This is a genomic window from Actinoplanes sp. TBRC 11911 (assembly GCF_012933445.1).
Taxonomy (GTDB): domain Bacteria; phylum Actinomycetota; class Actinomycetes; order Mycobacteriales; family Micromonosporaceae; genus Actinoplanes.
Genome location: NZ_JABBNC010000021.1, coordinates 115,343 through 159,747, shown reverse-complemented (window position 1 = coordinate 159,747; position 44,405 = coordinate 115,343). Strand labels below are relative to the sequence as shown.

The window sequence follows — 44,405 nt, the reverse complement described above, 5'->3', positions numbered from 1 at the left end:
GTGGTCGTTGTCCGGCATGACTTCCGCCGACCGTGTGTGCTTGCGTTCGAGGTAAGCAGGGAAGCTTTGGAACGCGTCCGATGGGATGCCGCGAGCGCCGGCGAGGTCGTTGCGGCAGCGGCGTCGAAGGTCTTGATGAGACCGGAGGGCGTGTACGACGATCTTGGATCGGTCGATGACTGGCTCGATGAGATGTCGATCGACTTGACCGCCACGGCAAGAGACGCGCTGGCGGACATGGTCGCCAGCCAAGGCATGACGGAGGACAGATCTCCGGCTGGTTTCGCTGTCGTGGACGTGGAGACTAGCGGCCTGTCGCCGGAATTCGACCGGGTTGTCGAGATCGCGGTTGTGGGAACGGATCGTGCGGGCAACGTGGTCGACGAGTGGACGACGTTGGTGAACCCCGACGGGCCTGTCGGGAAGACGAGCATTCATCGCATCACCGCTGCGGATGTGGCCGACGCACCTCGTTTTGCAGACATCGTCGGAGAGCTGACTCGGCGCCTGGCAGGGCGGGTGATCGAAGGTCACAACGTGCAGTTCGACCTGCGTTTCCTGCACGCCGAATATGCGCGAGCGCAGCTGAGGTTGCCGCGACTCGTAACGCTGTGCACGTACCAGGAAAGCTATTCTTATCTTCCTGGCCTGGATCGGCGGCGATTGCCGGATTGCTGCCACGCCGCGGGCGTGGTGCTCGACGATGCGCACGCGGCGCTGGAGGACGCGCGCGCTGCTGCCGGGTTGTTGCGGGTATATCTCGGTTCGGGGACCGGACTGGCGAACTCGCATCGGCAATTGCCAGAAGAAGCGGCACGAATCGGATGGCCACAGATTCCAAGCTCTGGTGCGGCAATCAAGGTCCGTCCACCCGCAACCCCGCCGCCCGTACCGGCACCGGCAGGCGCACTCGCCGCACTGCTGGAAGACCTGGCAATCGACAACTTGCTGGACGACGGGGCACCGCGGTCCGCTGTCGGATACGTCGAGATCCTCGCCGAAGCGCTGGAGGACGGGATCCTCACCGAAGACGAGGCAGCCGCGCTCGCTGACCATGCGCGATTCGCCGGGCTCACCCGCGCTGACGTGGACGCAGCGCACGGAGAGTTCGTCCTGATGCTGGCGCGCAAGGCGGTCGCCGATGGCCGAGTGTCGGCTGAAGAGCGACGCGAGCTGAACAACGTCGCGGAGCTACTCGCGGTACCGGACAAGGTGGTGAAGCGTCTGCTCGACGAGGCGGACTCGGAATGGGTTGCGCACCTGAGCCGAGACTGCCGCCCATTGCCGGACGAGTGGGCATTCGGTGAGCCATTGCGTGTTGGTCAGAAGGTGGCGTTCACCGGCGGTGAACCGGTACGCCGGGCGCGGCTGGAGATCGCGGCTCAAGCCGCTGGGCTGCGGGTCATGAACAACGTCTCGGGAGTGACGGCGATGCTCGTGACCCCGGAGGCTCGGCCGGATTCGAGAAAGGGCGAGGCGGCGCTCAAGCACGGAACGCGGATCGTGCGACCTGGCGTGTTCGAGCGGATGATCGTTTACGTCCAGCCGGCACCGGAACGATCGAACGGGCATCGAGTCGCCGAAGCCGTCACTCCGGGGAAAGCCGGCCTTGAGGCGCCGGGTGTTCCCGCGTCACCCTCTGTCATCCGCGCTTGGGCAAGGGAGAACGGGTACGTGGTCGGGCCACGGGGACGGCTGCCCCAAGATGTGCAAGCGGCTTTCCTGATCGCTACGGAAAGCGGGATCTGACCCGGTCATCGCGGCGGGGCGCTGCTTATCATCGCCTGTTTCATCAATATCGCGGCGTGCTCTGCGCTCGAGAACGTGCCTTGACCCGCCGGGCCTCATTCGTGCTCGGAAAGCACCTTCTCGGCCGCCGCGGGATCGCGCGCCACCCGCACCAGCGCCGACATGAGCCGCGCCACCTGGCTCGGGTTAGTCAGGGCGCCGAGGTCACTCGCCGTTGACGGGAGGTGCAACAGCTTCGCGCCGTCGATGGCCTTGCTGTCCGCGAACGGGGCGATGTCGGGCCACACCGCCTGGACCTCGCGCAGGAAGATGTCTGCTCCCGTCGGGCCGATGCCGGGGAAGTCGGTCAGCAAACCCCGCAGGCCGGAGACGTCGCCCTCCGCTGAACCGTGCAGCCGGCGCAGGTCGCCGCGCCAGCGGTCCTGGCATAGCTGGGCGGCGTCGCCGAGCAAGGTCGCCGTGTGCTCGTAGCGGCGGTAGTGACCGCGACGGAGCGCGTCCACGCGGTCCGGCCATCTCGCCGAGAGCATCGCTCGGGGCGTGCGGTAGCCGGCCGCGAACAACTCCCGGGCGGCCGCCACCGCCAGCACGGCGGTGACGCGGGCGCTCAGCAACGTCGTCAGCACGAGCAGCTGATAGAGCGGTCCCGGCTTGTCCGCGAGCTTGATCCCAGCTTCGTCGGCGAGGGTACGGCCCTGCTGCTGGAGCAAAACCGCGACGCGGTTATCGGTCAACGGACTTACGCTTGAGCGTTCTGGGCATATCCTCACGGGCCGGCATCGCATCCTCCTTCGAAAGCCGCATCGGAGCAGTTCCGAAACCTCACTGTGCCCGCGATACGCCCTGGTCAAACGGCTTCGCCGACGCTCATGAACCGAGCAAGTGGTTTTCGAGTGAAGACCAAGTGGAGCCCTATTCCATTATCCGCCGTGTTCACCTTCGCTGTTGAGAGATCATTCATCGCCTTCAGAATGGATGAGCGGAAAGAACTCGCTCTACTGTCGCTGGCATGAAATCGCGACACCAGAACCCAAATCATGACTGAGAAAAACCTGTCCGGCAAAATCGCGCTGGTGACCGGCGGCAGCCGGGGACTTGGTGCCGCGGCCGCACGCCGCCTGGCAAGCGCGGGCGCCGACGTGGCGATCGCCTACGAGAAGGCGGCCGGCAAGGCGGCCGCGGTCGTGGCGCAACTCGGGGCGAAGGCAATGGCCATCCAGGCGGACCAGGGCAGCCCGGAGGACGTGACGAACCTGGTCGCCTCGGTCGTCGAGCGGTTCGGCCGCATCGACATCCTGGTCAACAGCGCGGGGATCTTCCTGGGTGGCGGCCCGATGGGCTCGCTCACCCGCGCGGACACCGAACGCTTGTGGGGGGTGAACGTGCACGGCGTCGTCAACACCACCGTCCAGGCCGTGGCGCACATGCCCGAAGGCGGTCGCGTCATCAGCATCGCGACGGTCACCGGAAAACGCGCCTACGCCGCGGGTTTCGGTGACTACAGCGCGACAAAGGCGGCCTTGAGCCTGTACGGACGGTCCTGGGCGCACGAACTCGCTCCGCGCAAAATCACGGTCAACACGGTGGTGTCCGCGTTCGCCGAGACCGACATGGGCATCCCGCAGGACAGCGCACTCGGCCGCACCCTGCTCGCCCGGACGCCGTTTCACCGCTACGCGAAGCCTGAGGAAGTGGCCGCGGCGATCGGCTTCCTGGCGGGTCCGGACGCGTCGTACATCACCGGCGCGGACATCGATGTCGATGGCGGGTGGAACGCGTAGAAAAATAGTGCGAGACGAGATCTAGAGACCTCTCGTGGCGCCGGCGACCGGGATCGCAGCGCGGCGCGGACATTGCTGCGCATCGCCAAGCGGGTCGCGTCACACCGTCGACCCGACCGGAAGCGCCATCGAAGCCATGCAACGCCCCTGCAATGCCATCATGTGGGATCCGCGTCCGTTGTACGGGATTGGCGACCACATGGTGGCAGCGCGTCCACAACGTGAGAATCACATCCACAGTGGAGCGACTTTTCGCCGCTTTCCTCCCCGTTTAGTCGGCCGCCTTCCCTACCGCTTCGTAGACCTTGGATACTTAGGGTTCGCATGTGGGCGTAACTCTCCAAGGTCTCGACCAAATCCAGAATGTGGCCGGGATCCATCCGCGGGCGCGCCCGACTGGACGTCAGCGCGGCGCGGCGCCGCTCAGCGTCCGGGCCGAGTTGACCAGGCCCAGGAGGCTGAACGCCTGCGGGGTGTTCCCCAATTGCCGAGCAGACACCGGGTCGTACTCCTCGGACAACAAACCCACGTCGTTGCGCAGGTGCAGGAGCCGCTCGAACAGCTCCGTCGCCTCGTGCTTGCGGCCGATGCCGTGCAACGCCTCGACCAGCCAGAACGAGCAGATCAGGAAGACACCCTCGGCGCCGGGCAGGCCGTCGTCCGCGCGATACCGTAGCAGGAAACCGTCCTGCGTCAACTCCCGCTGAATCGCCTCGACCGTGCCGATCACCCGCGGATCCTCGTACGGCAGAAAACCCACCCGCGGCATCAACAGCACCGCCGCGTCGAGCGCCGTCGAACCGTACGACTGGGTGAAGGTGTTGCGGTCGGTGTCGAAGCCCTTCTCGCACACCTCGGCATGGATCTCGTCGCGGATCGAGCGCCAGCGGTCGGCCGGACCGGGCAGGCCGTGCCGTTCCGCCCCGCGCACCGCCCGGTCGAAGCCGACCCACGCCATGAACTTCGAGTGCACGAAATGCCGGCGTGAACCGCGCACCTCCCAGATGCCGTTGTCCGGCTCCCGCCAGGTGTGCTCGAGCTGGTCGAGCAGCGCGAGCTGGAAATCCCACCCGGCGTCGGTGGCGGCGATCCCCGCTTCCCGGCTCAGGTGCAGGCTGTCCAGCACCTCGCCCCACACGTCAAGCTGGAACTGGCCGGCTGCCGCGTTACCGGCGCGCACCGGCGTGGAGCCCTCGTAGCCGGAGAGCCAGTCGAGCGAATACTCCGGAATGCGCCGGGTGCCGTCCAGGCCGTACATGATCTGCAGGTCCGCCGGGTCGCCGGCCACCGCGCGCAGTAACCATTCGCGCCACGCCTTGGCCTCGGTCTCGAAGCCGGTGCCCAGCAGCGCCTGCAACGCGTACGTGGAGTCGCGCAGCCAGCAATAGCGGTAGTCCCAGTTGCGGGGGCCGCCGAGCTGCTCCGGCAAGGACGTGGTCGCGGCCGCCAGGATGCCGCCCGTCGGGGCGTACGTGAGAGTTTTGAGGGTGAGCAAGGCACGCCGGACCGCGCCGGAATAGAGGCCCTTGTAGTCGCAACGGTCGATCCAGTGCCGCCAGACGCGGCCCGTCGTTTCCAGCGCGTGCTGCGGGTCGATCGGTTCCGGGCGGGGCAGGTGGGACTGCTGGTAGCTCAGCACGAACGAGACGCTCTGGCCCTTGCTGACCGTGAACTCAGCGGTCCGCGGATTTTCCCCATGCACCCGTACGCCGGTACGAAGCCACACCGCGTCCGGACCGGCAATAGCGACGAGTTCCCCGTGGCGGCGGAACACCCAGGGGCGGATCCGACCGTAGTCGAACCGGAGCAGGAGCTGCATCGTCATCGGCACGGATCCGGAGAGGCCCTCGACGATCCGGACCACGTCGGCGGTCTGGTCGCGGGGCGGCATGAGGTCGACGACGCGTACCGAACCGGACGGGGTCTCCCACTCGGTCTCCAGGATCATGGTGTCGTCGCGGTAGCGGCGGCGGGTGGCCACGCCGCCGGAGGCGGGGGCGATGCGCCAGTGCCCCGCCGACTCGTCGTGCAGCAGCGCCGCGAAGCAGGCGGGCGAGTCGAAGCGCGGCAGGCACAGCCAGTCGATCGACCCGTCCCGCCCGACGAGCGCGGCCGTGTGCAGGTCACCGATGACGGCGTAGTCCTCGATGCGTCCGGGCATAACCCCAGCTCATACCCCTGCGGAAAGGGGCCCACACGCCCCGTGCGGCAAAGCACAACCCCGGGTTGGATTTCCCCGTACGGGGTAGCCAGCGCTCGTGGCTGCCGAGTGGGGCGTCGACACCGCCTTCGGGCTGCCGGGAGACGGCATCATGGAGGGGCTTCGCCGGCACTCTGACCAGGTGAAATTCATCCTCGTGCACCATGAGGAGGCGGCGGCGTTCATGGCCACGGCGAGGGGGTCGCGCATCTGACCTTCCCCAACGATGTGCAGGTGGCGCTGGCCGGCCAGGACCCGTACACGTCGGTGGCGCCGGTGCGGCCGCCGAAGACCGCGCCGATCTACCTGGCCCCGGCCGCCCGCCCCCGCGACGCCGACCTGCGGAAGGCCGCCGACGTGCTGAACGCGGGCAGCAAAGTCGCCATTCTGGCCAGCGTCGGGGCGCGGGGCCGGGATGACAGTGGAGCAAGTGGCCGATGTGCTGGGTGCGCCAGTGGTCAAGTTTGCCGAGGCGTGGTTGCGTGGGCAGCCCGGTAAGGCGGCGATCGCGACGACACTGTTCAAGGACAAGATTCAGCAGATGAAGAGCTGAGCGGGGTTGGTGCGATGAGTGGCCGGCGGCCGCGACGGGTGCTGCGGGTCGCGTTCCAGGTGCCCCGGGTTATGTTCCGGCTGCGGCTCGGGTGGGTCTTCGGCGGGCGGCTGGTGCTGGTGGAGCACGTCGGGCGCCGGTCGGGACGGGTCTACCGCACGCCGCTCGAGGTGATCGACCGGGACCGGGCCGGGGTGCTGACGGTCGCGTCGGCGTTCGGTGGGCGGGCCGACTGGTACCGGAACCTAGTTGCGCGGCCCGAGACGCGCATCGCTTTCGGGGGCCGCGCGATCCCGGCGACCGCCGAGCCGATGTCGGCGGCGGAGGGGTCGGCGGCGATGCTGGCGTACGCGCGGCGCCACCGGTGGCTGGCCCGGCGGGTCCTCGCGGTGATGGGCCATCGCGTCGACGGGACCGACGCCGGCTTTCTCGAGGCGGGCCGCCAGTTGCGATTCGTGCGGCTGATTCCCAACGTGTGAGCCACCCGACGTTGCTCTTTGGGCGGCCGCAATCCGGGTAAGCGGCCCCGGCATGAACGGACGATGGGCCGAGATCCTCGGCGCCGGGCTGGACCCCAGCGAGCGGGAGCTGGTCGCCGCGGCGGCGGGGCTTGTCCCGCTGCTGGCCGGGAACGCCGCGCGAGCCGACACCGAGCGACGAATTCCCGCCGAGAACCTGGACGGGCTTCGTACCGCGGGGTTGCTCCGCGTCACCGTGCCGCAGGCCTTCGGCGGCCACGGTGCGGGACTGCGGGCGCTGGTGGCGGTGTGTGCCGAGCTGGGACGCGGGTGCGCCTCGACGGCTTGGGTGACGTCCCTGTACGGAGGCGGCGGCTGGCTGACCTCGATGCTCGCCGACACCGTCCGGGAGCAGGTCTGGGCCGACTCTCCGGACGTGCCGGTCTGCGGGGCGATCGGCGTGCCGCAACCGGCGCGGCGGGTGCCCGGTGGCTATCGGCTGGACGGCCGCTGGGGCTGGATCTCGGGGATCCGGCACGCCGGGTGGGTCGGGCTCGATGTGCTGGCCGAACCCGCGGCGCGGGGCTTGGCGTTCGTGCCGGTGGACGCCGTGCGGGTCGAGGACACCTGGGACATGGCCGGCATGCGCGCAACCGCCAGCGACACCGCGGTCGCCGAGGACCTGTTCGTCCCCGACGACCGCATGCTGTGGTTCGCCGCCGCGGCCGCGGGAGCGTATCGCCGCGACGAGGTGGGGACGCGGCTCGCGTTTCCGGTCAGTGTGATGGTGCCGCTGATCGCCCCGATTCTGGGGCTCGGCATCGGCTTGTACGACCACGTCGCCGGCATCCTCGGCGCCGGGCGGCCGGTGACGTCCGGGTCCCGGATGCACGCGCTCGCCCGGGACACGCCGGGCGTGCAGGCGAACGTGGTCGACGCGGCGGTGCTGATCGAGGATGCGCTGCTCCGCGTGGCCTGGCTGGCGGGCGAGCTGGATCGGGCGGCCGCCGCCGGGGTGATCCTGCCGGAGCCGAACGCGGTCCGGACACGGGTGGACCTCGCCGTCGCGGCCCGGTCGGTCCGGCGCGCCGCGGACAAGTTGCTCGACGTCAGCGGGGCCAGCCGGTTCGCGTCGACGGATCCGGCGCAGCGCATGTGGCGTGATCTCGGCACGGCGACGCGCCATCCCGCCTTCGTCGCCGAGGTCAACCGCGAGCGTTACGGCCAGCTGCTGGTTGGCGGCTGACCTCGGGCAGGGAAGGCCGTCACCTTCCCCACCCGTCGGGTCATTTCACCGCAATGGTCACCCGGTCGTAGCGGGTCAACGGGAACCGCCCGTTGTCGGTGCCCTGCAGAATCACCGAGATGGTCTGGCCGGGCTTGGCGTCCGCCGGTACCGTCACCGCGCCGCCGGCCGAGACCGCGACCGCACCCGGATACGTCCCCTCTTCCGGGTAGGCCCACCACGACGTGGACACCCGGTCACGGTCCGGATCGGACACGTGCGCTTTCAGCCGGACGACCGATCCGGCACGCGCGCGCACCTGGTCGCCCTGCTCGATGCGTACGGCCGGGGCGTGGTTGCCGTCGCGCGACAGCGTCCAGCGCATGCGGTTGGCGAAATCGTTCTGGGCCGCCGCCGCCCACCGCAGCGTCGTGTAGTTCGACACCGAAGCACCCGACGGATCCTTTTCCGTAGGCACCATCGTCCAGAGGTTCGGCGAGGTGGTGGTCTGCGTCGCGCGTCCGCCCCAGCCGCCGAGCAACGGGTTCTCCGGTGCCTGGATTCCGGTGTCGAGAAGCATGTTGAACGCGACGTTGTCACCCTCGGACAGGAAATCGTACGGGCCGAGCGGCTTGCACCAGCCACCCGGCGCCTTTGCCGGGTCACCGAAGATGTCGAGCTGGTCGCCCGGCATCGATTGCCCGTCCAGCCACGAGCGGTACAACGATCCGTACGGGCCGGTCTGGATGTTCTGCTTGATCCACGCCCCGGTGAAATAGACGCGGTCGGCGGGCAGGCCACGCGTGTTGCCCTGGCCCGCGTTGCAGTTGTAGCCCCACGTCGCGTAGCCGGCCGACATCTGCTCGACCCGGACCTGCGGCCAGTTGACCGAAATGTAGTCCTGATAGGTCTCGTCCTGGAAACCGCTCGCCAGAATCACCGCCTTGCGCGACACCGACGCCTGAATCGAGCGCCACTTGGACGTGCCCGCGTAACGCTCCTCAATAGACTTCAGCGCGCGGGCAATGGTGCTGGTGCCGCCCCACGCCTGCAGATAGAGCGGCCGCGAGTCGTGGTCGAGCAGCAGATCGCGGATGAGGTTCGATCCGTCGCTGTCGTGCGACATCTCCCCCTCGAAGTCGATGTTGCCGACCTTGACCCGCGACTCCAAAACGGCCGGCGACGGATAGGCCGGATCGTTGGCGTGCAAATTCTTATAGACCTTCGCGTACGCCGGGAGCACCTGATCCTGAATCGTGCGCGTCCCGGTCCAGCGCCACGACGTCTGCGGCGTCTTGTATTCGCGGCCGGGCAGGAAGAACTCGGTGCCCTTGCCGTCCCCGGCCCAATGGAACCGGCCGCTCGCGTAGACGATTCCTTCGGTGTCCACGTCGTTGGTGTAGAGCAGATAGCGGATCAGCGACGCGAGGTCGTCCTGTTCCATGTCGGTGGTGATGACGGTCCGGGGCTTGTCGGCGGAGCGGGAATGAGCGGAAGCGGGGACGGAGACGGCGGAGACCGCGGCTATCGCGGCGACCGCGCCGGCCAGCAAACGGGGGAACATCCAACCTCCATGTCAGATGGCCTACTAAAAGTTACCGAAAAGCGCGTCCTGCACGATCCGCTGCGCGGCCATCGCGTCCTGCCGTTCCTGCGCCTCGGCGAGCGCCGCCGTGTCGAGCCGATCCAGCGCGCGGTAAATGCGCTTGAGGATCTGAATCGACGTACGGGCGGCGTCGACGCTGTCCTCGCGGAACGGGAACTGGTCGAGCTGCCACACCCCCTCCCAGTTGTTCTTGCGCAGCGTGTGGAAGAACTCGAAGATCTCGGTGAGGTGCACGGTGCCGACGACCAGGTCGTCGTCCCAGCCGCGCAGGTTGTCGTTGACGTCCATGCCGAACAGCCGGCCGTGGTCGATGATCAGCTGGGCGGCGTCGGCGGGTGACTCGCCACCGTAGAGGCTGTGCCCGAAGTCGAGCAGTACGCCCACGTTGTCCAGGCCGATCTGCTCGATGCCGAGCAGGGTGCGCGCGGCCGAGTCCCAGGTCATCTTCACGCGGGGTTCGCGCGGCTTGTACTCGATGGCGAACTTGAGGTCCGGGTGCGCGCCGGCCAGCTCCCGCATCCCGTCGACGGCGAGTTTCCACAGCGTGCGGTGGTCGACCTGGAACGGGTAGTCCCAGCCGTCCTGGCCGGGCCAGATCTTCACGTAGTCGGCGCCCAGCTCGCGCACGATCCCGGCCGCCTCGTGCATCAGGTCCAGCGCGGCCTTGCGTACACCCGGGTCGGGGTTGGTGAACGCGCCCCGGCCGAACTTGCGCAGGTAGATCTCGGGGGTGATGCCGATGGCGGAGAGTCCCTGTGCGGCAAGGGCATCCTTGACCTCGCTGAGCGAGACGCCCGGCGTGAACGGATAGTTGAGGTCTACCACGGACAGGTCGCCCACCTCGCCGGCCAGCGCGATGGCGTCGAGCGTGGTGCGGGCGGGACCGTAGCCGTCGGTGGCGTACCGGTCGACGTAGGTGGCGAAGTGCCAGAGGCCGGCGCCGAAGCGCGGGTATTCGGTCATCAGAGGCTCCCAGAGCGGTCGGAGGAACGGGACCGGGCCACCGCGTCGCGCCACGCGTCGCGCGCGGCGCGGCCGTCGGAGGGCCCGGGGAGGAAGTCGTCGTAGTCGAGCGGCGGCGGCTCGATTCCCAGCGCGAGGAATCCGGCGCCGAGGGCGGACAGGTTGGTGGTCCGCGCGCGGCGGACCGGGATGCCGGTCAGGTCGGCCTGGATCCGCATGAGCACGTCGTTGCCGGCGGCCCCGCCGTCGGCCAGCAGTCGCTCGGCCGGGCCCATCGCCTCCACGACGTCGGCGACCTGGTGGGCGATCGACTCGACGGCCGCGCGAGCCAGTTGCGGGATCCGGGTGCTGAACGTGAGGCCGCTGATCAACCCGACGGCGGCGTCGTCCCACCAGGGCGCGGCCAGCCCACCGAAGGCCGGCACGAGATGGACGCCGTCGCTGGTGGCCTCGGCCGCCATCGCGGCGATCTCGTGCAGCGAAACGCCGAGGAACGTGGCCAGCCACGCCACCGTCGCGCCGCTGGACCGGATGTTGCCCTCGGCGGCGATGACCGGCGCCGGATCGCCCCAGGCCACGGTGGTGCACACGTCGCGCGACCCGCCCAGCCGCATCACCGACGACCCGGTCCCGTAGGTGACCTTGACCCCGCCGGCCGCCTGCGAACCGTGCGCGAACAACGCCGCGTGCGAGTCGCCCAGCACGGCCGTCACCGGCAGTCCGGCAAGGACTCCCCCGGCCGGCCCGATCTGACCGAGCGTGCCGTGCGACGGCGTCACCGTGGGCAACGCGCTGGACGGCACCCCGAACAACCCGAGCAACTCGGAACTCCACTGACCGGTACGCACATCGAGCAACTGGGTGCGGGATGCGTTGCCCACCTCGATCTGGTGACTGCCGGTAAGCACGTACAGGAGCCAGGAATCGATGGTGCCGACGGCCGCGTCCGGCGTGCGATCGAGCAACCACCGCAGCTTGGCCGCGCTGAACATCGGGTCGAGCGGCAGCCCGCTGATCTCCCGGACCACCTCGGCGTGCCCCTTCTCCCGGAGCGCGTCACAGACCGTCACGGCCCTTTGGTCCTGCCAGCCGAGAACCGGACCAAGTGCTTCCCCGGTACGCCTGTCCCAGACCACCGCCGACTCACGTTGCGTGCTGAACCCGACCGCGACCACGTCACTGCGAGCGACGTCGGCGAGGCAGTGATGGGCCGCGTCCAGCACACTGGCGACGATCTCGCCGGCGTCCTGCTCGACCCAGCCCGGCCGCGGATAGGCGATCGGCACCGGCGCCGAAGCGGTCCGCACCACGTCCCCGGCCAGCGAGATCAGCACCGCTTTCGTCGAGCTGGTGCCCTGGTCGATGGCGAGGACATACCGGTCAGGCATGGGATCCGACCAGCTCGACGGCGGCGCGGCAGATGTCCGCCGCGGTCAGTCCGAAGTGTTCGAGCAGGAACGCGGTACTGCCGGTCGGGGCGAACTCGCGGTGCACGCCGAGCATCCGCATCGGCACCGGCGACGGCGACGCGACGACCACCGCGGCGACCGCCGCACCCAGCCCGCCGGTGGTGGTGGCTTCCTCGGCGGTGACGATGGCCCGCGTCTCGCGCACGGCTTTCCGGATCGCCTGCTCGTCGAGCGGCGCAACCGTCGACATGTTGAGCACCCGCACCGACAGGCCCTGCTCGGCGGCGGCCGCGGCGGCGTCCAGCGCCCTTGACACCATCGAGCCGGTCGCCACCACGGTGACGTCGCTGCCCGGCCGCAACACCGACGCTTCACCGAACCGGAACTCGGAACCGATCGCGGGCACCTTGAACCGGCCCACCCGCAGGAAGACCGGGGTCGCCGCGCCCGCCGCCCAGCGCACCGCCTGCCGCGTCTCGGCCGGGTCGGCCGGCACCACGATCCCCAGCCCGGCGATGGCCCGCAACCAGGAGAGATCCTCGATCGAGTGGTGGGTCGGCCCGAGTTCCCCGTACGCCATGCCGGGGCTCATGCCGCACAACACCACCGGGGATTGGCTGTACGCGACGTCCGCCTTGATCTGTTCGAGAGCCCGCCCGGTGAGGAACGGAGCGGCGGCGCACACGAACGGCACGTACCCGCTGAGCGCCAGGCCCGAGCCGACCCCGACCATGTCCTGCTCGGCGATCCCCACGTTGATCATCCGGTCCGGGAACTCGCGCGCGAACCCGGTCAGGTTGCTGGACCCCACCGAGTCGTTGCAGACCGCGACGATCCGCTCGTCCTCGCGGGCCAGCGCGATCAGCTCGTCGGCGAACGCGACCCGGCAGTCGAACGTCTCCGCCTGGACCGTGGCGCTCATCGCGCGAGCTCCGCGACCGCGGCACTGATCTGCTCGGGGCTCGGCACCTTGTGGTGCCATTCCACCCGGTCCTCCATGAAGGAGACCCCTCTTCCCTTGATCGTGTGGGCGATGATGCAGGTGGGGCGCTCATCGCCGGTGTGCTGAAACGCGTCCAGCAGCGCGAGGTGGTCGTGCCCGTCGACCTCCCGCACGTCCCAGCCGAAGGCCCGCCACTTGTCCGGCAGCGGATCCAGCGAGTTCGTCTCCTCGGTCCGTGCCCCCTGCTGCAAGCGGTTGCGGTCGACCACGGCGGTGAGGTTGGCCAGGCGCCGGTGCCCGGCGGTCATCGCGGCCTCCCAGTTGCTGCCCTCCTGCAGTTCGCCGTCGCCGAGCACCACGTAGACGTGCCGCGACGAGCGGGCGAGCTTCCCGGCCACCGCCATGCCGACCGAGACCGGCAGTCCGTGCCCGAGCGGACCGGTGTTGGTCTCCACGCCGGGCACCTTGACCCGGTTGGGGTGCCCGTTGAGCGGGGACAGCGGCGCGGCGAACGTGTCGAGTTCGGCCTCCGGGAAGTAGCCGGCGGCGGCGAGCGTGGTGTAGAGGGCGCCCGCGGTGTGCCCCTTGCTCAGCACGAACCGGTCCCGGTCCGGCCAGTCCGGCTTCTCCGGATCGACCCGCAGCACCGCGAAGAACAGCGTGGTGAGGATGTCCAGGACGGACAGGTCGCCGCCCACGTGGCCGAGGCCGGCCCGGCCGATCATGTGCAGGTCGGTGGTACGGGACTGGTTGGCGCGCTCCCGCAGCATGGCGCGGCGGCGTTCGGGTCCGGCGTCGGCGATCTCCTGCCGGAAGCGGCGCCAAGCGGCGGCGGTACGGGGGTCGGCGACCAGCATTTTGTGCAAACCTCTCGCTATTGGGCGGGCTTTTTCAAGCCCGCCCGTCTCCTCAGGAGCCGACCGCGAAGTCCTTCACCTGCGGCGCGTTGTCCTTGTTGACCAGCACGCAGTCGATCGACTGCTTCTCCGGCTGGCTGGCCTTGTTGCCGGCCTTGATGTACGCGTCGGCCTGGTCGACGGCCATCTCGGAGATCTTGCTGGCCGGCTGGAGCACCGTCGCCTTGATGCCGTCCTTCATGATCGACGAGACCACGTCGGGGCTGCCGTCGAACCCGACCACGAGCACGTTCTTCTTGGCGGCCTGCACCGCGGCGTACGCGCCCAGGGCCATCGTGTCGTTGCCGGCGATGATGCCCTTGATGTTGGGGTGGGCCTGCAGGATGGTCTGGGTCTTGCTGAGCGCCTCGGCCTGGTCCCAGTTGGCGCTCTGCTGCGCGACCATCTTCAGGTTCGGGTACTGGTCGAGCACGCCGTGGTAGCCCTGCGAGCGCACGCCCGCGTTGGTGTCCGTGGGCTTGCCGGTGAGCTCGGCGTATTCACCCTTGCCGTCCATCAGCTTCGCGAACTCCTGGCCGCCGAGGCCGGCGCCCTGCGCGTTGTTGGAGACGATCTGGGCGACCGCGACGCCGGTCTTGTTGATCTCACGGTCCACCAGGAACGTCGGGATACCGGCGTCCTTGGCCCGCTGCACGGCGGCGACCGAGGCGTCCGCGCCCGCGTTGTCCAGCACGATCGCGGCTGCCTTGCGGGAGATCGCGGTGTCGATCTCCTGGCTCTGCTTGGTGGGGTCGTCGTCGTGGCTGAGCACGAGGGTCTCGTAGCCCAGCTTCTTGGCCTGCGCGGACGCGGCGTCCTGCTCGGCCTTGAAGAAGACGTTGTCCGGCGACGGCGTAATGATCACCATCAGCTTGGACGCCGGGGCCGCGGAGCTGCCGCCGCCGCTGGATGCTTCGTTGTCGTTTCCGCTGGAACAGGCTGCGAGGGCAAGAACGGCCGCCGCACCCGTGGCAAGTAAGGCTCTTTTCACGATATATCCCCTCTGTTAGGGCCCGTTGGGTGGGCGGGCGCTTTCAAAGGTGTGGGGAATTGAGCCGCTGGGAGCGTCCCGAGTCCCCACACCGGTGTTCAGGCAGTGCGTTTGGACAGTCCGGACTGCAGGCGTTGCTGGGCCTGCTCGGTGATGACGGCGAAGACGATCACCGCGCCCTTCACCACCGACTGCCAGAAGGTGGAGACCCCGACCAGCACCAGGCCGTCGCTGAGGAAGCCGATGACGAAGGCGCCCATGACGGTGCCGATGATCGTGCCGCGGCCGCCGCTGAGGGCCGTGCCCCCGAGCACCGCGGCGGCGATCGCGTTGAGTTCGTACGTGGTGGCGGTGTCCGGATAGGCGGCACCCAGCTCCGAGGTGAGCAGCAGGCCGGCCAGCGCGGCACAGGCGCCGGAGATGATGTAGACCGCGATCTTGACCCGGTTGACCCGGATACCGGCCAGGATCGCGGCCCGCTCGTTGCCGCCGACCGCGAAGATCCGCCGGCCGAACGGGGTTTTGGTGGTGACGACGACCGCGGCGACGATCACCCCGATCATGATCCAGACGGCGACCGGGATGCCCAGGAAGCTGTCCACGCCGATCACGTGGAAGCCTTCGTTGTGGCGCCCCGGGGTGCCGGCCAGGTCGGGGTAGGTGCCGCCGTTGCTGTGCAGCTGGGCGATGCCCCGGGCCACGTACAGCATGCCGAGCGTGGCGATGAACGGCGCCACCTTGAAGCGGGTGATCACCAGGCCGTTCACCGCGCCGACCAGCGCGCCCACCAGGATGCCGATGAGGATCACGACCGCGACCGAGAAGAAGACCGTGCCGCCGGGGACGTGCAGCCCCTTGAACAGCAGCCCGCCCGAGACCATGCCGGCCAGCCCCGCGATCGAGCCCACCGACAGGTCGATGCCGCCGGTCAGGATCACGAACGTGACGCCGATGGCGAGGATCGCGTTGATGGCCACGTGCTTGGTCATCAGGATCAGGTTGCTCTGCGTCAGATACTCCGACGAGATCGCGCTGAAGAAGATCACCAGCACCACCAGGACGACCAGCGTGCGCCCGCGCAGCAACAGCAGCGCGGCCTGGGCCAGCACCCGGTTCCGTGGGGGGTTCGGCTCCGGCGCGGCGGCCGTCGACGCCGGCGAGGCAACAGTGTCGGTCATGAGTTCTCTGTTTCCATGGGCATGCCCTCCTGGCCCTCGCCTGGCCGGCCGTCGTGTGGTGCGGCTGACTGCCGCTCGGTGCGGTCGGTCATGCCGAGGACGCGGTCGGAAGCGGAGGCCGCGACCAGCGCCTCCTCGGTCACGTCGGCCGCCGCGTACTCGGCCGTGATGCGGCCGCGGGCCATCACCAGGACCCGGTCGGCCATGGCGATCACCTCGGCCAGCTCGGACGAGATGAACAGCACGCCGAAGCCCTGCGCGGCCAGTTCCGCCATCAGGGCGCCGATCTGGGACTTGGCGCCGACGTCGATGCCGCGGGTCGGTTCGTCGAGCAGCAGCACGACCGGCTCGGTGAGTAGTGCCCGGGCCAGCACCACCTTCTGCTGGTTGCCGCCGCTGAGCGAGGTGACCAGCGCGGACAGTCCGGGGCTCTTGATCGACAGTTCGCCGGCCTTCGCGGCGGCCGTCCGCTGCTCGGTGGCGCCGCGCAGCAGGCCGGCCCGGGTGAACCGGCCGATCGTGGCGAGCAGGATGTTGTCGCGGACCGACATGGTCTGCACCAGGCCGTCGCGCTGCCGGTCCTCGGGCACCAGCGCGAGCCCGGCGGCCATCCGGGCCTGGACGGTGGCGTGCGGTTCGGCCTTGTCCCGGATCCGGACCTCGCCGGACGTCGACGACCGCATGCCCATCAGGCACTCGATCAGTTCGGTGCGGCCGGCGCCCATCAAACCGTAGACGCCGACCACCTCTCCGGCGTGGACGGTCAGCGAGACGTCGTCGACCAGGGGGCGTACCGGTCCGGGGACGGTGAGGTGGCGTACATCCAAAAGGGTTTGACCGGCCGTCGAGCTATTGTGGGCGTACAGGGAATCGGGGTCCCGGCCCACCATCTGCCGCACGATCCACGCGGTGTCGGTCTTGGCCATCGACTCGTGCGCGACGAGTTTGCCGTCACGCAGGACGGTGACCCAGTCGCCGATGCGGCGAAACTCGTCGAGCTTGTGCGAGATGTAGATGACCGTGACGTCGTGATCGCGCAGGTCTGCCATGACCTCGAAGAGCACGTCCACCTCGTTGTTGGAGAGCGCCGAGGTGGGTTCGTCCATGATGAGCACGCGTACGTCCTCGAGCAGGGCCCGGCCGATCTCGACGAGCTGCTGCTGGCCGATCGGCAGGTCGCCGACGAGGGTGTCCGGGTCGAGGTTCTGGCTGAGCCGGGTCAGCACCTCACGCGCCCGGCGCCGCTGCGTGCCCTTGTCCACGAAGCGGCGGCCGCGGCGCAGCTCCCGCCCGGCGAACATGTTCTCCGCGATGGACAGGTTCGGGAAGAGGCTGAGCTCCTGGTGGATGATCCCGATGCCGCGGGCCATCGCGTCGCGCGGCCCGGACAGCTCGATCTCCTCGTCGTCGAGCAGGATCGCGCCGCTCGTGGGCTTCTCCGAGCCGGACAGGATCTTCATGAGCGTCGACTTGCCGGCCCCGTTCTCGCCGACCAGGACATTGACCTTCCCCTCGTACGCGGTGAAGTCGACCTCGCTGAGCGCCTGCACTCCGCCGTAGGACTTCGAGATGGCCTGCGCGACGAGTTTCATGCCGCGGCCAGTTCCGTGGGGACCAGGAAGATCGCGCCGCCGGCCAGCGCCGAGAACGCGCCGTAGAAGGTGATCTTCTGGCCGGTCAGGTCCTTCGCGCCGGCCTTGGCGATCACGTCCGTCTTGACCCGGTTGTTGATCTGGTTCGCCACGTCGGCGTACTCGATCTGGTTGGTGAAATCGCCGAACGCGATGAAGCCGACCGCGTCGCGCACCGCGGTGCCGGCGATGACCGGGCCGGTCGCGATGGTGATGGTCTTCTTGTCCGGCAGTTCGACGGTCATCGGGCCGGTCGGGGCCTCGGTGTCGATCTTGGTGACGGTGCCGGTGCCCTTGACCATGTACGCGTACGGGCTGCCCTCGCCGCTGCGGTGGCCGTACTGCTTGCCGGCCGCGTCCGGATCCTTCTCGATCGCCGCCATCACGGTGGTGACCTCGACGGCCTTGTCGTGCACGGTCGGGACGATCTTCGACTGCCAGTTGTCGTCGACGTACGCCTGGGGGCTGGTGGCGTTCTGATCGGCTTTGGCCTGGTCCGCCGATTCGTAGGTGTAGATGCCCGGCACCCGGCCGCACGCGGCCGCGATCGCCAGCAATGCCGCAAGCGCTACGGCGACAGCCGCGGAACGTCGGGAGGTCAGCAGCATGCGTGCATATCCATTCACTAGCGACTGGTCATACAATCACTGTGAACTTTCGATGTCGTTCTTGTCAACGGGTTGGTCGGTACGACGCGCCGCGCCGTGCCGCTACTCTTCGTTGACGATGGTGGAGGAGGCATCCGTGAGCGAGCCGATTGGCGTCGCCGCCGAACACGTCCGGCTACTGACGAAGGTCGCCCGGATGTACCACGAGCGGGGCATGCGACAGCCGCAGATCGCCGCGCACCTGCACATTTCCCAGCCTCGGGTGTCCCGCCTGCTCAAGCAAGCGGTTTCGGTCGGAATCGTCCGGACAGTGGTGATCTCGCCGCGCGGCGTGCACGCGGAGCTCGAGGAGGCGGTCGAGCAGAAGTACGGCCTGCGCGAGGTGGTGGTGGCCGACAGCGACGGCCAGACCGACGAGATCGCCGTGACGAAGGCGATCGCCGCGGCCGCCGCGGTCTACCTGGAGACGACGCTGGCCCGCGACGACCGGGTCGGGATCTCGTCGTGGAGCGCCACCCTGCTCGCCACCGTCGACGCGATGCACCCGGCGCCGAGCCTGACCGCTTCGCGAGTGGTCCAGATCCTGGGCGGCGTGGGCACGAGCGCGGCGCAGAGCCAGGCGACCCGGCTGACCGGCGGCATGGCCCGGCACACCCGCGCCGAGGCGGTCTACCTGGTGGCGCCCGGCCTGGTGGCGACGGCTTCGATGCGCGCGGCACTGCTCGAGGAACCGTCGATCGCGGCGGTCATCGCGGCCTGGCAGGACCTCACCGTCGCGCTGGTCGGCGTGGGCAGCCTGGAACCGTCCACCCTGCTGCGCCAGAGCGGCAACGCGATCGCCGCCGAGGAGGAGCAACGCCTGCGTGAGGCCGGCGCGATCGGCGACGTGTGCATGCGCTTCTTCGACGAGGAGGGCCGGCACGTGGCGTCCGCATTGGACGATCGGGTGCTGGGCATCGGCTCGGACACCCTGCGACAGGTGCCGCGCCGCGTCGGCGTGGCGGGCGGCGAGCGCAAATATCGCGCGATCCGGGCGGCGTTGCGCGGCGGCTGGCTGAACGTGCTGATCACCGACCAGGAAACGGCGACCGAGCTGCTGAAGAATTAGGGCTCCACAACGCGGAGCCCCAACCCCGTTCATTCTAGACGGTGCAGATCGAACTCACCGTTCTTTACCCCGGCGACAAACTGTTGCCATTCGTCCGGTGTATACATATGAGCTGGCTTGCTAGTATCCTTGGAGTCTCGAACCGCAATCGTGCCGTCCATGTATCCGACCTCGACGCAGGCGCCATTGTTGCAGTATGACGACCGGCGCCAGTTGAAACCCAGACGCATCTTTCGACTTACCATTTCGAAAACTCCCCGTTACCAGGTGCTAGAGAAGCACGGATCCGCTTAGAGTGCGATGCACGGACCTCAGCGTGGAGAGAGTCTCCGCCTCGCTCATGGCTGTCGCCGCGAGCTCGTCAAAGGCCTTTATGTATTGACGGACGTCTTCGTCCTTCTCGACATAGAATCCTTCTTTACTGATACCCTCGCTGTAGATCATGTCGGACATCGCGGGAACGGGACCGTCAGCCGTCGTCGTCGCCGCGAAACGCAGCGCGATGAAGCCGCTGATCAGTCCTTTGGTAGCGCCGGCACCATACGGAACCAGCTGCAGCCTGACGTTCGGGGAACTCTCGCACTCGTCCACCATCCGGGCAACCTGGCCGACCATTATCGACCGGCTGCCGACCACCCTTCGGACGACCGACTCATCCATGATGAAATGGAGCTCGGCATTATCCGCGACAGCTTCCCGACGCATCATTCGCACGTCTACCGCTTTTTTTACTGCCGCCAGATCATCACCGAGCCAGACGCTCAAGACCTCCGTCGCGTACTCACGCGTCTGCAAGAGGCCGGGCACCGTGCCGATCTGGTAATCCCTGATTTGCACGGCTGATCCCTCGAGCCCGACGAATTTTTCCAGCGCCGGGTCAAGACCGAAGTTCTGCCACCACGCGGTTTCGCGACTCCCGCGCGCGAGCCTCATGAGCTCGTCGCGCGACCCTTGATCCACTTGATACAAATCGCATAGATCGCGGACGTCACGTGGCAGGATGTTGCGGCCGGCCGTCTCGATCCGGCTGATTTTCGCCGGAGAACACAGCAGGCTCTCAGCCACATCCCGAACGCTCATACCCGCGTGCAGGCGATATGTGCGCAGCGCTGCACCCAGCTGGCGGCGACGAGCCATCGGGCCCGGATCAGCGGGCATACGCTCCCCTAACCGATGTCGACACGTAGCTAACAGCCACATGGCAACTGCTGGAGGCAACACTAACCAGGCAACAGACCCTTGGCAATTGCCAAAGGATCAGTCATGCTGATTACAGCCAGTAGTTATATGATCACCACCCGTCTCAAGTTGATCACAATGTACACCCGATCCTGCGTACTAGGAGGTCGCTCATCAGCAAACCCCCTCAGGAACTCGACGCGTTGCGGGCACTAGGTCTGGACGGTATGGACATACCGCTTCAACTGGCGGCAACCAGTTGACGCACGGCAGCGACTGGCGGCAACCAGTCGGCGCCAAGTATGGGGTACCGTCCCAGACTTTCGTTCTGACCCGACGGTCGGCGTGTACGCCCACCGCTTACCCCTTGCCCACTGGGCACTAGGCCAGGTGGCGCTCGACAATAACACTTGCGCGGCGCACCACGAAAACGGCCCGCCCACCGGCGGGCCGCCGCGTCGCCTCGACCGGCGACCGCGCCGCCCCGGGATCCGGCATGTCAGCCGCTTTTACCAGCAGAAATCCCGCCCTCGTTCAGCCGTCGTCGGAGCCTCCCGCAGCGGCGCCGGCCGATTCGCGATCACGGTCGCCACCGTCCTCAGCGCGTCGACCCAGAAAGCCGTCCGGCGATCGGGTGACCCGACCTGCCCGGCTTGTCGCTGCGTAACCTGAACGCTTCTTAGGCAGCTATCTGCTACTTGACGCGCATGGTGGATCACGGACAAAGCTGGCAAGTTCCACCATTCGAGTGGCCCCGAAAAGGGGCCTCGCCGACCATCGACGATCGTTAAGATCAACTCCGCCCCCGCCCGGAAACCCCTTCCCGCGCGGGGCTTCGGGGAGAAGATCATGAATCGTTCGAGGAGGGCATTGTTCGGCGCGACCGCCGCTCTGCTCTTGTCCGCCACCGCCGTCACCGTGCTCGCGCCCGCGGCGCAAGCCGCCCCCATCACCCATCCCCCGCTCGTCGCGTGGGCCAACACCGACTCCGCACGGCCGGACACCCCGGCGCCCAGCCCCACCGGGGACGCGGTGGTCGGCACCGTCGCCGGCCGCACCGCGCGGGCCTACTTCACCTACGACCTCAGCGCGTACCGCACGCAGGTCGTACACGAAGCCCAGCTCTTCACGTCGGAGCGGTCCGTCCAGGACTGCCAGCGCGTCGCGCCGATCGAGATCTGGCGTACCAAGCCGGTCGCCGACACGACGACCTGGCAGCAGGCGCCGAAGGAGCTGGAGCTGGTCGCCCAGGGCAACCTTGGCACCGCCATCTGTCCCGCACCCGTCGTCACCTTCGACGTGCTGCCGCAGATCCAGGCGGCGCTGGGCCGGCACGACAAGACCATCACCTTCGAGGTACGCGTCGCCGCGGCGGCCGAGAGCGACCCGGGCTTGGGCCGTACCGTGCGGCAGCTCAGCCTGGACCTGACGGCCAACCACCCGCCCACGGTGAGCGGCCTCAAGGTGCTCAACCCGGACCGCCCCTGCGGCACCTTGGCCAAGCACGCGACCGCCGGAGGTAACTCCACTCGGGTCACCGCGACCGCCACCGACGCCGACGGGACGCCGCCGACTCCACAGATCTGGTTCGCGGTCTGGCCGGTGGACCACCCGGAACAGCGCACCGAGAGCACCAGCGTGGCGCTGCACCTGAGCGGTTACCCGGACGGCACGGTCGTGGCCTGGGCCGCGCAGGCGCGCGACCTCGACGACGCCGGGCCGTGGAGCCGGACCTGCTACCTCACGGTGGACAACACCGCGCCCGCCACGGCGCCGGTCGTGTCCTCGCCTAAGTACAACGTTGCCACCTACCCGGGCACGGGCGGCCCGGGCGACGCCGGTGACTTCGTGTTCGACGCGGCCGGCGACCGGGACGTCGTCGGGTTCGTCTACCGCACCGGCAACCTCGGCGCCACCACCTACGTCGACGCCGGCCACCCCGGTGGACGAGCACGCGTCAGCCTCACGCCGACGTCCGCGGGATCCGCGGAGCTGCAGGTCAGCGCGGTCGACCTGGCCCAGAACCGGGGACCGTTCCAGTCGTACCGCTACTACGTGCGCGCGACCGCGCCCGCGGTCAAGGTGGACGTCGCCGGGGTGGGTCTCACCAGCCACGTGACGCTCAAGTCCCCGGTCGCCGAGGTGACCTCGTTCGGGTACGCCCTCGACGCGGGGACCGAGACGGTTGTTCCGGCGGTGGACGCCACGGCCACCGGTGACGTCGTCTTCCCGGACAAGGGCTGGCACACCATCAAGGCCAACGGATACGTCCACCAGAAGCTGGTCGGCACCTATACCGAGACGATCCTGGTGAGCGACGCCCCGGTCATCGCGTCCGAGCAGTTCGGTCCGAGCACCGGCGCGGTCGCTGGCGAGCCGGGCAGCTTCACCTTCACACCGCGCACCACGAACGTCGTGTCCTATCAGTACGACTTCGGCGACGGTGTGCAGCAGAGCATCGACGCCGCGGCCGACGGCACGGCCAAGCTGGACTGGACACCACAGGCCGGGGACTACACCCTCACCGTCAGCTCGGTGTCCGCGGACGGCACCGTGTCCGACCCGTCGACCCGGAGCTTCTGGGTCATCGACACCCGCCCGACCGTCTGGTTCACGGGCGCCTCGGCCTCGGACAACGGCGGAGCCGGTCAGCCGGTGACGATCTGGATGTCGAGCGAACTGCCCGGCGCCGAGGGTTTCGTCTACAGCTTCGACGGCGGCCCGGAACGGACCGTCGACGGGAGCTACATCTCCGCTGAGGTGGTGCCGGACCGGGTGGGACCGATCCTGCTCACCGTCCGGGCACGGCTCGCCGACGGCACCTTGACACCGGAAACCACCGTCACGGTCACGGTGACCGACGCGCCGTTCGTGTCGGTCACCGGTCCGGACGGCGGCGCGCCGAAGGTCGGGCAGGAGGCCACCGTGACCTTCCGTCCGGCGGTGCCGGGCGTGGTCGCCTACCGGTACCCGTCGAAGACCGAGTGGGCGGACATCGAGATCCCGGCGGGTCCGGACGGCTCCGCGACGTTCACCTACGTCCCGGAGTACTCCGGATACGACAACTTCAGCGTCACCAGCGTCACCGCCGACGGCACGCTGTCCGAGAACCGCTGGTACGAGTTCAACGTCGAGTGACGGCTCGGGAGGCGGGCAGCGGCCCGCCTCCCGGCACTCACCCCAGGCCCGCGAAGAACGCGCGCACGTCGTCCGCGTACAGCTTGGGCTGCTCCGCGGAGAGGAAGTTGCCGCCCGCCGGGAACTCGGTCCAGTGCGTCACCGGCATGTCGCGCTCGGCGAATCGGCGCACCGTGATGTCGGTGACCCCGAGCGCCACGCCCATCGGCACCGCCGACTTCTCCTTCGGGGTCCAGGCCGTCGGGTCGTGCGCCATCTCCCAGTAGAGGTTCGCCGACGAGCCGGCCGTGCCGGTGAACCAGTACAGGCTCACGTTCGTCAGCAGCAGATCCCGGTCGATGGCGTCCTCGGGCAGCTCGGCGGACGGATCGGTCCACTCCTTGAACTTCTCCACGATCCAGGCGAGCTGACCGGCCGGCGAGTCGTGCAGGGCGAACGCGAGCGTCTGCGGCCGCGTCGACTGGATGACGTTGAAGCCCATCTTGTCGTCGCGGAACTCCTGCAGGCGCCGCAGCCGGTCCTGCTCGGCCGCGGTGAGATCGGCGAAGTCGGCCGGATCCTGCGACGGGAACGTGATGTGCCCGTTGACGTGCACGCCGATCACGGCGGCCGGCTGTTGCCGCGCCATCTGGACACCCAGGCCGGCCCCACCCCCATTTCCCTGTACGCCGTAACGGCCGTAACCGAGACGCCGCATGATCTCGTGCAGCGCCGCCGCGCCGCGCGCCGCCGTCCACCCCTCGCTGGTGAGCGGGCCGGAGAAGGCGATCCCGGGATTACTGACCAGCACCAGGTGGAAGTCGCCGGTCAGCGCCGCGACGACCGGCAGGTAGAGCGCGTACGACCCGGGCCAGTCGTGGCTGATCAGCAGTGGCGTGGCGGCCGGGTTCGCGGAGCGGACGTGCGCGAAGTGCAGGGTCTGGCCGTCCACATCGGTGACGAACTGGGGCAGCTCGTTGAGCCGCGCCTCGGCGGCCCGCCAGTCGAAGTCCCGCTCCCAGTACCGGGCGAGGTCACGCAGATAGTCCACCGGAACGCCGCGGCGCCAGCCCTGGCCGGGGATCTCGGTCCCCCAGCGAGTGCGGGCCAGGCGCTCGCGGAGATCGTCGAGGTCGGACTGGGCGATGGCGACGTGGAAGGGGCGGATCTCGGACATGTCGACTCCCTTCGAACGTTGGAGCCCCCATCGTTACGGCTGCCCGGCCGACCCGCTACGGCCTCGCAAAACTCGGACCATTGCCCCCGTACCGACCACGCCCGCGGCAATGATGAGCCAGAGTCCGATTCCCACGCTCACGGTGCCGGCGAACTCGCTCTCCGGGATGTCACCGGACAGGTGGATCACCTCGTAGACGCCGAGTCCGGTCAGCCCGATGGTGCACAACATCGCGAGAAGGGACAAAGCCAGATGCCGCCCCGGATTGCGGACAAGCCAGATGGCGAGAGCGGCGATCGCGGCGCCGAGGAGCACGCTGTACCAGCCGTCCGTGCCGTCGACGCCGGAGGAGCTCATGCCGCCGAAGAAGTTGATCTTCACCCACGGCATGAACGAGCCCATCAGGCCGGCGATCCCCGCGCCGAAGGCGAACCACAGCGCTGTCGGGCTGGCGGGCGCCGCCATGTGCGGGATCGGTTGAGTGGTGGCCTGCCCGAGCTCGAAGTCGAAGTAGGGCTCGTCGTCGGGCTCGGCCGCGGCGTGCCGCCCGGCCGGCGCGGGCGGCGCGGAGAACGGCTTGGTGGCGGGCGCGGCGGAGAATCGCTGAGCGGCCAGAGGCGCGGACAAGGGCTGACCCGTCGGCGGCGCGAAGAACGGCTGCGGCTCGTGCGGCGGCTGGAGCGTTTGTGGTTGGAGCTCGCTCTTCCCTGCGGCAGCCCCTCCCTCACCCTGCCCCACGGGGAACAATCCGGACGGTTCGGCCGGCGGTTGCGACGGGTATGACACGGCGGGCTCCCTCGGGCGGTGGCCGACTACGGCACCCCGCCACGATCGGTCGCCCACAACCCGAGTTAAGCGATTTTGAGACGCGGATACACCCGGCGCACATTCCCTTCGTAGATCCTGGTGCGGTCGTCGGCGGACAGGTTCAGCGCCTCGATGTAGCGCCGGGTGTCGTCGAAGTAGTGGCCGGTGCGCGGGTCGATGCCGCGGACCGCCCCGACCATCTCGGACCCGAACAGGATGTTGTCCGGGGCGATCACGTCGAACAACAGGTTGATGCCGGGCTGGTGGTAAACACAGGTGTCGAAGAAGACGTTGGTCATCACCGACTCGTCCAGCGGCGGCCGGTCGAGCATGTCGGCCAGCCCGCGGAACCGGCCCCAGTGATAGGGCACCGCTCCCCCGCCGTGCGGGATGATCATCCGGAGCCCGGGGAAGCGCGCGAAAAGGTCGGACTGCAGGAACTGCATGAACGCCGTGGTGTCCGCGTTCAGGTAGTGCGAGCCGGTCGCGTGGAAATTAGGGTTCGTCACCGCGGACACGTGCACCATCGCCGGCACGTCCAGCTCGACCATCGCCTCGTAGAACGGATACCAGAACTCGTCGGTCAGCGGCGGCGACGTCCATTGCCCGCCGCTCGGGTCCGGGTTCAGATTGCAGCCGACGAACCCCAGTTCACGTACGCACCGGCGCAGTTCGCCGATCGAATGAGCGATCGGCACCCCGGGCGATTGCGGTAGCTGGCAGACACCGGCGAAACGCTTCGGATACAGCACCGCCACCCGCGCGATGAGGTCGTTGCACGCCCGCGTCCACGCACCACTGAAAGCCTCGTCCCCGACGTGGTGTCCCATCGCCGACGCCCGCGGCGAGAACAGCGTCAGGTCGATGCCGCGCTCGTCCATCAACCGCAATTGGTTGCCCTCCAGCGATTCGCGGATCTCGTCGTCGGAAATCGCGGGATAGGGACCGGCCTGACCCGCCTGGCGCCACGCGGTGTGCGCCGCGGGAGCGGTCGTGTAATGGCCGTGACAGTCGATGATCACGCCGGATCCTCCGGTACCGGCACCACCGGGGTGCCATGCGTATGGAACGTGCCGATCGTCTGGAGTCCCCACGCCTGACCCTTGGCCCGTTCGGCCTGGGTCCAGCTCACGGTTTGCCAGTCGGGCGCCAGGATCAGCCGGGCACCCGCGTTGCAGATCTCGATGCGGTTGCCGCCGGGTTCCCAGACGTACAGGAAAAAGGTTTGCTGAATCGCGTGTTTGTGCGGCCCGGTCTCGATGTGCACGCCCGCGTCCAGGCACACGTCGGCGGCCCGCAGAATCTCCTCGCGCGTATCGGTGGCGAACGCGATGTGGTGCAGCCGGCCGCGGTGCCCGGTCCAATCCTCGGTATACACGAGGTCGTAGGTCTTGTTGCCGACCGAATACCAGATCGCCTGCGGCCGCCCGTCGTCCTTCACAATCTGCTCGGTGCACCGCGCGCCGAACACATCGGCCAGAAACGACGACGCACCCGGCACCTCGGCGGTCAGATAGTTCACGTGGTCGAGCCGGCGCAGATTGGCACCCCGCCCGGGATAGGCGGCCGCCTGGTTCTTCAGTGCGGGCCGGTCGCTGTCATCAGCCCGATACCGTTCGACGTCCCAGTAGAGGCCCATTTCGTGCCCGTCGGGATCGATGAAAAGCACAACCTTTCCCAGCCCGTACGCGTCGGCGACCGTCGTGTGCGGGCCGATCGCCGACGCCAGCCGCCCGATCGCCTGCGGGCTGGCCGCGCGCAAATAGGTCCGCCCGATTCCGGCGGTGCCGCGCCGCACCAACCGCACCGTCCACGATTGATAGTCGTCCCAAGTGTGCAGGTAGACCGACGTGGCGTCGCGGTGCACCTCACGCAGGCCCATCACCCGCACGAAAAAATCCCGCGACTCCTCCAGCACCGGGGTGAACAGTTCCACCGGGCCGACGTGCGCGATGTCGCGGCGCCGATCCGGGTCGTGGGTGAGGCTCATCCGGTTGCCTTTCCGCAGCGGGGCCACACCAGGCCGTCGGCCAGTTTCCGGGCGGTGCGCACCACCGAACTGCGCGCCAGCGTGGTCCCGTCGAGTTCGACGCCGACATCGAACGACCCGCTCGGGTGTTCGATGCGGACCAGGGTTTCGCCGGCCAGCGAGACGACCGTTCCCGATATGCGCACGCCCGCGGCCACCGAGACCGCGCCCAGCACGCCGATGGCCGCGTGCACGCGATGGGGAATGAAAGTCCGGGTGGCGATCGTGCCGCCGGATCGGGGCGCGGACAGTATCGAAATCTTCGGAACGGTCGTGTCGCGGACGTCGCCCAAGCCCATCGCCGGTCCGGCCTCGAGCCGAATCGCCTCGACCTTCTCCCGCAGGTCCGCATTGGCTTCCAGCGTCGCCGGTGATTCGTCGCCCTCGATACCCAGATCGACCGCGCGGACCAGCACCACCGGCATTCCGGCGTCCACGGCGGTGACCGTCACCCCGGCGAACCGGTCGGTGCGGTGTCCGGTCGGAAACACCGACCCTTCCCCGCCCGGAAACGCGATGTCGATCGGGGCGGCCGGAAACGACGTCCCCGCCATCACCGTGTCACCGTCGTACCGCACGCGACCGTCCGGGGTTCGCACCCGCTCCTCGGCGAAGCGGACCGTGGGATTGACGATGCGGACGCGTACCGGGGTCGTCGGCGCAAGCGGCGCGACAAGACCGCGCTCGATGGCGAACGGGCCCACCCCGGCGAGCAGATTGCCGCAGGTCTGCGCGTCCGTGACGACCGCGCGGTCCGGCACCACTTGGAGAAACAGATAATCGACGTCGGCCTCCGGATCGGCCGACGGACCGACCACGGCGACCTTGCTCGTCAACGGATGGCCGCCGCCGAGGCCGTCGATCTGCCGTTCGTCCGGCGAGCCCATGATGCGCAGTAGAAGGTCGTCGCGGTCCGCCGGATCGGCCGGCAGATCGGACGCCAGGAAATAGGCGCCCTTCGAACTGCCGCCGCGCATCTGCATACACCGGATGCCGTCGCTCATGGCAGGCGGTCCACGTATTCGACACCGAGTTCCGCCAGCAACGGCCGCAGGTTGTACATGTCGACGCCCAGCGTGCCGCTCGCCAGCTGCGCGCGCTTGTCCGCCTCGGCCGCCGTGCGTTTCGCCGCCGCTTCGGCGACCGGTGCGCCCAGCGCGATCGGCAACGCGACCACGCCGTCGTCGTCCGCCACGATGATGTCGCCCGGCCCGACCAGTTGCCCGGCCGCGACCACCGGCACGTTCACCGAGCCCGGGCTGGCCTTCACGGTGCCCTGCGCGTGAACGGCCCGCGACCAGACCGGGAACCCCATCTCCCTGAGCGCGGCGATGTCGCGCACGCCGGCGTCACTGATGAGTCCGGCGACGCCGCGGGCCATCAGCGAGGTGGCCAGCAGCTCCCCGAACATCCCGTCGGTCGACGGCGAGGTGGTGGTCACGACCAGAATGTCACCGGGCGCGCACACCTCGACCGCAGCGTGAATCATCAGGTTGTCCCCCGGATGGCAGGACACCGTGATCGCCGACCCGGCCACGACAGCCCCTGCTTGCCGCGGCCGAATCGCCGGCCCGAGCAGCCCAACCCGCCCGGCCGCCTCATGCACGGTGGCCACGCCGGCCTCCCCCAGCGCGGCGATAATCTCCGGCCCGGCCCGCTCAACGCTCCGCACCACGTAATGCGACGCCACGGCCGCACCCTCCTCGGTCAGCGAGACACATCGATGCCACCCATCCTCCAGGACCTGTCTACGGCCCTCCCACCTTGTAGTCAATATCGTCCCCCAAATTATTGACAATCCGAGCGCCCTGTCGGGGGCCCCCTCACCCGCACGCCGTGCCCACGCCCGGACGCCACGGCGGCCCATCCACCGCAACCGCACCCTGCCGCCGCTCACCCTGGGTGTGTCTCGGCCTGTTTGGCCCCGCTCGAAGCCGCCCCGCCGCCCGACGACCCGGAGAGCGGCTCGGCCAAGTTGCCAAGAGGCGATTTTTCGGAAATATCATTAGAAAGTCGGCAGAAACAGCGTGCCGAAGCACGCATGAGCCGCGGTGATCTGGCGGTGCCCGCGCCGGCGTTGCGGCTCACCCGTTCAGCGGGCTGCGAGGCTGCGGTCTGTCGCTGGCATTCCGGTGTACCGAAGCACAACGAGCCGCCAACTGGGCTTCGTCCTGATTCGGCGACTCAGTCAGCCGAGCCGCAGGGTTCGCAAGTAATCCTGCTATGTGGACATCGCATACCGCATCGTGGAGGATTTGCGACCTTGGAGAGTTACGCCCATATATCGACCACAAGTCGCCAAGATTCGGATTTGAAGGCGACCAACGGCTGAACAAAAGCCGCACGACGGGAGGAAAGTCCCTCCTATTTGGACATCTATCCCATCATGCGGACGCGACTCCACCATGTGGACAGCGATCCCGCCTACTGAGCACCCGTCCCAAATAATGGATACCGCGAGGACCCGGCCGTGCGTGCAGTCGAATGCCGGAGGGGTGGCGACGCGCCGCGCACCGAGACAATAACTGATGTTTCTGGAAATGCCGGACATGCGCAGGCAGCCAACTGGCGGCACCTAGCGCGCCCGACACCCACACCGCCATGGCGCACCCAGCATCGCCACCCCGCACCGCAACCGGCCGCACCCAGCACCGCCACCCCGCACCGCAACCGGCCGCACCCAGCACCGCCACCCCGCACCGCAACCGGCCGCACCCAGCACCGCCACCCCGCACCGCAACCGGCCGCGCCCAGCACCGCCACCTCGCACCGCAACCGGCCGCGCCCAGCACCGCCACCTCGCACCGCAACCGGCCGCGCCCAGCACCGCCACCCCGCATCCCGCAACCGGCCCCGCCCAGCACCGCCACCCCGCATCCCGCAACCGGCCGCACCCAGCTGTCTCGCGAACTGGGCCGGACCCCGCCGGGTGGCTGAGTCGATGGAGTAGGGTCTGCGGCAGAACGTTCGTTCCACCAGTTCAGCAAGGAGGCCGCCATGGCCACCAAGATCACGCTCATCATCGACAACCCCGCGGACCCGGACGAATTCGAGAAGGTCTACGCGGACGTGAGGTCGGCCGCGCAGACGTTCCCGAAGGTTCAGCGGGTCGAGTCGGCCAAGGTGTGGCCGAAGGAGGACGGCACGGCGACGCCCGCGTACCGGACGCTCGACCTGTATTTCGAGACCTACGACGACGCCTCGGCCGCGGTTACCACGCCCGTCGCCGGCGCCGTCTTCGGTGGGCTGGCCGGCACGCAGGTGACCTTCACCGGCCTCTTCTCGGACATCGAGGACTAAAACCGGAGCGACCGCCATTTCTCGTACGCCGCGACGGCGGTCGGCAGCGTGGGGAAGATGTGCTCCGGGCCGATCTTCTGGGCCAGTCCGAACTTCTCCAGGTCGTCGAGCAGGTCCTGTTTCACGCGGGCCAGGGCGAACACGATGCCGCGCCGCTCCAATTCCAGGCGCAACCGCTCGACGGCGTCCAGGGCGGTGATGTCGACCTCCACGTTCGCCTCGGTGTTGAGGACGAACCACGCCACCGGGTCCTTCTGTTCAGTCACCGCGGACAGGGCCCGGCGGCGGAAGTTCTCCGCGTTCGCGAAGAACAGCGGCGAGTCGTAGCGGTAGACGAGCAGGCCGGGAATGGTGTGCGCCTGCGGATAGTCGTCGACGTCGTGCATCCCGGCCAGGCCGGGCACCAGGCCGAGTACGGCGTCGTGCGGGCGGGCGGCGCGGAACAGCAGCTCGGCGACCGACAGCGCGACGGCGAGCAGCACGCCCTGCAGGATGTCGAAAACCAGCACGCCGACCATCGCGGCCAGCGCCAGCAGGAACTCGTTGCGCCGGAACCGGGCCAGGCGCCGGAAGCCGTCGATGTCGATGAGCCGGACGGCCGCGTAGACGACGATCGCGCCGAGCGCGGGGGCCGGGAACCGGGTCAGCAGCGGCCCGAGGAACAGCAACGTGGCCACCACGATCGCGGCGGTGACCAGCGAGTGCAGCTGGGAGCGGGCACCGGCGGCGTCGGCCAGCGCGGTGCGGCTGCCGCTGCTGCTCACCGGCAGCCCGCGGAAGAATCCGGCGCCGATGTTGGCCACCCCGAGCGCGACCAGCTCCTGGTTGGCGTCGATGCGGCCGCCCTTGCCGCGTTCCGCGAACGCGCGGGCGGTCAGGATCGTGTCGGTGTACCCGACCAGCAGTACCCCGACGGCGGGCAGCAGCAGGTCCCGGAACAGAGCGAGATCGGGGAAGACCGGTGCCGGGATGCCGGACGGAATCTCGCCGATGATCGCGATGCCGTAGCGGTCCAGCCCGAACACCGCGACAGCGCCGGTGGCCAGCAGCACCGCAAGCAACGGGCCGGGCAGCCGAGGGGCGAGGCGCTGCACCCCGAACAGGAAGACCAGCACGGCGGCCGCGAACCCGGTGGTCGCCCAGTCCAGCGAGCCCAGCCCGCGTACGAAGGACGCCAGCTCCCCGAAGAACTTGTCGCCGTCCACCTCGACGCCGGTGAGCTTGCCGAGCTGGCTCACCATCATGATCAGCGCGACGCCGGCCAGGTAGCCGACCAGCGTCGGGCGCGACAGCAGGTCCGCGATGAAGCCGAGCCGCAGCAGCCGGGCGACCAGGCACCAGGCCCCGACGGCGAGGCCGAGTGCGGCGGCCAGCATCGCGTACCGGGCCGGGTCGCCGGCCGCCATCGGGCCGATCACCACCGCGGTCATCAAGGCCGTCGTCGACTCCGGCCCGGCGGACAACAACCGCGAGGTGCCGAGCAGCGCGTACGCCACCAGGGCCGGGACGGCCGCCCACAGACCCGCCACCGGGGGCAGCCCGGCCAGTCCCGCGTACGCGAGGACCTGGGGCACCAGGTACGCCGCCACGGTGACGCCGGCCAGCAGATCGCCACGCAGCCACGGCCGCTCGTAGTGGCCGAGCGTCACCACCCCGGGAACGAACCGCGAGAGATCCACAGGCACGAGGATCTCAGCCCGGCGGGTGATCGCCAAGCAGACGCGTGGCCAGCACCGCCGCCTGGGTGCGGCGTTCCAGGCCGAGCTTGGCCAGCAGACTCGACACGTAGTTCTTCACCGTCTTCTCGGCCAGGAACATCCGGGCGGCGATCTCCCGGTTCGTCAGCCCCTCCGCCACGAACTCCAGGATCCGCCGCTCCTGATCGGTCAGCGCAGCCAGCTCGCGGGGCTGCTCCACGCCGTGCCGGATCCGCTCCAGCACCCGCTGGGTCAGGGCCGGGTCGAGCAGCGACTGGCCCTGCGCGATCCGGCGCACCGCGTCGACGAGGTCGGTACCCCGGATCTGCTTGAGCACATATCCGGCGGCCCCGGCCATGATCGCGGCGAAGAGCGCTTCGTCATCCTCGTACGAGGTCAGAATGAGGCCTTTGATCGACGAGTCGACGGCTCGCACGTCGCGGCACACGTCGATGCCGTTGCCGTCCGGCAGGCGGGCGTCCAGGATCGCGACGTCCGGCCGCAGCGCCGGAATGCGGCGCGTCGCCTCCAGCGCGGAACCGGACTCGCCGACGACCTCGACGTCGCCCGCGTCCTGCAACAGGTCGATCAGGCCACGCCGGACCACCTCGTGGTCGTCGAGCAGGAAGACTCGGATCACTCACCCTTCCTACCGTCCCATTGCCGTCCAGCCAAGGGATTCCCAGGCAGGTCAGACGCGGTTAGCCTCGGCCACGTGGACGAAGAATCCGATCGTCCGTCGCTCGGCCTGCGCCCGCTCTCCCGGGTCCGGTTGGACGAACTCCTGACCGAGATGCTCGATCGGGTCGGCGACGTGATGGCCAGCCGGGAGGACCTGCCGCACGGACAAGGGCTGCTCGGGTTGCTGATCACCGACCCGCACCCGGTCCGGCTGCCGGACATCACCAAACACCCCGACTCGTACGGCTTCCCGCCCAACCACCCGCCGATGCACAGTTTCCTCGGCGTCCCGGTCCGCACCCGCGACCAGATCTTCGGCAACCTCTACCTCGCCGAGAAGCGGGGCGCCGCCGAGTTCGGCGACGACGACGAGGAGATCGTGGTCGCGCTGGCCGCGGCGGCCGGGGTGGCGATCGACAACGCGCGTCTGTTCGCGCTGGCCCAGCGCCGGGAGCAGTGGCTGGCCGCGACCGCCGAGATCACCGGGGTGCTGCTCGGCACCGTCCGGCGTACCGAAGCGTTGCGGTTGATCGCCCGGCGCGCACGCGAGGTCTCCGGAGCCGACCTGGTGATGGTGCTGCTCTACGACGCGGAGCGCGCGCGGCACACCATCGAGGTGGCGGACAGCGCCGACCCGGAGTGCCGGCGCCTGGTGGGCCGCCCGGTGGCGTTCGACGGTGACCTCGCCGAGGCGTACCGGCGGGTGGAGAATTTGCGCACGTCGACCGCCTGGCCGGGCCCGGTTCCGGACGGGCCGGCGCTGGCGGCCCCGCTCGCCGCGTCGGACACGTTGCAGGGCGTCCTGATCGTCACGCCGGTGCACGACGACGACGCCCGCATGCTGTCCAGCTTCGCCGGGCAGGCCGCGCTGGCGCTGGAACGCGCCCGCGCCCAGGAGGAGCGCGAGCAGCTGGTGGTGCTCGAAGACCGCGAACGCATCGCCCGCGACCTGCACGACGTGGTGATTCAGCGGCTGTTCGCGACCGGCATGCACCTGCAGAGCGCGGTCGCGCACGCCGGCAAGCCGGAAGCGGTGAAGCGCATCAACGCGGCGGTCGACGACCTGGACGCCACGATCCGCGACATCCGCCGGTCGATCTTCGAGCTGCGTGCCCCGGCCGGTCCGTCGCTGCGGACCGAACTGCGCGAGACGTCCGACGCGGCGGCCGAGGCGCTCGGCTTCGTCCCGATCCTGGACACCACCGGGCCGGTCGACACCGCCGTCCCCGACGACATCGTGCCCGAGCTGCTGGCGGTGCTGCGGGAGGCTCTCGCCAACATCGCCCGGCACGCGGGGGCGCGGACCGCGCGGGTGTCGCTGCGGGTGGCGCACGGGCAGATCGTGCTGCGGGTCGAGGACGACGGGGCCGGCATGGGCGACGGGCTGACCCGCGGCGGCATCGCCAACATGCGTGAACGGGCCCGGGATCTGGGCGGCGCGTTCGAGATCGGGCCGGCGCCGGACGGCCAGGGCACGTTGCTGACCTGGCAGGTGCCGCTGCCCGCGTGACGTGCACGGGTGGCCCTGTCGGGTCGGCCTGCCCGGGTGCGCGGGACTTTCGGCCCTGCCGCGCGGCGGGGGCCGACCGGCACGGTAGAAGCATGAACCCGCTCGAACAGGCCGCCCGCGCCGCGCAGCACGCCCCGTCGATCTTCAACACCCAGCCGTGGTGCTGGCGTCTCACCGGCGACACACTCGACCTGTACGCCGATCGCGACCGCCACCTGCGAAGCGTCGACCGGGCCGGGCGCCTGCTGCTGATCAGTTGCGGCACCGCGCTGCACCACGCGCGCACGGCGCTGGCCGCGGCGGGCTGGACCGCGACCGTCGAGCGGCTGCCCGAGCCGGAACAACCCGACCTGCTGGCTCGGATCCGGCTCGGCCACGAGGTAGCGCCGTCGCTGGAGGCCGGGCGGCTCGCCGACGCCATCCGTCGCCGGCACACCGATCGGCGGGCGTTCGACGACCGGGAGGTAGCCGACCGCGAGCTGACCAGGTTGCGCATGCTCGTCGAGGACGAGGGGGCGTATCTGCACCACGTGCGCGAGGATCAGGTCGCGCGGCTGGCCGTCGCCGCCGTGCGGGCCGCCGGTGCCGAGCGGGACGATCCGCGTTACCGCGCGGAGCTGGACCGCTGGACGCATCGGCCGGGCTTCATCGGCGACGGTGTGCCGCCGGCGACCGCGGTGAGCTCCGAGCCGCGCCGGGTGCCGGTGCGGGACTACGCCCCGGACGGGGAAGCCGGGCTCGGCGCCGGGGCGGCGCATGACCGCGGGGCGGCGTACGTGATCGTGTTCGGCACTTCGGACCGGCCGCTGGACCTGATCCAGGGCGGCGAGGCGTTGTCCGCCCTGCTGCTGCTCGCGACAGCCGATGGGCTGGCGACCGCGCCGATCAGCGATGCCGTCGAGGTCGAGTGGCCGCGCCATTTGCTGCGCGGGCTGCTCGCCGGGATCGGGGAACCGTATGTGGCGGTGCGGCTCGGCTACCTGCCGGCCGAGGAGCCGGACCCGCCGCCGGCGCCGCGTCGCGATCCCCGCGACGTGATCACCATCGTGGAATAGGGGGCGTGCCATGACCGGATATGACGAGGAGGACCTGCGGCGGGCCGCCGCGGCCGGGATCCGGGCGCCGTCGCTGCACAACAGCCAGCCGTGGCTGTTCCGGCTCCGCGAGGGCGCGATCGAGGTCCGCGTGGATGCGGGCCCGCTCGACGACCTCGGCGGTCGCGCCGGGCCCTGCGGTCCTGATGACCTAGGCCTTCTTGGGGCGCCCTGGGCGGCGCGGCTGGCCTGCGGGGCCGCCACCTGCAACGCGCGACTGGCGCTGGCGGTGGCGGGGCGACCCGCCGTCGTCACCTTCCACCCGGATGGCGCCGATCGCGACCTCGTGGCCCGGCTCACCCGGGGACCGGCGCGCCGGCCGACCTACGCCGAGGAGGATCTGCACGCGGCGATCACGCGCCGGCACAGCAATCGCGGGCCGTTCTGGGCCACCCCGGTGCCGGCCGAGATCCGCGTACGGCTGCTGGACGCCGCCCGAGCCGAAGGCGCCTGGCTGGATCTGCTGGTGGGGATGACCGCGTTGAGCGCGTTCGCGGAGATCGCGCGGGGCGCCGACCGGGTGCTGCGCCGCGACGACGCCTATCAGATGCGCCTGGCCGGGTGGACCGACGTCGCCGGGGCGAGCGACGGCATTCCGGTCAGCGCCGGGGCGCCGCTGCCCGAGCCGCAGGACCTGCTGCCGCAACGGTTCTTCACCGGCCGCCGCAGGCAGTCCGGCCGCGACTACGAGCCGGAGCCGCTGGTCGGCATCCTCAACGTGAGCGGCGATCAGCCCATCGACCAGACCGCTGCGGGGCTGGCGCTGCAGCGGGTGCTGCTGACCGCCACCGATGCCGGGCTGGACGCCTCGATGCTCAGCCAGCCGATCGAGGTGCCGGCCGCGCGCGAGCGATTACGCCGCTCGCTGGGGCGTCCGGGATGGCCGCAGATGGTGATCCGTTTCGGATACGGGACGCCCGGTCGTCCTACGCCGAGGCGTACGGTCGCGGAGGTTTTGGAACACTGATCCTCGTGGATCTGCATGCCTCGGGTGAACGGGCGCTGCGGCATGTCGCCGCCCTGTCGACCGGAGCGCCGGTGGATCCGTCGCTGCGGATCACCCTGAACTTTCATCCCGACCGGCGGTCCATCCTGCGCGCGCTCGCGGCGGACCCGATCTACCGGTCGCAGTTCGTCACCGGCACCAGCAACGGCGGGCTGACCGCGCATCCCGGCGGCGACCGATGGCGGTGGGAGCACACCATGTTCGGCGGGGCGTACGACGAGGCGCCCGCCGACGTGCGACCCGTGTACGGCGCGTTGAACTTTCGCCGCAAGCTCGCCGGCGCCGCGCCCCGATTCGGGTCGGCTCATCTGCGGCTGAGCGACTCGCTCGCCAGGGCCACGTTCTGTTACCCGGACAGCTTTTTCGAACCCACCGCGGTCGCCGTCGCCGATCGCATGTCGCTCATCGAGCTCGCCCGCGCCGACCAGCGAGACGACCTGGACGACTACATCGAGGCTCAGGTCCACGGCGGGGTGCGGCTCGACCGGGACGTCGAGGCGCTCGTGCTCGACCCGAGTTACCGGGGCACCGACGTCGAGGCCGCCGCCCGTCGCCTGCCCTGCCGGGTGGAATGGCATCCGGGCTTCTCGCTCGGCACCGGCGAACTGGCCCGGCATCCCGATTACCGGGGCCGGCGATTCGTCGAGCTCGGCACCGAGATCGCCGTCGACGGTCGTCTGACGCCCCGGCTGATCGGGGACGCCGCCCGTCGCGGCCGCTACGCCGAGCAGGACCTCAAGCGGGTCTGGCATTACGTGGCGCGGTTCGGCGCCCCGGCATGATGATCAGCCCCGGTCCGGCGTATCCTGACCTCACCAAAACGGCGGTGGGGCCCGCCGTCCCGCCAGGGGAAACCGCGGCCACGGCCGCCAACGGTCCCTACCAACCATTGGTAGGGGATCTTTCGTGCCGCAAAACTGGTCCGTCCTCGCGAGCATCGCCGTCGGTGGCGCGATCGGCGCCCTCGGCCGCTACGAGCTGGCGCTCGCCTGGACGCACGCTCCCGGCCATTTTCCGTGGGCCACTTTTGTCACCAACGTCTCCGGCTGCTTTCTGATCGGGGTTCTGATGGTGCTGATCACCGAGGTGTGGTCGGCGCACCGGCTGATCCGGCCTTTTCTCGGCGTCGGGGTGCTCGGCGGCTTCACCACGTTCTCCACCTACAGCGGCGACGTCCAGCAGCTCGTGGCCGCCGGCGACGCGCGCGTCGCACTGGCCTACCTGGCCGGCACGGTGCTCGCCGCATTGCTCGCCGTCTATCTCGGCATCTCGATGACCCGCCTGGCCACAAGCCGGCGGCGAGGGGAGAAATCATGAAGATCGAAGGCCCCGCCGTACGCCTCACCATCTTCATCGGTGAGGACGACATCTGGCGCCACAAGCCGCTGTACCACGAGATCGTGCACCGGGCACACGCCGCCGGGCTGGCCGGGGCGTCGGTGCTGCGCTGCATCGAGGGCTACGGCGCGTCCTCGCGCATTCACACCACACGGTTGTTGTCGCTGTCCCAGGACCTTCCGGTGGCGGTGATCATCGTGGACCAGGAGGACCGGATCCGGGCATTTCTCCCGCAGGTCGACGAGCTGGTGACCGAGGGGCTGGTGATCCTCGACCCGGTCGAGGTGATCCGCTACGTCGGCCGGACCACGGAGTCCAAGTGACGACCGCACTTCTGGTCATGCTGGGCGCGGCGGTCGGGGCGCCGGTGCGTTACCTGGCCGACCGTGCCGTCCAGGCCCGGCACGACTCGGTCTTCCCGTGGGGCACGTTCACCGTCAACGTGGCCGGTTCGTTCATTTTCGGGGTGCTGCTGCACGGGGTCTCCGTGGACGCCGTGCCGGGCAGCGTGAACGCCCTGCTCAGCACCGGACTCTGCGGCGGGCTGACCACGTACTCCACGTTCGGCTACGAGACGATCCGGCTTCTGGAGCAGCGGGTACGCGCGTACGCGGTGCTCAACGTGGCCGCGAGCGTCGTCGCGGGGTTGGGCGCGGCGTTCTGCGGCATCGCGGTGGCCGAGGCGATCTGGCACTAGGCCTTTCGCGCGATCCTTGGGCGCATCGCCGAGGCCGGACGGTGCGCCGGGCTCGCTCTTGACGCCGCCGGGCGAGGAAACGCCGCGGACCATGCCGGCCGAGGTGGCCGGCATGGTCCGCGAGCGCGTCGGGCTGGGTGCCGTCAAGGACCGGCACGGGGTTCCTTTCCTGGGCGGTCACCCAGCCGTTCGAGATCGGGTCGCGCGGGGACGGGCCGCGCTCCCCGAGTCCGGGCCGCCCTCGCGGACGACCCGGGTGCCGGAGGCTCAGCCGACAGGCCCCTGGGCCAGCTTGAGGGTGCCGCTCTGGGTCTGGCCGTTCAAGTTGGTCCAGGCGACTTTCACGCTGTTACCGGGGTGGAAACGGTCCAGCAGGTTGGTCAGCGTGGTGGCCGAGTCGACCCGGTTGCCGCCCAGCGAGGTGATCACGTCGCCGCGGGCCAGGCCGGCCGCCTCGGCCGGGGCGCCGGAGACCACGCCGAGGACCGCCGCGCCGGGCGCGCCGTTCTCGCTCTGGCTGGTCGTCTCGATGCCCAGGTACGCGGTTTCGCCGATGTGCACCGTGTTCGACGAGTGGCCGTCGCGGATCTGGTCGGCGATCGTGGTCGCGGTGCTGATCGGGATGGCGTACCCGTCGCCGCCGGAGCCCTGGAACTGGAACCCGGTCGACGCCGCGGTGTCCACGCCGATGACCTGGCCGTCGGTGGTGAGCAGCGGGCCGCCCGAGTCACCGGCCTGAATGTCGGCGTTCACCTCGATGAGCCCGGTCAGCTTCTCCGACGAGCCGCTCGACTCGTCCGACGCGGTGATCGACTGGTCGGTGCCGGTGACCGCGCCGCCGACCGCGCTCGGGGTGCCCCCGGTGCCGCCCGCGTTGCCGATCGCCACCACCGGATCGCCGGTCTTGACGCTGGTGCCGCCGGCCAGCGTCGCGGTGGTCAGCCCGGACGCGTTGGCGAGCTGCAGGACCGCGATGTCGTTGCTGCGGTCGTAGCCCACCACCGCGGCGCGGTACTGCTTCTGGTTGCCCAGGTCGGTGACCGTGATGTTGGTGGCGCCGGCGACCACGTGGTTGTTGGTGAGAATCACACCGTTCGAGGCGATCACGATGCCGGTGCCGGCCGCCTCGGCGTTCTGCGCGCCGAGAACCGTGTCGATGTCGACGAGGGCCGGATCGACCTTCTGAGCGACCGCGGCGACCTGGCTGTCGGTGGCGCCGCCGGGTGCCGTGCCGTTCTGGCCCTGGCCCTGCCCTTGGCCCTGGCCCTGGCCCTGCCCCTGGCCTTGGCCTTGGCCTTGACCGAAGCCGCCGCCCGGGAAGCCGCCGCCCCCGTCGAACCCGCCGTTGTTGCCCGAGTCGGGCGTGAGCGGCAGGAACGGGCTGGCCTGCGTGGAGCTGGCCGGATGCAGCGACCAGCCGGCGGCGAAACCCCCGCCCGCGGCGATCACGAGGGCGGCCAGCCCGGCCGCGATGGCCACGATCAACCGGCGGTTCCGGCGCGGCGGCTCAGGTGGCTGGGGAGGATACTGCTGCCATTCGCCGGGTGGCGGAGGCCACCCGCCCGGAGAGGGCGTGTAGGCGAAGTGTTCAGGAATGGTCACCGCAGTCTCCCTTCATTCACCACCTTGTCTACTGCGGAATTCTCGGAGTCCGCTGTGGGCCTGCTGTATGTCTGCCGAAACCTTTCGTACGCGGCGTCCACTTCTGCCCGGGGAGTGCCCGCCAGCAGATCCAGAAGCAGTCCGCGGGTGACCGCGACCCCCAGCCGCATCAATGCCCGATCGGCCGGGACGTCCAGCGCCTCGGCGGCCCGCACGGCGTCCTCGACCCACGTGCTGGTCAGCCCCTCGAGCAGCTTCTCGGTGCCGGGTGCGCCACGCACCGCCAGGGCGAAGACCTCGAAGAACAGCCGGACGAACGGGCGCAGCTCCGGGCTGGAGACCTGCTCCCACAGACGCGCGGCCACGTCGTCCGGCCCGCCCTGTGCCGCGAGGCTGGTCAACGTGGCCCGCTGCTGCCCCTCGATCTCCCCCACGATCGCCGCGAGCAGCCCCTCCCGCGAGCCGAAGTGATACAGCAGCATGCGGTGGCTGGTCCCGACCCCGGCCGCGATCTCCCGCAGGCTCCGGTCGGCGATGCCGTCGGCTGCCGCGAAGTCGAGCACTTTCCTGAGCAGAGCATCCTTGGAATCGGGCATGTACCAAATGGTACAGTGGTCGTCATGTTGTACGAGAACACGCTCGTGATCGAGGCGCCGCTCGACCGGTTATGGCGCCTCACCACCGACATCGCCGCGTGGCCGGCCTTCCTGCCGACCGTCCAGCGGCTGGAGCGCCTCGACGACGGCCCGCTGCGGGTCGGCAGCAAGGCGCGCATCAAGCAGCCGGCCCAGACCGAGGCGGTCTGGACGGTCACCCACCTGGAGCCGAACCGCGAGTTCACCTGGGAGACCAGCCGGATGGGCATGCGGATGACCGGCGGCCATCACCTGGAGGAGGTCGCCGGGGGCGTCCGAAACCGGCTGACCATCGAGGTCGCGGGCCGCGGCGCGGGCTTGTTCATGGCGTTGTTCGGCGGCGCGGTGCGGCGCAGCATCCGGGAGGAGAACGCCGCCTTCCAGCGCAAGGCCACATCCAAGAGCGACAGCCCGGCCTAGCAGACGGACACTTCTGCGATCGTGGTCGACCGTTGAGGCCCGCTTTGTGGGATACCGCAGCCACATCGTGGGCTTTTCGTGAACCTTGGAGAGTTGCGCCCACATACGAGCCATAACTCTCCAAGGTTCACATCTGGCCGGGAAATCCTGCCGCACAAAAGCCGCATTGCCGGGCAAAAACTACTCCACAATGGATGGGAATCCCACATCGCGGACGCCTGGTCCAGGACATGGTCGCGGGTCTCAGTACATGGCCGCGAGTCCCACGATATGAACGCGCCGCGGGTCACTCGCTGCGCCTGACCGGTCCAGCCCACCCTTATAACACGAAATATCGGATATGTTCTGCCGCGCGGTGAGTCAATCATGTCCCTCATCCACGGGTCGAGGTCGGTCAACGGGACTGCTGCCCATAATCACGGACGACGCGTGCGGGCTCGGTGGCCGTACTCAGCGGCGGCCCGACGCCACCACGACCGCCAGGACCACGGCGACCAGGGCCGCGGACAGGACGGGCGCCCACAACGGAGCCACTCGCAGCAACACCGCACCCGCCGTCGCGCCGCACAGCAGGGCCAGCAGGCGGAGCGCGCCGGGACCGGAGGAGGCGTACCGGCGCGGCTCTTCGATCAGGTCGCGGATGATGCCGGTCAGCGTGCCGGTGAGGTAAGTCGTCGACGCCTGGCTCAGGCCGGAGGCCAGGGTGACCACGCTCTGCACGCCCATCGACGCGGCCGCCACGCCGAGAAGCCACCACGCGGCTGTCGAACCGGGGCGTCCGTCCGCGACCAGCCAGCCCGCCACCACCGCGCACACAAGCAGCAACTCGACGACCAGGACCCGGCCGGTGCGGCGACCCCACCCCGGGTCGCTGCGCCGCAGGCCCACCGCGCCGGCCGCGACGCCGAGGGAGTAGCCGGCCAAGGCCACCCCGCACGACAGCGCCAGCCGGCCGTTCAGCGTGCCGATACCGCCACCGAGCTGGACCAAATTGCCGGTGATGACGCTGGCGAACGGGCCGCCGAGCCGGGCCACGCAGAGCGCGTCGAGACAGCCCGCGGCCGCGGCGAGCAGCACCAGGAGACGGGCCACGAGGCGATCGTTCATGCCTTCCAGAAGATCGTGTCAGCGACCTCCGCGGCAGGCCGGTCGCCGAAATCCATGTCTCAGAGTGAGACGCATGACGACGTTTCCGCGGGATGTCATGACTCCATGAAGATGACGACCCTGGCCGAGCTGGCGGTCATGCTGGCCTGGTTCGGCGCGCTCGGCATGGTCGTCGCGGTGCTCAACATCGTCGCGCTGCGCGTGGTACGCCTCGACGAGGTCCCCGGCTACCTCCGTGCCCGGATCCGCTGGTGGAGTGCCCACAACTGGCCGTTCTTCCTTTTCAGCCTGCTGCTCGGAATCGCCGGGCTGACGACGGTGGCCGCGATCTGAGACGTTCCTGGCCATTCTATTCCTAGGCAGAATTCGACCTTGTCGAATGTTCGGGCCGCGGTTTCACTCAATGCGAAACCGAAAAGGGAATGGGTCCAATGTCTCTGAATATCGATATCGCGGGAAAGCATTTCGACTACATCGTGGTGGGCGCGGGAGCCGCCGGGTCGGTGATGGCGGCGCGACTCAGCGCGGACGCGGGCCGCACCGTTCTGCTTCTCGAGGCGGGCGGCCCGGACACCGATCCCGACATCCTCCGGCCGCGCGGTGTGGGCCGGCTGCTGCGCGGTCGCAACGACTGGTCCGATGTGACCGTCCCGCAGCGCGAGCTCGGCAACCGGCAGGTGCCCATCTCGGCCGGTCGCACGCTCGGGGGCGGCGGCTCGATCAACTTCATGGCGTGGTTCCGGGGCCACCGTCTCGACTACGACGGCTGGGCGGCCCAGGGTATGCGCGGCTGGGCGTGGCGGGACGTGCTGCCGCGTTTCCTCCGCAGCGAGGACCACGAGCTGGGTGCCTCGCCGCTGCACCACACCGGCGGGCCGATCGCGGTCACCGCGCCGAAGGACGTGAAGCCCATGTCGCTGGCGTTCATCGCGGCCTGCGTGGAGGCCGGGCTGCCGGTCAACTGGGACTTCAACGGGGCCGAGCTGGACGGCGTGGGACCGCTCTACAGCAACGTACGCGCCGGTCAGCGCAACAGTGCGGCACGCGGGTACCTGCACCCGGTGATGGACCGGCCCAACCTGGTCGTGCACACCCGCGCCCGGGTGCGTCAGGTGCTGATGGACGGCGAGATCGCGCGCGGTGTGGTCTTCACGGATGCCGGCGGACGGGAGATCACCGTCGGCGCGTCCTCGGTGGTGTTGTCCGCGGGTGCGCTGCGGACGCCGCAGTTGCTGATGCTTTCCGGCATCGGCCCGGCCGGGCATCTGCGCGAGCTGGGCATCGACGTGGTGAACGATCTGCCCGGCGTGGGCGAAAATCTGCAGGATCATCCGATGGCGGTGATCCGCTGGCCGGTCGAGCACGGGGACACGTGGGCGCAGGACTTCACACCGGAGAACGAACGTCGCTACGTGGACACCCGGCGTGGACCGTTGTCATCCGCCCTCAGCGAGGCTGCCGCGTTCCTGCGCTGCGCCGACCAGGCGCCCGCTCCGGACATCCAGATCATCCCCATGGTCATGGACTTCGCCGGGAGCGGCGATCCCATGTTCACCAGTTTGGTGACCTTGCTGAAGCCGCTCAGCCGGGGAACCCTGCGCCTCGGCTCGGCCGATCCGGACGCCGCGCCGCTGATCGATCCTCGCTACCTGGACCACGAATTCGATAGTGCGGTGCTCGTCGAAGGAGTGCGCCGGGCCCTCGACATCG

At 69.4% G+C, this 44,405-nt stretch carries 43 protein-coding genes (1 of these 43 cut by a window edge); 19 read left to right on the top strand and 24 right to left on the bottom strand.

What is annotated here, in order from left to right; all coding sequences use genetic code 11:
- The coding region (locus HH310_RS26265; RefSeq protein WP_211192641.1) for an exonuclease domain-containing protein at positions 1 to 1,749 on the top strand (1,749 nt) is incomplete at its 5' end.
- A 95-nt stretch (positions 1,750 to 1,844) separates the two neighbouring features.
- Here the strand turns inward: HH310_RS26265 and HH310_RS26260 are convergent.
- On the bottom strand, positions 1,845 to 2,483 hold the full coding sequence (locus HH310_RS26260; protein ID WP_169178306.1) for a hypothetical protein: 639 nt from the start codon (positions 2,481 to 2,483) through the stop codon (positions 1,845 to 1,847).
- Between the two features lie 303 nt (positions 2,484 to 2,786).
- Here HH310_RS26260 and HH310_RS26255 point away from each other — a divergent pair, with 303 nt between their 5' ends.
- Positions 2,787 to 3,530, top strand: a complete 744-nt coding sequence (locus HH310_RS26255) for an SDR family NAD(P)-dependent oxidoreductase (RefSeq protein WP_169178305.1) — start codon at positions 2,787 to 2,789, stop codon at positions 3,528 to 3,530.
- A gap of 403 nt (positions 3,531 to 3,933) precedes the next feature.
- Here HH310_RS26255 and HH310_RS26250 read toward each other — a convergent pair whose 3' ends face one another.
- A complete protein-coding gene (locus tag HH310_RS26250; protein WP_169178304.1) occupies positions 3,934 to 5,691 on the bottom strand; it encodes a glycoside hydrolase family 15 protein in 1,758 nt (585 codons plus the stop codon).
- Positions 5,692 to 5,788: 97 nt separating this feature from the next.
- Between HH310_RS26250 and HH310_RS44085 the strand changes: the two genes are divergently transcribed.
- The 4 genes from HH310_RS44085 (at position 5,789) to HH310_RS26235 (ending at position 7,987) form a co-directional block, all read left to right on the top strand.
- The gene (locus HH310_RS44085) at positions 5,789 to 5,944 is read left to right on the top strand and encodes a thiamine pyrophosphate-binding protein (RefSeq protein ID WP_169178303.1); all 156 of its coding nucleotides are present in this window, start codon (positions 5,789 to 5,791) and stop codon (positions 5,942 to 5,944) included.
- 216 nt (positions 5,945 to 6,160) lie between these two features.
- A complete protein-coding gene (locus HH310_RS44915) occupies positions 6,161 to 6,283 on the top strand; it encodes a hypothetical protein (protein ID WP_282438530.1) in 123 nt (40 codons plus the stop codon).
- Between the two features lie 14 nt (positions 6,284 to 6,297).
- Entirely contained in the window at positions 6,298 to 6,762 is a 465-nt protein-coding gene (locus HH310_RS26240; protein WP_169178302.1) for a nitroreductase family deazaflavin-dependent oxidoreductase, read from the top strand.
- Positions 6,763 to 6,814: 52 nt separating this feature from the next.
- Complete coding sequence (locus HH310_RS26235; protein WP_169178301.1) at positions 6,815 to 7,987, top strand: acyl-CoA dehydrogenase family protein; 1,173 nt, start codon at positions 6,815 to 6,817, stop codon at positions 7,985 to 7,987.
- A 40-nt stretch (positions 7,988 to 8,027) separates the two neighbouring features.
- On the opposite strand, the gene HH310_RS26230 is transcribed toward HH310_RS26235, so the two are convergent.
- The 9 genes from HH310_RS26230 to HH310_RS26190 form a co-directional block, all read right to left on the bottom strand.
- Complete coding sequence (locus HH310_RS26230; protein WP_169178300.1) at positions 8,028 to 9,530, bottom strand: DUF1593 domain-containing protein; 1,503 nt, start codon at positions 9,528 to 9,530, stop codon at positions 8,028 to 8,030.
- 24 nt (positions 9,531 to 9,554) lie between these two features.
- A complete protein-coding gene (locus HH310_RS26225; protein ID WP_169178299.1) occupies positions 9,555 to 10,535 on the bottom strand; it encodes a sugar phosphate isomerase/epimerase in 981 nt (326 codons plus the stop codon).
- A complete protein-coding gene (locus HH310_RS26220) occupies positions 10,535 to 11,923 on the bottom strand; it encodes an FGGY family carbohydrate kinase (protein WP_169178298.1) in 1,389 nt (462 codons plus the stop codon). Before HH310_RS26220 ends, HH310_RS26225 begins: the two co-directional genes overlap by 1 nt.
- Positions 11,916 to 12,866 (bottom strand): transketolase family protein, encoded by a 951-nt coding sequence (locus tag HH310_RS26215; protein WP_169178297.1) that lies wholly within the window; start codon positions 12,864 to 12,866, stop codon positions 11,916 to 11,918. The genes HH310_RS26220 and HH310_RS26215 overlap by 8 nt, the downstream gene beginning before the upstream one ends.
- On the bottom strand, positions 12,863 to 13,744 hold the full coding sequence (locus HH310_RS26210) for a transketolase (protein WP_169178296.1): 882 nt from the start codon (positions 13,742 to 13,744) through the stop codon (positions 12,863 to 12,865). The genes HH310_RS26215 and HH310_RS26210 overlap by 4 nt, the downstream gene beginning before the upstream one ends.
- A 52-nt stretch (positions 13,745 to 13,796) precedes the next feature.
- A complete protein-coding gene (locus tag HH310_RS26205) occupies positions 13,797 to 14,774 on the bottom strand; it encodes a D-ribose ABC transporter substrate-binding protein (protein ID WP_312034323.1) in 978 nt (325 codons plus the stop codon).
- Between the two features lie 98 nt (positions 14,775 to 14,872).
- Positions 14,873 to 15,952, bottom strand: coding sequence for an ABC transporter permease (locus tag HH310_RS26200; RefSeq protein WP_169178295.1), 1,080 nt, complete (start codon positions 15,950 to 15,952; stop codon positions 14,873 to 14,875).
- Positions 15,949 to 17,544 (bottom strand): sugar ABC transporter ATP-binding protein, encoded by a 1,596-nt coding sequence (locus tag HH310_RS26195; protein WP_169178294.1) that lies wholly within the window; start codon positions 17,542 to 17,544, stop codon positions 15,949 to 15,951. Before HH310_RS26195 ends, HH310_RS26200 begins: the two co-directional genes overlap by 4 nt.
- The gene (locus tag HH310_RS26190; RefSeq protein ID WP_169178293.1) at positions 17,541 to 18,191 is read right to left on the bottom strand and encodes a DUF2291 family protein; all 651 of its coding nucleotides are present in this window, start codon (positions 18,189 to 18,191) and stop codon (positions 17,541 to 17,543) included. The genes HH310_RS26195 and HH310_RS26190 overlap by 4 nt, the downstream gene beginning before the upstream one ends.
- A 136-nt stretch (positions 18,192 to 18,327) precedes the next feature.
- On the opposite strand from HH310_RS26190, the gene HH310_RS26185 reads away from it, so the two are divergent.
- On the top strand, positions 18,328 to 19,299 hold the full coding sequence (locus tag HH310_RS26185) for a sugar-binding transcriptional regulator (RefSeq protein WP_312034322.1): 972 nt from the start codon (positions 18,328 to 18,330) through the stop codon (positions 19,297 to 19,299).
- A 29-nt stretch (positions 19,300 to 19,328) separates the two neighbouring features.
- On the opposite strand, the gene HH310_RS26180 is transcribed toward HH310_RS26185, so the two are convergent.
- Positions 19,329 to 19,529 carry a DUF397 domain-containing protein gene (locus HH310_RS26180; RefSeq protein WP_169178291.1) on the bottom strand — a complete coding sequence of 67 codons (201 nt, stop codon included), beginning with the start codon at positions 19,527 to 19,529 and terminating at the stop codon, positions 19,329 to 19,331.
- A 40-nt stretch (positions 19,530 to 19,569) separates the two neighbouring features.
- On the bottom strand, positions 19,570 to 20,457 hold the full coding sequence (locus HH310_RS26175) for a helix-turn-helix transcriptional regulator (protein WP_169178290.1): 888 nt from the start codon (positions 20,455 to 20,457) through the stop codon (positions 19,570 to 19,572).
- A gap of 870 nt (positions 20,458 to 21,327) precedes the next feature.
- Here HH310_RS26175 and HH310_RS26170 point away from each other — a divergent pair.
- Positions 21,328 to 23,616, top strand: a complete 2,289-nt coding sequence (locus HH310_RS26170; RefSeq protein ID WP_169178289.1) for a hypothetical protein — start codon at positions 21,328 to 21,330, stop codon at positions 23,614 to 23,616.
- Between the two features lie 37 nt (positions 23,617 to 23,653).
- On the opposite strand, the gene HH310_RS26165 is transcribed toward HH310_RS26170, so the two are convergent.
- The 6 genes from HH310_RS26165 to HH310_RS26140 all read right to left on the bottom strand — a co-directional run bounded on the left by HH310_RS26165 (position 23,654) and on the right by HH310_RS26140 (position 29,298).
- The gene (locus tag HH310_RS26165) at positions 23,654 to 24,772 is read right to left on the bottom strand and encodes an epoxide hydrolase family protein (RefSeq protein ID WP_169178288.1); all 1,119 of its coding nucleotides are present in this window, start codon (positions 24,770 to 24,772) and stop codon (positions 23,654 to 23,656) included.
- A gap of 33 nt (positions 24,773 to 24,805) precedes the next feature.
- On the bottom strand, positions 24,806 to 25,399 hold the full coding sequence (locus HH310_RS26160; protein ID WP_169178287.1) for a hypothetical protein: 594 nt from the start codon (positions 25,397 to 25,399) through the stop codon (positions 24,806 to 24,808).
- A 224-nt stretch (positions 25,400 to 25,623) separates the two neighbouring features.
- A complete protein-coding gene (locus tag HH310_RS26155) occupies positions 25,624 to 26,601 on the bottom strand; it encodes an amidohydrolase family protein (protein ID WP_169178286.1) in 978 nt (325 codons plus the stop codon).
- Entirely contained in the window at positions 26,598 to 27,569 is a 972-nt protein-coding gene (locus HH310_RS26150; protein WP_169178285.1) for a VOC family protein, read from the bottom strand. The genes HH310_RS26155 and HH310_RS26150 overlap by 4 nt, the downstream gene beginning before the upstream one ends.
- Entirely contained in the window at positions 27,566 to 28,612 is a 1,047-nt protein-coding gene (locus HH310_RS26145; RefSeq protein ID WP_169178284.1) for a PrpF domain-containing protein, read from the bottom strand. Before HH310_RS26145 ends, HH310_RS26150 begins: the two co-directional genes overlap by 4 nt.
- Complete coding sequence (locus HH310_RS26140; protein WP_312034321.1) at positions 28,609 to 29,298, bottom strand: 4-carboxy-4-hydroxy-2-oxoadipate aldolase/oxaloacetate decarboxylase; 690 nt, start codon at positions 29,296 to 29,298, stop codon at positions 28,609 to 28,611. Before HH310_RS26140 ends, HH310_RS26145 begins: the two co-directional genes overlap by 4 nt.
- A gap of 1,307 nt (positions 29,299 to 30,605) precedes the next feature.
- On the opposite strand from HH310_RS26140, the gene HH310_RS26135 reads away from it, so the two are divergent.
- Positions 30,606 to 30,908 (top strand): EthD family reductase, encoded by a 303-nt coding sequence (locus HH310_RS26135; RefSeq protein WP_169178283.1) that lies wholly within the window; start codon positions 30,606 to 30,608, stop codon positions 30,906 to 30,908.
- On the opposite strand, the gene HH310_RS26130 is transcribed toward HH310_RS26135, so the two are convergent.
- Together HH310_RS26130 and HH310_RS26125 are read right to left on the bottom strand one after the other, a co-directional pair.
- Positions 30,905 to 32,587, bottom strand: coding sequence for a SulP family inorganic anion transporter (locus HH310_RS26130; protein WP_211192640.1), 1,683 nt, complete (start codon positions 32,585 to 32,587; stop codon positions 30,905 to 30,907). The two genes, HH310_RS26135 and HH310_RS26130, sit on opposite strands and share 4 nt — an antisense overlap.
- 13 nt (positions 32,588 to 32,600) lie before the next feature.
- Entirely contained in the window at positions 32,601 to 33,245 is a 645-nt protein-coding gene (locus HH310_RS26125; protein ID WP_169178282.1) for a response regulator transcription factor, read from the bottom strand.
- A 75-nt stretch (positions 33,246 to 33,320) separates the two neighbouring features.
- Between HH310_RS26125 and HH310_RS26120 the strand changes: the two genes are divergently transcribed.
- From HH310_RS26120 to crcB (HH310_RS26090), 7 genes are all read left to right on the top strand, one after another.
- Positions 33,321 to 34,796 (top strand): GAF domain-containing protein, encoded by a 1,476-nt coding sequence (locus HH310_RS26120; protein WP_396027545.1) that lies wholly within the window; start codon positions 33,321 to 33,323, stop codon positions 34,794 to 34,796.
- Positions 34,797 to 34,888: 92 nt separating this feature from the next.
- On the top strand, positions 34,889 to 35,851 hold the full coding sequence (locus HH310_RS26115; RefSeq protein ID WP_169178281.1) for an Acg family FMN-binding oxidoreductase: 963 nt from the start codon (positions 34,889 to 34,891) through the stop codon (positions 35,849 to 35,851).
- Between the two features lie 10 nt (positions 35,852 to 35,861).
- Positions 35,862 to 36,857, top strand: coding sequence for an Acg family FMN-binding oxidoreductase (locus HH310_RS26110; RefSeq protein ID WP_169178280.1), 996 nt, complete (start codon positions 35,862 to 35,864; stop codon positions 36,855 to 36,857).
- A 5-nt stretch (positions 36,858 to 36,862) separates the two neighbouring features.
- Positions 36,863 to 37,678 (top strand): DUF3626 domain-containing protein, encoded by an 816-nt coding sequence (locus HH310_RS26105; protein ID WP_312034320.1) that lies wholly within the window; start codon positions 36,863 to 36,865, stop codon positions 37,676 to 37,678.
- A 124-nt stretch (positions 37,679 to 37,802) separates the two neighbouring features.
- Complete coding sequence (crcB, locus tag HH310_RS26100; protein ID WP_312034319.1) at positions 37,803 to 38,213, top strand: fluoride efflux transporter CrcB; 411 nt, start codon at positions 37,803 to 37,805, stop codon at positions 38,211 to 38,213.
- Positions 38,210 to 38,557, top strand: coding sequence for a DUF190 domain-containing protein (locus tag HH310_RS26095; RefSeq protein WP_169178278.1), 348 nt, complete (start codon positions 38,210 to 38,212; stop codon positions 38,555 to 38,557). The genes crcB (HH310_RS26100) and HH310_RS26095 overlap by 4 nt, the downstream gene beginning before the upstream one ends.
- A gap of 17 nt (positions 38,558 to 38,574) precedes the next feature.
- Positions 38,575 to 38,931 (top strand): fluoride efflux transporter CrcB, encoded by a 357-nt coding sequence (gene crcB, locus HH310_RS26090; protein WP_169178325.1) that lies wholly within the window; start codon positions 38,575 to 38,577, stop codon positions 38,929 to 38,931.
- 267 nt (positions 38,932 to 39,198) lie between these two features.
- Here the strand turns inward: crcB (HH310_RS26090) and HH310_RS26085 are convergent, their stop codons facing one another.
- On the bottom strand, positions 39,199 to 40,533 hold the full coding sequence (locus HH310_RS26085; RefSeq protein WP_312034318.1) for a trypsin-like peptidase domain-containing protein: 1,335 nt from the start codon (positions 40,531 to 40,533) through the stop codon (positions 39,199 to 39,201).
- Entirely contained in the window at positions 40,530 to 41,129 is a 600-nt protein-coding gene (locus HH310_RS26080; protein ID WP_169178277.1) for a TetR/AcrR family transcriptional regulator, read from the bottom strand. Before HH310_RS26080 ends, HH310_RS26085 begins: the two co-directional genes overlap by 4 nt.
- A gap of 24 nt (positions 41,130 to 41,153) precedes the next feature.
- Between HH310_RS26080 and HH310_RS26075 the strand changes: the two genes are divergently transcribed.
- The gene (locus tag HH310_RS26075) at positions 41,154 to 41,588 is read left to right on the top strand and encodes an SRPBCC family protein (RefSeq protein ID WP_169178276.1); all 435 of its coding nucleotides are present in this window, start codon (positions 41,154 to 41,156) and stop codon (positions 41,586 to 41,588) included.
- A 450-nt stretch (positions 41,589 to 42,038) separates the two neighbouring features.
- Here HH310_RS26075 and HH310_RS26070 read toward each other — a convergent pair whose 3' ends face one another.
- Positions 42,039 to 42,695 (bottom strand): DUF1275 family protein, encoded by a 657-nt coding sequence (locus HH310_RS26070; protein WP_169178275.1) that lies wholly within the window; start codon positions 42,693 to 42,695, stop codon positions 42,039 to 42,041.
- 105 nt (positions 42,696 to 42,800) lie between these two features.
- Here HH310_RS26070 and HH310_RS26065 point away from each other — a divergent pair, with 105 nt between their 5' ends.
- Together HH310_RS26065 and HH310_RS26060 are read left to right on the top strand one after the other, a co-directional pair.
- Positions 42,801 to 43,028: a hypothetical protein gene (locus HH310_RS26065; protein ID WP_169178274.1), complete on the top strand. Its 228-nt coding sequence runs from the start codon at positions 42,801 to 42,803 to the stop codon at positions 43,026 to 43,028.
- Positions 43,029 to 43,126: 98 nt separating this feature from the next.
- On the top strand, positions 43,127 to 44,405 hold the 5' portion of the coding sequence (locus tag HH310_RS26060; protein ID WP_211192639.1) for a GMC family oxidoreductase. The gene runs 305 nt beyond the window's last position; 1,279 of the gene's 1,584 nt are visible here — the first part of the coding sequence; it begins with the start codon at positions 43,127 to 43,129; its stop codon lies beyond the right edge, outside the window.

Bases quoted from the DNA above. Each gene is read 5' to 3' on its own strand.
- HH310_RS26190 (WP_169178293.1), bottom strand. From the start codon at position 18,191: ATGCTGCTGACCTCCCGACGTTCCGCGGCTGTCGCCGTAGCGCTTGCG.
- HH310_RS26135 (WP_169178283.1), top strand. From the start codon at position 30,606: ATGGCCACCAAGATCACGCTCATCATCGACAACCCCGCGGACCCGGAC.
- HH310_RS26235 (WP_169178301.1), top strand. From the start codon at position 6,815: ATGAACGGACGATGGGCCGAGATCCTCGGCGCCGGGCTGGACCCCAGC.
- HH310_RS26110 (WP_169178280.1), top strand. From the start codon at position 35,862: ATGACCGGATATGACGAGGAGGACCTGCGGCGGGCCGCCGCGGCCGGG.
- crcB (WP_169178325.1), top strand. From the start codon at position 38,575: ATGCTGGGCGCGGCGGTCGGGGCGCCGGTGCGTTACCTGGCCGACCGT.
- HH310_RS26170 (WP_169178289.1), top strand. From the start codon at position 21,328: ATGAATCGTTCGAGGAGGGCATTGTTCGGCGCGACCGCCGCTCTGCTC.
- HH310_RS26250 (WP_169178304.1), bottom strand. From the start codon at position 5,691: ATGCCCGGACGCATCGAGGACTACGCCGTCATCGGTGACCTGCACACG.
- HH310_RS26195 (WP_169178294.1), bottom strand. From the start codon at position 17,544: ATGAAACTCGTCGCGCAGGCCATCTCGAAGTCCTACGGCGGAGTGCAG.
- HH310_RS26240 (WP_169178302.1), top strand. From the start codon at position 6,298: ATGAGTGGCCGGCGGCCGCGACGGGTGCTGCGGGTCGCGTTCCAGGTG.
- HH310_RS26070 (WP_169178275.1), bottom strand. From the start codon at position 42,695: ATGAACGATCGCCTCGTGGCCCGTCTCCTGGTGCTGCTCGCCGCGGCC.
- HH310_RS26210 (WP_169178296.1), bottom strand. From the start codon at position 13,744: ATGCTGGTCGCCGACCCCCGTACCGCCGCCGCTTGGCGCCGCTTCCGG.
- HH310_RS26200 (WP_169178295.1), bottom strand. From the start codon at position 15,952: ATGACCGACACTGTTGCCTCGCCGGCGTCGACGGCCGCCGCGCCGGAG.
- HH310_RS26175 (WP_169178290.1), bottom strand. From the start codon at position 20,457: ATGCCCGCTGATCCGGGCCCGATGGCTCGTCGCCGCCAGCTGGGTGCA.
- HH310_RS26065 (WP_169178274.1), top strand. From the start codon at position 42,801: ATGAAGATGACGACCCTGGCCGAGCTGGCGGTCATGCTGGCCTGGTTC.
- HH310_RS26165 (WP_169178288.1), bottom strand. From the start codon at position 24,772: ATGTCCGAGATCCGCCCCTTCCACGTCGCCATCGCCCAGTCCGACCTC.
- HH310_RS26150 (WP_169178285.1), bottom strand. From the start codon at position 27,569: ATGAGCCTCACCCACGACCCGGATCGGCGCCGCGACATCGCGCACGTC.
- HH310_RS26145 (WP_169178284.1), bottom strand. From the start codon at position 28,612: ATGAGCGACGGCATCCGGTGTATGCAGATGCGCGGCGGCAGTTCGAAG.
- HH310_RS26225 (WP_169178299.1), bottom strand. From the start codon at position 10,535: ATGACCGAATACCCGCGCTTCGGCGCCGGCCTCTGGCACTTCGCCACC.
- HH310_RS26075 (WP_169178276.1), top strand. From the start codon at position 41,154: ATGTTGTACGAGAACACGCTCGTGATCGAGGCGCCGCTCGACCGGTTA.
- HH310_RS26215 (WP_169178297.1), bottom strand. From the start codon at position 12,866: ATGAGCGCCACGGTCCAGGCGGAGACGTTCGACTGCCGGGTCGCGTTC.
- HH310_RS26115 (WP_169178281.1), top strand. From the start codon at position 34,889: ATGAACCCGCTCGAACAGGCCGCCCGCGCCGCGCAGCACGCCCCGTCG.
- HH310_RS26230 (WP_169178300.1), bottom strand. From the start codon at position 9,530: ATGTTCCCCCGTTTGCTGGCCGGCGCGGTCGCCGCGATAGCCGCGGTC.
- HH310_RS26255 (WP_169178305.1), top strand. From the start codon at position 2,787: ATGACTGAGAAAAACCTGTCCGGCAAAATCGCGCTGGTGACCGGCGGC.
- HH310_RS26220 (WP_169178298.1), bottom strand. From the start codon at position 11,923: ATGCCTGACCGGTATGTCCTCGCCATCGACCAGGGCACCAGCTCGACG.
- HH310_RS26095 (WP_169178278.1), top strand. From the start codon at position 38,210: ATGAAGATCGAAGGCCCCGCCGTACGCCTCACCATCTTCATCGGTGAG.
- HH310_RS26080 (WP_169178277.1), bottom strand. From the start codon at position 41,129: ATGCCCGATTCCAAGGATGCTCTGCTCAGGAAAGTGCTCGACTTCGCG.
- HH310_RS26180 (WP_169178291.1), bottom strand. From the start codon at position 19,529: ATGCGTCTGGGTTTCAACTGGCGCCGGTCGTCATACTGCAACAATGGC.